Raw genomic sequence first — 57,289 nt, 5'->3', positions numbered from 1 at the left:
CAAGGGCACCTGCTGCGCGAAGGCAGGCAGCACCATAGGCCAGGCGACCAGCGCCAACAGCATCGCGCGACGATTTGGCGAACGCATCATCCCTGTCCTGCAATTCCCGGATTGTCCTCGACGCCCCTCAGCGCGACGCCGGAGCTTTTGTTCTCGGGCATCCGTCCGGAGCGCAGATATTTTGCGACCACGTCCCAGACAGGCGCGCCCTGCTGGGCGTTGACGGACGCCCAGCCCGCGACCTTGTAGCGTCGGTGCGCCTCGACCGGCATGCCGCTGTCGAGCGTCAGCGCCGAGATGCGGCTGCCGATCGCGGCTGTCGGCGTGCAGGTGTAATTGAGCCCGCCGGCGCGCACCATATCACCGCCCTGCTGGTGGTAGGGATCGGGGTTGAAGAGGTTGTCGCAGATGTCCTCCAAGACGTCCTTGATCTGGCCGCCCGTCATCTCCTGCACATAGGTCTCGGGATAGGAGATTGCGGTCTCCGCCAGCACATCCTCGAGCGTGAGCGGCTGGCCGGCGAGCGCGGTGACCCCCCAGCGAAAGCCCGGAGACAGCGCGATCTCGGTATCGAGCTCGTGGCGCAGTGCCGCGCAGATGAGCTCATCCACGGGGCCGGAAAAGTTGCCGCGGCGATAGAGCAGGCGGTCGGGCGTTGCGAGCTTCTCCGACCAGTCGGTGACGTGCGGCGCGCGCACCTTGCCGATCAGCTCGGCCATCGCCGGATCCGGCTTCAACAGCTCGGAATAGACCGGCAGCAGATGGTATCTGATGTCGCTGACCTTGCCCTTGGCGAGCTGGAGATCGAGCACGGCGAGAAATTTTCCGTTCGAGCCGGCATTGCTGACGAGCGTCGTGCCATTCGCATTCTTCACCGCCACCGGTTGCGGGACGGCGTCATGGGTGTGGCCGCCGAGAATGACGTCGATGCCGGTGACGCGGCTCGCAAGCTTCAGATCGACGTCCATGCCGTTGTGCGAAAGCAGAATCACGGCATCGACCTTGTCATTGCCGCGCAAGCCGTCGACCAGTTTTTGCAGCTCCTCCTCGCGGATGCCAAAGGTCCAATCCGGCGTGAAGCGCTTCGGATGCGCGATCGGCACGTAGGGGAAAGCCTGGCCGATGATCGCGGCGCGATAGCCGCCGAACTCCTTGATGGTCGAGGGCTTGAACACGCGCCCCGTCGCCTTGTCGAATGCGCGTGCGTCGTTGAACGCGGCTTCCTCAGTCAGGAAGACGTTCTGCGCCAGAAACTCGCCCTTGAAGCGCTCGAGATTGTCGCGCAGCGCCTGCTCGCCATAGGTGAACTCCCAATGGCCCGTCATCGCCTCGATGCCGAGCAGATTCGCCACCTCGACCATGTCGCGGCCCTGCATGGTGTTGGCAAGGCCGGTGCCCTGCCAGAGGTCGCCGCCGTCGAGCAGCAGCGAATGCTGCTCGCCGACGTCGTTGCGTAAGCGGTCGATCAGCGTCTTCAGATGCGCAAAGCCGCCGAGCCTGCCGAAGCGGGCCGCGGACTTCTCGAACTCGAAGCAGGTGAAGGCATAGGCGTCCGCGCTGTCGGACCGGATGCCGAAACGCTCGAGGAAGGCGCGGCCGACCAGATGAGGCGGCCGTCCCGCCATCTCGCCGATGCCGATATTGACGCTGGGCTCGCGGAAATAGACCGGGTTGAGCTGCGCATGGGTATCGGTGAGGTGCAGGACGCGCGCATTGCCGAAGCGTTCGAGGTCGTAGATGCTGGTGGTCTCCGCGCCGCGCGCAAGCCGCGGCAGCCCGGCCGTGACGGCGGCAGCGCCTGCGGCTCTCAGGAAATCGCGGCGGCGGATGGTCATCCCAAATACTCCGCCCCTTAAAGAAGAAGATCGTCCAACAGTTCCACGAGAGCCAGTCTAGCGGATTTCCATCGCCTTCCAGGCTTCTTTTTCCGACGTCGCCTGGAAGATCGAGGCCTTCGCCAGCGCTTCGGCCTCCTTGGCGGCGGCAACCGCACGGTCGAAATCGCCGCCATCGCCGGCCTTCTTCGCGGCGGCCAGAGCCGCAATGGTCGGCGTCCACTGGTTGCGCAAGCCGGCCGCTTCCTTGCTGGCGGCTTCCGCCGCAGCATAGGCCGCCTTGTAGTCGGCCTCGCTCGCCGCGCGCGCTGGCGCTGCGGCAGCCATCAGCAGCAACACGAGTGCGACTGATCGCATTCCGATCATCGACGGGGTCATGGCCGCGCTCCCGGGCCGGAGATCGGCAGGCCATTGGCGACGTAGGACAGGAAATATTCGACGTCGCGGTATTCGTCCGACTGCGGTTCCAGTGGAACCGCGCGGGTCTGGCTGTTGCAGGTGACGAAGCGGCGGCTGGTCGTGCCCATGCCGCTCCATTCCGAGCGGTAGATCGGCATCGCGTTCAAAATGCCAAGCGCCGGCGCCAGCACTTCCGCGCGGATGCGCTCGCCCGGGCTCTGCACATGGCAGCTCGCGCAGGAGAAGTTCATCTGCCCACGCCGCGTGTAGAAATAGCGCTTGCCGTTCTCAAAGGCCTCGAACGCGCGCGGATCGTCGGGAATCTTGATGTCCATCAGTTTGCCGCGCGAGGTGAAGGCCATGTAGGCGGTCAGCGAGGCCATCTCGTCCTTGACGTAGGAGTAGGGCGCCTCGCCATTGGCCTCGCGGCAGCGGTTGAGCGCGAGCTCGAGCGTGACGACCTTGCCTTCCTTCTGGTCGAAGTAAGGATAGTTCTGGCGGATGCCGATGCCGCCGTTCGGGAAGCAGTCGGCGTAGGTCTTGCCGTTCTTGAACGGGGTCGAAAACATCTCCTTGCCGGCATCGAGCGCGAACTCGTAAGGCGGGAATTCCTCCTTCTCCTGCCACTGCCGCTTCATGTCCTCGTTCATGGAATAAGGACCGTTGACGAAATCCTCGTGCTTCACGTTCGGAAATTTCTGGAAGAAGAAGTTCTGGAACGCCTTGGCATCGGTGGCCGGATCGATTTTGTCAGCGGCGATCACGCGCTGTGCGGTGAAGCCGAGCGCTGTGAGCGCGACGATCGCGGAGCCGAGCCAGATTGCGGAACGCGTCTTCATCACGAGATCTTCGCGGTGGTCGTATCCGACGCACCCTTGTTGTCGACCCAGCTGATCTTGAGGTCGTCGCCCTTCTTAGCCCCCTTGAAGCTGAACTTGACGTAGGGATCCTTGGAGACCGCAGGCCCCCAATCGGCGACGAACACGTCCTTGCCGTCGTGCGCGAATTTCAGTTCCTGGATGAAGTGCGCCGGGATCAGCTCGCCCTTCGAATCCTTGACGAAGCCGGAATCCATGGGGTGCTGGATCAGCGCCTGCACCTCGGTGATGTCGCCGTTGGCGGTGGCGCGTACGCGAATGGTGGATGCCATCGAACTTGTCTCCTAGCCGCCGCAGCCGCCGACGGTGACCTTGACCTCTTTGGTCGCGCTGAAGAGCTTGCCGTCGGCCTCGACGATCGCGACCACGTTGGTGGTCTTTGCCATCTTCAAACGGTTGGCGACGCTCGGGACCGTGCCGTCCGGAATCTTGTAGCTTGCGGCCAGCGCGTTCGGGTTCTCCGCGACGAGGAACGAGATCGAGGTCACCTTGTCGAGCGTCGTCGTCACCGAGATCGGCACCACGCCGCCGTTCTCGGCGATCTCGGGCGCATCCAGCTTGATCTTGTCGGACGGCTCGGCGGTCCTGCCGTAGAGCGCCTTGATCGCGTCGGCCTCGCTCTTCTGCTTGAATGCTTCTTCCGGATATTTGTCGTTGGCCGCGGCGCGCGCCGGCGAGCTCGCGAACGGCAGATTGCCCAGATTGCCGAGGCCGATCAGCGCAACGGAGGCCGCGCCCTGCAGGATCAGGCGCCGCGTCGCGAGAAGGCCGGTCGTTGCACTCATCTCAGTCTCCTGGTCGATCGCCTCAGCGATCCCTTGGGTATCGGCGCCGCTACAGAGTCTGGAGGAAATCAACGATCGCGTTGATCTCCTGTTCGGTCAAAATCCGGTTCCGTCCGAACGGCGGCATCATGGTCTGCGGATTGCGCTTGGCCTCGTCGAACAGGATCGCGAAGAGCTCGTTGCGATCGGGGTATTTTGTCTTGATGTCCTTCAGCTCGGGCCCGATCGTGCCGGGCAGGTCGCCGCCCCTGATCACGTGGCAGGTCAGGCAATTGCCCTTGCCGCGGTCGAAGGCGAGCTTTTGTCCCTCGCTGGCGGCGGATTGGGCGCGCGCGGGCCCTGCGACGACCGCGGCGAGGGCGGCCAGAATGAAGACCAGAGCGGGCTTCCGGGGAAAGGCGGTCAAGGCGTCGGTCCGAGGCGTTAGGTCGATGATCTCGTGTCGAAATATAGTGCTCAAAGCACAAAGGACCTCGCCTGACAATCGCGACTATGCAGGCCGCAAATTGGAGTTAATATCTTTCGCGTTGCAACCGAAGAGACTATCTGTTCGGCAGTTTCGGCTCTGACAGGCCAATGTTTTTGGGGCGTTTCGGCGTCCGGTGGCATTTTTATTTCGTTATCGTTTTTCCGGGGAGCCTCAATTGGCTGAATATGTCGTCGAATTTGGCAAGGACGGCGGACGGGTCGAGCCCGATGGACGGCTCGATGCGCCGGCGTTCCATCGCAATCACGAGCCGATCTGGGCAGCGCTGGAAAAGCATCTTGCTGGCCGCCGCGGCGATGTGGTCGAGGTCGGCAGTGGAACCGGCCAGCACGTGGTCCACTTCGCTCGCCATGCGCCCGATCTCGTCTGGTGGCCGAGCGACCTCAATCAGCGGCATCTGAAAAGCATCGAGGCCTGGCGCGTCCATTCCGGCCTGCCAAACATCCGTCCGCCGCTGCGGGTCGATCTGTCCGATCCGGACTGGTGCCCGGAGATGAAGAGCGGCGAGGGGCCCAAAGAAGGTCCGAAGGATCTCGCGGCGGTGTTCTGCGCCAACGTCATCCACATCGCACCGTGGAACGTCGCCGAGGGGCTGTTTGCCGGCGCCGGCCGCTATCTGCAGCCCGGCGGAACGCTGTTCCTCTACGGTCCCTTCAAGCGCGGCGGCAAGCACACCGCGCTCAGCAACGCGGTGTTCGACACCTCCTTGCGTGAAGGCAACGCGGAATGGGGCGTGCGCGACGTCGGCGACGTCGAGAAGCTCGCGCAGCACGCCGGCCTCCGCCTCGTCGATCTCATCGACATGCCCGCCAACAATCTCACCCTGGTGTTCGCGAAAGCCTGAGGCGCTGTCGACTAAGGTCTGGGCCACACGCCGCGAAGGAGATGTGCCCCCTCCCCCGCTTGCGGGGGAGGGTTGGGGAGAGGGTGCTTCCACAATCGAGAACCCCCAAGAGGAGAGAGCCCTCACCCGGCGTCGTAGCCGATGCAGCGCATCGGCGTCTCCTAAGAACGGCCGCCCAAGGCGGCCTATGCCGACCTCTCCCGCAAGCGGGAGAGGTGAAGAGAGCCCTTGGCTCGCGCTGATGTAATCAATCGGCCGTTCTGGTTAAGCCGCAACAGCGTCACGCCTCGCCGTCGCGCCAGCCGATCCTGCTCTTCAGGAATTCAAAGCCGAGCACCTGGAAGCCGGCGCGCTCCTTGTTGTCCTTGCCGTAGCCATGGCCGCCTGCGGCCGGCTCGTAGAACCAGGCCTCATATCCCATCGCCTGGAGCTTTGCCGCCATCTTGCGCGCGTGTCCGGGATGAACACGATCGTCCCGCCGCGTCGTGGCGATCAGAATCGGCGGATAGGGCTGGCCGGGCTTTGCGGCATGATAGGCCGAATAGGTCTTCAGCCAGTCCCAATCCTCGGGTTTATCAGGGTCGCCATATTCCGCGATCCAGCTCGCGCCCGCGAGCAGCTTTGTGTAGCGGCGCATGTCGATCAGCGGGATCGTGCAGAACAGCGCGCCGAAACGCTCAGGGTACCGTGTCAGCATGTTGGTGATGAGGATGCCGCCGTTCGAGCCGCCCTGCGCCGCGATGCGCTTGGCTTGCGTCACGCCACGCCGCACGAGATCGGCTGCGACCGCCGCGAAATCATCATGCGACAGCCGCTTGCCCGCCAGCCGTCCGGCATCGTGCCAGCGCGTGCCGAACTCGCCGCCGCCGCGCAAATTCGCCTGCACCGTGGTGCCGCCGCGCTCCAGCCACAGCCTGCCGAGCGCCGGATTGTAGTACGGCTTCACCGAGTGAGCGAAGCCGCCATAGGCGCTCATATAGACCGGCGCCGCGCCGGTCTCACCAGCGGGGCCGGTCTGCACATAGGGGATGCGCTCGCCGTCGATGGAGATGGCCTCGTGCTGCGTGACCACGAGACCGTCGGCAGTGAAGGTCTTCGGCGCCTGCTTGAGCACGGTCGGGCTGGCAACGCCGCGCTCGAGCAGCAGCAGCGACGGCGGCGTCAGCGGATCCTGGACGTTGGCGAGCAGGTCGCCATTGCTTCCGAACTCATGGTGGTCGAGGCGCCAGACGTCGACGACGCCGATCTCGGGAAGCCCGCGCAGCGTCTCGCGACTCCAGCCGCCGGGCGAGGGCGTGCAGATCTCATGGACCGGCCGCAACTCGTCGAGGATCGGAAGCACCAGCTTGCCGGCAGTCCAGAACAGTCCTTGCAACGCACGCCGCGGGCCGGGCACGAACAGGACGGTGAAATCGCGGTTGCCGGCGAGAAAGGCCGAGAGCGAGATGCCGAGCACGCTGTCCGCCGCGTACTCTCGCCCTGCAACGATCCATGGCCGCCGCAGCTTCATGGCGAACCAGTCGCCGTGCGCCTGCATCCACACACCGGTCGGCAGGTCGAGTTTTGTGAGCGCGCCGCCCGTGTCGCGGAGCCAGATCGCGAGATTGAAGAAGTCGACCTGATCGACGATCCAGGCGCGCGGCGCCGGTCCGGTGTCGTCGACGCCGCAATAGACCCGCATGCGGTCGGCGGTGGTCTCGAAGATCACCTGCGCCTGCTCGACCTGTTGGCCGCGCTGCCACAGGCGGATCGTTCTGGCATAGCCCGACGTCGTCGCCATGTCCGCGCCATAGGCGCTGGAGAGCAGCAGCGTATCGGCATCGAGCCAGTCGACGCTGCCCTTTGCTTCCGGCAGCACAAAACCATCGTCGACAAAGCTCCTCGTCGCGATGTCGAACTCGCGCATGGTGACGGCGTCGCTGCCGCCGCGCGACAGGTTCAGGATGACCCGCTGATGTCCTGGGCTCGACGTGATCCAGTTCAGAAGCCAGTCCTCGCCCTCGCTGGCGGCGAGCTGGTCGATGTCGAGCAAGGTCTCCCAGGCCGGCGAGGGTTTGCGAAATTCCGCGAGCGTGGTGCGCCGCCACAGGCCGCGCGGATTGGTTGCATCCTTCCAGAGATTGTAGAGATGGTCGCCGCGCCGGCCGACATAGGGAATATTGTCCGGCCGGTCGTAGATGCCAGCCAGAAGATCGCTGTCGCGCTTGAACGCCGGGCCGCCGAATGTCTCCAGCGTCAGGCGATTCTGCCGCTCGACGAAATCGAGCGCCCGATCGCCTTCGATGTCTTCCAGCCAGAGATAGGGATCGTCGTCAGGCGCGGACGGCGTGGGCCTGTCGTCAACGGGCATGATCCGAACTCCGAAAGCGAACTTGCAAAGGCGAATTTGCAAAGGCTGACTTGATCGAGCGCAAGGCTTTGATAGCGCGGCCTGCTAGGTGCTGTCCAATTGCACCCCCGGCATGGCCCGCGCCCGTTTGCGCCGGTTGTTCGTCCTGCCGCGCCCCTTCATAGTGCCGGGAATCAACAAGCGCCGCCGGGTGGGAATGCCGATGTCAGACGTGACTTTAGCCGACGAGATTGCCAATGACCGCGTACGCGCCAATGTGGTGCGCCTTGCGGCGGCGCAGGCGCTGACCGGCGCCAATTCGGCCGTGATCTTCGCTACCGGCTCGATCGTCGGCGCGACGCTGGCGCCTGACATGTCGCTGGCGACCGTGCCGCTGTCGATGTATGTCCTCGGCCTTGCCGCAGGCACGCTGCCGACCGGCGCGATCTCGCGGCGCTTCGGCCGCCGCATGGCCTTCATCATCGGTACGGCTTGCGGCACGCTCACCGGCCTCGTCGGCTCGTTCGCGATCCTCAATGGTTCGTTCGCGCTGTTTTGCGTCGCGACGTTTCTCGGTGGCCTCTACGGCTCGGTCGCGCAATCCTACCGCTTCGCCGCCGCCGACGGCGCCAGCGCGGCGTACCGGCCCAAGGCGGTGTCATGGGTGATGGCGGGCGGCGTGTTCGCCGGCGTGCTCGGTCCGCAGCTCGTGCAGTGGACCATGGACGTCTGGCCGCCCTATCTGTTCGCCTTCAGCTTCGTGGTGCAGGCGGCGGTGGCGCTGATCGCGATGGGCATCGTTGCCGGCGTCGACATGCCGAAGCCGGCGGCGGCCGATCTGCATGGTGGGCGGCCGCTGCTGCGCATCGTGCGGCAGCCGCGCTTCATCGCGGCGGCGCTGTGCGGCGTCATCGCCTATCCCATGATGAATCTGGTGATGACCTCGGCGCCGCTCGCCATGAAGCTCTGCGGCCTCAGCGTCAGTGATTCCAATTTCGGCATTCAATGGCACATCGTCGCCATGTACGGCCCGAGCTTCTTCACGGGCGCCCTGATCGCGCGCTTCGGCGCGCCGAAAATCGTCGCCGCCGGTCTCTTGCTGGAGGCGGGCGCCGCGGCGATCGGCCTCTCCGGCATCACCGCGATGCATTTCTGGGCCACACTGATTGTGCTCGGCGTGGGCTGGAATTTCGCCTTCATCGGCGCTTCCGCGCTGGTGCTGGAAACGCATCGCCCGAACGAGCGCAACAAGGTGCAGGCGTTCAACGATTTCCTGGTGTTCGGCATGATGGCGATCGGCTCGTTCTCATCGGGCCAGTTGCTCGCGAATTACGGCTGGTCGGCGGTGAACATGGTGGTGTTCCCGCCGGTGCTGCTCGGCCTCGCCGTGCTGTCGTTCGCGTCCTGGGCGCGCCGCCGCAAGGCGCGGCTGGAAGCTGCCATGGGCGAGTTTCCGGATGCGATTTGAGGTGGCTGCTGTTGAGTTCTTCCCGCAGCCTCAGAATCGTAGCGTGGGCAAAGGCGCAAAGCGCCGTGCCCGCCACTTGGCTCTCCGCTGCGTAACAAGAATTGGTGGGCACGCTTCGCTTTGCCCACCCTACGAAGTCACACCTCGCGCTGCTTCAGTAAATCCTCCAGATCCAGCCGACGCGTGAACATCGCGAGCTTGCCATCCGGGGTAAGCGGCCATTGCTCCTTCGGCCGGTCCCAATAGAGCTCGACGCCATTCTCGTCGGGATCGCGCAAATACAGCGCCTGGGACACGCCGTGGTCGCTCGCACCATCCAGCGTAATGCCGGCCGAGAGCACGCGATGCAGCGCATCGGCCAGCGCCGGCCGCGTCGGATAGAGGATCGCGGTGTGATAGAGTCCAGTCGTGCCAGGCGGCGGCGGCGAGCCGCCCTTGCTCTCCCAGGTGTTGAGGCCAATGTGGTGGTGATAGCCTCCGGCCGAGATGAAGGCCGCGCCGGAGCCCATGCGCTGCATCAGCTCAAAGCCGAGCACGCCGCAATAAAAGCCGAGCGCGCGGTCGAGATCGGCGACCTTCAGGTGAACATGGCCGATCCGGGTCCCGGGATTGACTGCTGGATTTTGCGACATGCTGCTGCTCCGTTTCTCCGCTCCACATAGGGGTTGCTGCGAGACAGTGGAACTGGCCTATCCAGAAACCCAGCGTTTCCGGATTGGCAATTAGCTCAGCTCGGACACCTCGCCCTCAGGCAGCTCGAACTCGAAACTGTTCAGCGTCATCGACACCAGCGTGTAGTAGCCGCACAGGCCGATCACCTCGACGAGCCCGCGCTCGCCAAGCAGCGCGACCGCCTCGTCATAGAGGCCCTTCGCCAGCCCATGAGCCTCGTGCAGCGACTTCGCGACGTCGTAGATCATCTTGCCCTTCGGATCGTCGAACTCCGGCGTGCGGCGGTCGCGGATCGCGTCGATAATCTCTATCTTCATCCCGCCCTGAAGCGCCAGGCGCTTGTGCGCATACCATTCGTAATGCGCGGTCCAGTGCCGCGCCGTCACGAGAATCGCAATCTCCGAGAGCTTTGCGGGAAAGACGGTGTTGAAGCGCATGACCTCGCCGAGCCGCGTCGCGTGGCGCGCCATCTCGGGGCTGTTGAGCCAGGCCATCATCGGCGCCGGCGGCTTGCCGCGTTTTCCGGCAATCGACTCGTCATAGGTCTGCCGCTGGTCGTCGCTCATTTCGCCAGGCGAAAGTAGTTTTAGGCGCATCGTCGTTTTTCCTGTCTTTTCAAGCTTCGCCGTGACGGCGAGTATAGCCCGATGACGAATAAGGTGAGTAGCCGTCGCACGCGGAATAGGTTGAATTCCGCGGTGCGATGGCCCAGAGTCATCAGCAACAAGCTGACCTTGATGGACGGAAACGACCCATGACTGACTCTAAAGCGCCGGATGCTGAATCAATCGAGCTCGAAACATTCCGCAACGAGACCCGCGCCTGGCTGGAAGCCAACTGCCCGCCGGAGATACGCAAGCCCGCAACGTCGGATGCCGACGTGTTCTGGGGCGGGCGCAACGCGAAGTTCTCGTCCGAGCCGCAGCGCGTCTGGTTCGAGCGCATGCGCGACAAGGGCTGGACCGTGCCGGACTGGCCGAAGGAATATGGCGGCGGGGGCTTAAGCGCTGCCGAGCACAAGGTGCTGCGAAGCGAGATGGCAAAGATCGGCGCGCGGCCGCCGCTGTCGAGCTTCGGCATCTGGATGCTCGGCCCGGCGCTGCTGAAATACGGCACCGAGGCGCAGAAGAAGGAGCATCTGCCGAAGATCGCGGCGGGCCTGATCCGCTGGTGCCAGGGTTACTCCGAGCCCAATGCCGGCTCCGATCTCGCTTCGCTGCAGACCCGCGCGGAGAGCGACGGCGACGATTTCGTCATCACCGGCCAGAAGATCTGGACGTCCTATGCGAACTACGCCGACTGGATCTTTTGCCTGGTGCGTACCGATCCAGCGGCGAAGAAGCATGACGGCATCAGCTTCATCCTGTTCGACATGACCTCGAAGGGCGTCTCGACCAAGCCGATTCTCTTGATCTCCGGCTATTCGCCGTTCTGCGAGACCTTCTTCGACAATGTCCGCGTGCCGAAATCGCACGTCGTCGGCAGCGTCAACCGCGGCTGGGACGTCGCAAAATATCTGCTCCAGCACGAGCGTGCGATGATCTCGGGCATGGGCGAGCGCGGCGTCGGCCGTCCGCTTGGCCAGATCGCAGCCGATTCCGTCGGCTCCGATGCGCTGGGGCGGCTCGGCGATGCGATGCTGCGCGGCCAGATCGCGAGCTTCGATGTCGATGAAGCGGCGCTTGCAGCCTGCGCGGAGCGTGCGGTCGACCTCGCCAAGGCCGGGCAGGCGCATCCGGCGTTCTCCTCCGCGATGAAATATTACGGTACCGAGCTCAACAAGCGCCGCTACGAGATCCTGATGTCGGCCGGGGGCGTCGACGCGCTGGAATGGGAGAGCGAGCGTTCAAAGCAGGGCGCCCGTCCGCGGGCCTGGCTGCGCACCAAGGCCAATTCGATCGAGGGCGGTACGTCCGAGGTGATGCTCGGCATCGTCGCAAAACGCATCCTCGATCTGCCGGGGGCTTAAGAGAAGTCCTCGTCCTGAGGAGCGGCCGCAAGGCCGCGTCTCGAAGGACGGCCTCATGGTTCGAGACGGCGCTGACGCGCCTCCTCACCATGACGATCAACACCGAATCCAGTCGAACAGCACTTTGTTGGAGCCCACCATGGCCCTCGTCCTCACCGAAGAACAATCGATGCTCCGCGACTCCGCGCGCGGGCTGATCAGCGACAAGGCGCCGGTGTCGCATTTGCGGCACTTGCGCGATAGCAAGGATCCGACCGGCTTCTCCAAGGAGCTCTGGCACTCCTTCGCCGAGATGGGCTTTTCCGGCCTCCTCGTGCCGGAAGAGTTCGGCGGCAGCGGGCTCGGCTGCGTCGAAGCCGGGATCGTCATGGAGGAGATTGGTCGCACGCTGATGCCGTCGCCGTTCCTCGCCACCAGCGTGGTCGCCGCGTCCGCGCTCACGCGGGGCGGCAATCCCGTACAGAAATCGGACTATTTGCCGAAGATTTCGAACGGCTCGCTGCTCGCCAGCCTCGCGATCGACGAGGGCGCCAAGCACCGGCCGCTCCAGACCAATCTGCAAGCCGTCCGCGCCGGCAACGGTTTCAAGCTCTCCGGCGCCAAGGCGCTGGTCGTCGACGGCCATGTCGCCGACCTCCTGATCGTCGCGGCGCGCACGGCGGGGTCCGCCGGCGAGCGCGAGGGGGTGACGCTGTTCCTGGTCAACCCTGCGGCGAAGGGTGTCGCCGTCGAGCGCACCATCATGGTCGACGCGCATAATGCGGCGCGCATCGAGTTCAACAATGTCGAGGTCAATGCCGACAGCGTGCTCGGCGAGGTCGATCAGGGCGCCGGCCTGCTCGACGGCGTGCTCGATATCGGCCGCGGCGCGGTCGCCTCGGAAATGGTGGGCCTGAGCGAAGAGGTGTTCGGCCGCACCGTCGAGTATCTGAAGCAGCGCAAGCAGTTCGGCAAGCTGATCGGCGAATTCCAGGCGCTGCAGCACCGCGCAGCCGAGCTCTATGTCGACATCGAGGTCACCCGCGCCGCCGTCATGAAGGCGATGCAGGCGCTCGATGCCGACGTCGCCAAGGCGGCCTCAGCCGTCGCGGTCGCCAAGGCGCGCGCCGGCACCACCGCGACGCGCGCGGTGCAGGAAGGCGTGCAGATGCATGGCGGCATGGGCATGACCGACCAGTTCGACATCGGCTTCTTCATGAAGCGCGCCCGGGTCTGCGAGGAATTGTTCGGCGACGCGAACTACCATGCCGAGCAGCTGGCACGGGCACGAGGGTATTGAGCTCTATCCCCTCATGGTGAGGAGGCGCGAAGCGCCGTCTCGAACCATGAGAGCCCGGCTCTCGCGTCTCGGCCTTCATCCTTCGAGACGCGCGTTCCGCGCTCCTCAGGATGAGGGGAGAGAGCGGCACTTGCGTTGAACGAAGGTAGGCGTCATCGCCCGGCTTGACCGGGCGATCCAGTACGCCGCGGCTTCTCCGCATACGTCTGACGCCTCTGGAATACTGGATCGCCCGCCCCAGTGCGCAATTGCGCACTGGGCGGGCGATGACACTTGTGCTTGTGGTGGGTGCGCGCCTCAAGCTCGTCATTGCGAGGAGCGAAGCGACGAAGCAATCCAGCCTGTCACCGTGGAAAGACTCTGGATTGCTTCGCGGAGCCTGTCATCGGGCCGCGCTTCGCGCGGACCCGGTGGCTCGCAATGACGGCACAGAGACCTCTCACCGCATCGGCGGCGCGTACTGCACACCGCCCGCGTTCCAGAGCTGGTTCATGCCGCGCGGGATCTTCAGCTTGGATTTCTCGCCGATATTGCGCTCGTACATCTCGCCGTAATTGCCGACGTGGCGGATGATGCGCACGGCCCAGTCCTTGGTCAGGCCGAGCTGCTCGCCGTAATTGCCTTCGGTGCCGACCAGGCGCATCACCTCGGGCTTCTTCGACTTCAGCGCTTCGTCGATGTTCTCCGAGGTGACCCCTAATTCCTCGGCGTTGATCATGGCGTAGAGCGTCCACTTCACGATCATCATCCAGTCGTCGTCGCGCTGGCGCACGACGGGTGCGAGCGGCTCCTTGGAGATCATGTCCGGCAGGATCAGGTGATCGCCGGGCTTGGACAGGTTGAGCCGCAGCGCGTAGAGCTGAGAGACGTCGGCGGTCAGCGTGTCGCACTTGCCGCTGTCGTAGGCCTTGACCACGTCCTCGAGCTTGTCGAACTTCACCTCTTCATATTTCATGTTGTTGGCGCGGAAGTAGTCGGCGAGGTTGAGCAGCGTCGTGGTACCCGACTGCACGCAGACCTTGCTGCCGTCGAGATCCAGCGCAGTCTCCTTGTTGCGCGAGCGCGGCAGCATGAATCCTTCGCCGTCGTAATAGGCGACCGCCGGGAAATAGAGGTCGTAGTCGAGCTCACGCGCCATGCTCCAGGTCGAGTTGCGCGAGAGGATGTCGACTTTTCGGCTCTGCAACTCCTTGAAGCGCTCGCTGGCGTCGAGCGGAATGAACTTGGCCTTGCTCGGATCGTTGAAGATGGCGGCCGCAACCGCGCGACAGAAATCGACGTCGAAACCGGTCCAGTTGCCCTTGTCGTCGGGAATCGAGAAGCCCGGCAGACCCTTGTTGACGCCACAGAAGACCTCGCCGCGCCGGACCGTGCGCTTCAACGTGCGGGTGTCGTACATCTCGTAGACAACGGCCAAAGCACCGACCAGGACGGCGACCGCGAGCCCGATCAGCAGGCCGCCTCGAAAACTGCGCATGATTTGTCTCTCTCGAAAAATCGGGAAAAGGAGTTTGGACGAAGGGGGACAGCATGATCCGGAAGAGTGCGAAGCGGTTTTCCAAAAAGATCATGCTCAACGATAACCCCTAGAGTTCGGGCTTCTGCCGGATCACCACCTTGGTCCCGACCGGGACGCGATCGTAGAGATCGGCGACGTCATTGTTGACGAGACGGAAGCAGCCCGACGACACCTTGGTGCCGATCGTATCAGGACGGTTGGTGCCATGGATGCGGTAGACGGTGGTGCCGAGATACATGGCTCGGGCCCCCAACGGATTGCCGGGGCCGCCGGCCATGAAGCGCGGCAGATAGGGCTGGCGCTGGATCATCTCGGGAGGCGGCGTCCAGTCCGGCCACTCCTTCTTGTTGGTGATGTTCACCAGCCCCTGCCACTGGAAGCCATCGCGGCCGACGCCGATGCCGTAGCGGATCGCGCGCCCGCCGGGCTGCACCAGATAGAGGTGACGCTCCGAGGTCGAGATGATGATGGTGCCCGGCGCTTCGGTCGTGCGGTAATACACGACCTGCTTCTGCCATTCCGGGTCGAGCTCGTAGCTGTCGTCCGCGATCAGGCCCGGCTCATCGCCGCGGTCGGGCTGCTGGGCGGAGGCGTAGGAGGTGGAGAGGATCAGGCCGAGCGTGGCGATGAACATCCCGGTCAGACGACGAAAATCCTTCATTTCAAGCTCTCCCCGCTGCCACAGCGTAAATCAATCGGACGCATCAAAACTCAGGGGCAGCTTCATGGCAAGTTAATGGCGCGCCCGACTGGTATGTCATTAGGATGCTTTGGTTTTTTGACATGTATCAATGCCACAAACCAAGGGGCATGGCGCGAAAAGCCGTGCTTGCCACATCCCCGTGGGGCGAGGCCTGCTAGATCCGGTTGTTCTCAGGCCCGATCCCGAGCCGCCGGACGATCTCAGTGCCCACGGCGCGCGCCTCTTGCCGCGAGCCGATGCGGGGGCTGCGAAATCTTTGTCCGGACCGCAATCTGATCACGACGATGCAGTGCTCGTCCTCGGATCGGCCGCGGCGCTCGACCGTGATCGCCTCGACGTCGCGGCCTTCGATATGGTCTGCGCGCAGGCTGCCATCGCCCGACAAGCGTTCAACGCGAATATCGCTTTGCCGGATGATCCAGAAGGCGCCGGTCACGAGATTGGCATATCTGTGAACGGCGAATGCGGCGATCGCGCCGATCGGCAGGAGCATGATGTCGATCAGGCCGGGCGGCAGGCCACGCCAGAGCTTGTAGGCGTAGGGAACGGCGGACAGTCCGACGACAATCAGTGCGACGATCCTGATATCCCTGCTGGAGAACGGCTCGACAGGCTCGCCGAGATGCATCTCGGGATTGGCGGCATCGAGCGGATTGACCGGCGCCTCGACATTGGGAACGCCGAATTGTTCGGCGATCCGGGCGACGGTGTCACGGACATGCGTGACGTCGGAGAGGGGCGGGGACGTCAGGCGCTCCCCCGACTTAAGCGTGAAGGCCAGATGGAAGCGCGTCGTGGAAGCCTTCCGTCCCTGGACCTGTCCCTGCACCTGCAGTTGCGAGATTTCATCTTTCGTGACGATCCTGGTGCGGAGCCGTCCGAACGGACGCTGCTGACCGATCAGGATTTCATTCGGCGTGATGATCCACACCACTGCCGGTGCAAGCATGACGCCGCCGATGAACGCCGCTCCGAGGAGCAGCGCAACCACGGAGATGATCAGTTCCAGGATATCGTGCGCGAACAGCCCTGGCGTGAAGCAAAGCGAAACGATTGCCGCAAAGCCGGCCACGACCAGCCGCTGCGCAATTGAGGAGCCTTCACGAAGGCGGATGTCGTCGCTGGTGGTCGCGTCGTCCATTTCGGGCGGTCGATTCCGTCAACGCGAAACTCCACGGACGCATCCGTGGAGTCAAGCAACAACGGCGGCATCCGAAACCAGACTAGTGATGCCCGCGCAGGCTCAGCTATTGGCATTGAGCAGGCGCGCGACCGTGCGGTCGATTGCGTCATAACTGCCTTCGCCTTCGTGCTGGAAGACGATCTTGCCGGACTGGTCGATGACGTATTGCGCCGGCCAATACTGGTTGCGGTAGGCATTCCAGGTCCGGGAATCGTTGTCCTGCGCCACCGGATAGGTGATGCCATGGCGCTTCAGGGCGGCCTGCACGTTTGAGGCCGAGCGCTCGAACGGGAATTCCGGCGTGTGCACGCCGACCACGACCAGGCCCTTGTCCCTGTATTTGGCGTAAAGCTCGGTGACATGCGGCAGCGTGTTGACGCAGTTGACGCAGCCATAGGTCCAGAAATCCACCAGCACGACCTTGCCGCGGAGATCGGCGAGGCTCAGCGGCTTCGAGTTGAACCAGTTGCTGATGCCGGTGAAGTCCGGTGCGGTGTTCTGGCTGGCGGCTGCGACCTTGATCTGCGCCGCGGGCGCGGCCTCGTCGCAGATGCCGGGAATGACGGCGCCGGTCACAGCGAAGCCGATCAATGCGGCGGAGACGGCGAGCAGTTTGAGAGTCATGAAAACGTCCTCCGGTGAAGATGAGGGATGGTCACAGGCCGATCTGGCCGGTGGGATAGAATCCGGTGAGCCACGCCACGATCAGCGTGTCGTATTGGAAGTAGGCGGCGAGCGCGAAGGCGATCACGACGACGCCAAATGCCTGCTGCAGGCGCGGCGAGATGCGCGCGACGCTGGCTACGCGCGTGGTGACGGCCTGTCCGCCATAGGCAATCGCGAGCATCGGCAGCGCTACGCCGACCGCGTAGGCGATCAGAAGCGTGCCGGCCCAGGCCAGGTTCTTCGAGGTCGCAACCAGCGTGAGGATCGAGCCGAGCACGGGACCCGCGCAAGGGGTCCAGACCAGGCCGAGCGTGGTGCCGAGCAGCAGCCCGCCAAGCGCGCCTTCGCGCTGCGCGTTCTGCGAGGCGCCCAAATCAAGCCAGCCATTCAGCCGGATCGACAGCCACTCGAACGGTGCCGGCCACAGCATCAACAGGCCGAAGCCGAGCAGGAGAACGGCGGCCGTCGAACGCAGTACGTTCGGGTCGAAATCGAACAAGCGCGTGATCGCGCCGAGCAGCAATGCGGTCGCGGAAAACGAAATGACGAAACCCAGTGCAATCATTGCGGGCCGCAAGTATCCGGCGCGGCCGATGGATGCGCCGAGCAGGATCGGCAGCACCGGCAGCGTGCAGGGCGCGGCGATGGTGAGGACGCCGGCAAGGACAGCAAAGATCAGGTCGAGCATCAGGGCACTCGTGGATGGGTCACGAGGCTATTCGGGATGAAGCCGCACGTCGTTACAGAGCGTCACGCGTTCGTGACGGGCCGCTGTGGCCGTCTGCTACGCTGCGTTCCGGGGAGGGCTGGGGAGAGGGATAGCCCCAGGCGGGGTCGGAGCTCGTGGCATCCCTCCCCCGCAAGGGGGGAGGGAATGAGAGACTTGGTGCCCGCCTCACTCAAGCGCGTCGCACCAGTGTCTCGTGATCACCCCCAAATAGAAAACGACCCGGAGGCGGGCACACCGTCCGGGTCGCTAGTGGTTCTTGGGAGGTTTAAGCAAAACCGTATGGGAGGTTTATAGGCAGGAAGTTTTTCCGCCTGATGTTGTGGTTCGTTTCAATTGTTTCGTCGGCGGTAACGCTTGCGTGTCCCGGGATGGGGCCGTGGAGGGTTCTATCCCTTTGAAATCACAAATCTTTAAGCGGCGAAGCGGTCGACGCCGGCAACCTTAAGCAAATCGGCGAGCTGCTTGCGGGCGTAGAACATCCGGGTCTTCACCGTGCTCTGGGGGATGCCGATGATCTGGCCGACCTCCTCCACCGATTTCTCGTGGTAGTAGACGAGGTTGATGATCTCACGGTGCGCCGGCGACAGCTTTGCCACGCAGGCGCGCAGGATCGCGCTGGTGTCGTTGCGGTCGAGTGCGGTTTCCGGGGTGTCGTGCTCGTCCGGGATCTGGCGCACGTCCTCCTGGTCGATGTCCTCGAAGCGGCGTTGGCGCATCGCGGTCAGCGCCTTGAAGCGGGCGATCGAGAGCAGCCAGGTCGAGACCTGCGAGCGGCCCTGGAATTGGCTGGCGGTCCGCCAGACGTCCAGGAAGACCTGGCTCACGAGGTCTTCGGCGGTGGTGGCGTCGCGCACGATGCGCAGGATGAAGCGGTACACCCGCACATTGTGACGGCAGTAAAGAATATGCATGGCCGTCCGATTGCCGTCCGCAATGCTCTCCAGAAGCATTTCGTCCGATGTCGCCTGAGCGGCAATGATGCCCTGGCTGGCCTGGGCGTTGATGGCGACGACGTTCTGCATGACTAGCTCCCCGTAGCGCCGCAACCGAGCGGCGTTTCCTTAGGTGAAAGTGTTAAAGAGCCAGCGTTTCGGGACGTCTGCGCGACAAGCGGAAAATGGTTTCGTGCGCCGCCAAATTGTTTCGTCGCGAGGCCTGCGATGAAATATTCGGAGCAAAAAAGCCAATTATTTCAATATACGGGATTTGCGAGACTGCGGACTATGCGGAGGGCGGGAACGAATCTTCGGCTTCCGCGTTCGTGCGCGGCCGAAAATCTCGATGTCGTCCTGGCGAAAGCCAGGACGACGCCATGATGCGATGCGCGCGCTACGCCTTCTCGCCGGCCGGCGAGAACAGATAGCCGCCGCCTCTGATGGTGCGGATCACGGCGGGCTTGGTCGGGTCGGGCTCGATCTTGCGGCGGATGCGCATGATGCGCAGATCGACGGCGCGGTCGAAGGCCTCGGCGTCGCGCGCATTGGCCAATTCCAGGAGACGCTCGCGCGACAGCACGCGCTTCGGATTGGCCGCGAACACTTTGAGCAGCCCGAATTCCGATGCGGTCAGCGGATGCTCGTTGCCTTCGTCGTCGCGCAGCGCCTGTGCTTCGAGGTCGAGCCATTTGGTCCCGAAGCGCACCAGCTGATCCTTGTCGGATTTCGCTGCCGCCGTTTCCGCCGCCACCGCCTTCGCCGGTGTGCTCCGACGCAGCACCGATCGGATGCGTGCCATCAATTCCCTGAGCTCGCAGGGTTTGGCGACATAATCGTCGGCGCCGAGTTCGAGCCCCACGACGCGGTCGATCGGGCTCGCGGTCGCCGTGAGCATGATCACCGGAACGTTGATGCGGCTCTTGAGGTCACGGATGATCGACAGGCCGTCTTCCTCGGGCATGTTGAGATCGAGCACGACGAGATCGGGCATGCTGCCCTGGATCGCGGTGCGCAGGGATTTGCCGCCGTCGCACAGCGTCACGGTGAAGCCGTGCATCTTGAGGTAATCGCCGACCATTTCCCGGGCCGGGGCCTCGTCGTCGACGATCATGATGTGCTGGCTCTGGGTCATGTCATTCAGATCCTGGCACTCAAACTATGGCATTTCGGTCGCGGGTAAAGTGATGGTGAAGGTCGAGCCCTTGCCGGGGCCGCCGCTGGCGGCGGTCACCTCGCCGCCATGCATGTCGATAATACGCTTGACGATCGAAAGCCCAAGGCCTGTCGAGCTCTCGCCCGCGGTCGGTTTTGCGGAAAGTCGCTGGAATCGGCCGAAAAGACGGCCCAAATCCTCCGGCGAGAGGCCCGCGCCCTCGTCGTTGACGCGAATGACGGTGTCGTTGCCCTCATGCGTGACGGTCACGTTGATCTTGCCGCCGATCGGACTGTATTTGATCGCATTGCTGATCAAATTGTCGATCGCCTCGCGGATCCGGTCGGTGTCGCACATGGTGACGATGTTGGCGGGGGCGGTGACGCTGATGGTCTGCTGCTTGTTGACGGCGAGCGGCTGGTTGGCCTCGGCGACCTCCTGCACCAGGGATGCGACGTCAACCGGCTCGCGGCGGATCGTGATGTCGAAAGCGTCTGCCATTGCGTCCGAGATCAGGTGATCGACCATCGTGGTCAGGCGTTTGGTCGCATCACGGATGTGATCGACCTGGGCGATGACGCCGCCGCTCGAGGCGCCCGTGGTGATTAGCTCCTTCAGCATCTCGGTGCGGCCCAGAATGACACCGAGCGGATTCTTCAAGTCATGAGCGACGGTGCCGAGAATCTCGTTCTTGAAGCCGTTGGCGCGCTGGAGCCGCAGCCACTGCGCGGAGAGGCGCCGGTTGGCCTGCATCAAGGCCCGGGTGCGCTGGGCCACACGGTCCTCGAGCTGGGTATTGGCGTCCTGCAGCTGCTGATAAAGGATTACGTTGTCGAAGGCGATCGAGAGCCGGCTGGAGAAGATCTCGACCAGCGAGCGGTCGGTTTCCGAGAGCTCGCGCTCGGCCTGCAAGAGCACCACGACCTCGCGGCCGCTGCCGGTGCGCAGATAGATCACGCTGCGATGGTCGGCGAACTCGTTCTTGCGGCGCTGGAAGGCGGCTTCCACGAGCGCGCGCAGATCGGGGTCGAGCGCTTTCGACGTGGTGGTGCCGATGAAGCGGCTGTAGCAGCCGGAGCCGGCCAGCACCGACAGCTCGGCGCCGGCCGTACCGCCGTTGTCGCGCAGCACCAAAATACCGGCGCAGTCGACGTTGAGCAGCGAGGCGAGCTGCGTCAGCACGCCCTCGGCGAGCCGCTGCATCGACTTGAAGTCGTAGAGGGTGGAGGCGGCGTCGATGATGATCTCGAGCCCGCGCCTCGTCTGCACCATGCGCTCGAGCTGTTGATAGGAGCGCAGCGCCGCAGTCAGCGAGGTGAACAGCTTGTCGGCGGTGAGCTCGGTCTTCGCCTTGTAGTCGTTGATGTCGTACTGGACGATGACGCGTCGCTCCGGCGCCTGACCCGGCTGTCCCGTGCGCAGGATGATGCGGACGGTCTCGTTGCGAACCTCGTTGCGGATGAATTCGACGAGCTCGAGCCCCGCGACATCGGTCTCCATGATGACGTCGAGCAGCACGGCGGCGATGTCGTTGTGCTCACGCATCAGCTTGCGGCCCTCCGTCGCCGAATAGGCGGAGAGGATTTCGAGACCCTGGCCGTTCAGGCTGTAGTCGGAGAGCGCAAAGCGCGTGCCGTCGTGCACGGCCGGATCGTCGTCAATGACGGCGATCTTCCACTTCCGCGCAGTCGTATCCTCCGCCGCGGTGGCGGTGTCGTCGATCAGGTGGAGGACATCGTCCTGTTCGGCCATTGAGAAGTCCCGTCAGTCTCTGTGCTTTGCGCGCCGCCCTTGGCGACCCGGGGCATGATAATGCGAAAAGTGGTGCCTTGTCCCAGCTTGGATTCCAGCATCATCCGGCCGCCGAGCTGCTGGGTAACCAGGTTATAGACGATATGGAGGCCGAGACCCGTGCCGCCTTCATTGCGCCGGGTGGTAAAGAAAGGGTCAAAGGCCTGCCGCTGCACGTCCGGCGTCATGCCGGCGCCGTCGTCGGCAAAGCTGATCTCGATGTCGTCAGACCCGCGAGGCCGTGCCGAGATCGAGATGGTGCCGGCGCGGCCGTCGGCGAAGGCGTGGTTGGCGGCGTTGAGGAACAGGTTGGTCAGGATCTGGCCATAGGAGCCGGGATAGCCGTCGAGCAGCAGCCCCTCGGGCACGTCGACGTTGAGCGTGATCGGCGAGCGCTTCAGCACCGGGCGCAAGCTGGCGATGATCTGGTCGGTGGCCTCGCTCAAGCTGAACTGTCGCCGCTCGGCATGGGAGCGGTCGACCGCGACCTGCTTGAACGACTGGATCAGCTCGCCGGCGCGCGTGAGGTTGGCGACGAGTTGCTGCGAGGCGTCGCGCGAGGACTGCACGAATTCCTCCAGCTGCGAGCGGCGCAGGCCGCCATCGCCTTTGAGCTGCGCCTCGAAGATCTCGCTGCGCCGGGCAAAACTGGAAGCAACCGTGAGGCTGATGCCGATGGGGTTGTTGACCTCGTGGGCGACGCCCGCAACCAGGCCGCCGAGCGCGGCAAGCCGCTCGGCGTCGATCAGGTTCTGCTGCGCGGTGTTGAGCTCGAGGAGCGCGCTCTCGGCCTTCTCCTTCGATGCGCGCAACTCGTCCTCGGTCTTGCGCTTGGCGATCGCGTTCTCGCGGAATACCTCCACCGCGCGCGCCATGGCGCCGACCTCGTCGCGTGCCTTGATGCCCTGCACCTCGCGGTCGAGATCGCCGATCGTGATCGCCCGCATCGCGGTCATGATCTGTTGCAGGGGTAGCCGGATCGACAGCGCGATGAGCACGCCGACGGTGAGGATGATGCCGAGGAAGATCACGGCGATCGACAGCACCCGCCGCGAAATCTCCGACAGCGTGCGGTCGAAGGTCTCCTGCGCCCGCTGCTCGCGCTGGCGCATCTTGGTCGAGAGGTCGTCGATGGCGCCGATCGCCTCCGCCTGGCTCGCGTCGATGGTGTTGCGCAAGAGCTCGGTGCGACTCGTGAGCTGCTCGGAGAGGTTTGCAAATCCCTCGCGCAGCGCCGAGGTGCGGGTGGCGAGGCGCTCCAGCGCCATCCGCTGGAGATCGTTGTCGGCGAGATCCCTCATCACAGGGATGGTCTTCTCGATCGTCTCGGTGTTGCGGCGGGCGTCCTCGGCGGAGGCCGACGCCAGCGAGAGATAGTAGGAATTGGCCGCGACCAGCATGGCGGTGAAGGCCTCGCGGGACTTGCCGAGCGAGGGCCAGATCAGCGCGTCGCGATGGCCGGTGGCGCCTTCGATGATGGAATAGAGCCCGGCCATGTCCTTGGCGGGTCCCAGCACCTGGTCCTCATAGGTCTTGGCGATGGTCGCCTGCACGCTGCGCAATTCGCCAAAACCGTTGAGGAAGCGCTCGGTGGTGCGCTCGAGCTCCTCGACCGAGCCCGACAGCATCGGGTCCTTGGCGGCGCGGTTGGTCAGCGTGCCCAGCACGGCCTCGCGCAGCAGCAGGATCTCGGCGAACAGGTCCGGGCTCGGCTGGTTGATGTAGCGGTGGATGAGGTTTTGCAGGCGCCCGGTCTCGCTTTCGAGCAGCGCCAGGATCTTGTCGGACTCGCGCACCTGGCGCAGATCGTCCCAGGCCGAGGCCAGCACCTGCGCCCCGTTCCAGATCATCGCCACCAGCACCACGACCACGGCGGAGTTCAGCGCAGCGATCGACAGGATGCGCCAGCGGATCGGGACGGCGCGCAGCACGCCGACGATACGGGCGCGCAAGCGTCCGACCGGGCCGGGCGGCCTTTCCTTCTGCTCGCTGTATCCAAGCGCTGCCAAGAGGCCTCACTCCACCTTGCGAATACGTTCGATCAGCTCGGCTGCGGCAGGGTCCTGCGCGGCCTTGGCGTAGATCCCCGCCATCGCGTCCTCGAACGGCTTGCGGTCGATATCCTTGACCACGGTGACGCCGGCGGCCTGTGCCTTGCGCTGTGACTGCTCCTCCAGGTCACGCCACTTCTCGCGCATGAAGTGGCTGGAGCGCAGCGCGGCCTCGCGGAAGACCCGCTGGTCCTCCGCCGACAGGCTTCGCCACGCTTTTAGCGAGATCACCAGCACCTCCGGGCTCATCGTGTGTTCGGTCAGCGTGTAATAGCCGGCATATTTGTAATGGTCCGTGGTGACGAAGGACGGCCAGTTGTTTTCAGCGCCGTCAATCAGATGAGTCGCGAGCCCTGTGAGCACCTGCCCATAGGGCAATTCGATCGGCTCGGCGCCGAGCGAGCGGATCATCGCCGACATCAACTCCGACTGCTGCACGCGGATCCGCAAGCCCCTGAGGTCGGCCAAGCTCTTCACCGGCCGGACGCCGTTGTAGATCGACCGCGCGCCGGAATCGTAGAACGCAAGGCCCACGAAGCCGAAAGGCTCGAAGCTGCCGAGGATCTCGCGGCCGATCGGCCCGTCCAGCACTTTCTGCATGTGCTCGATGGAGCGGAACAGGAATGGCATGGCGAGCACATTCATCGACGGGACGAAGTTGCCGATCAGCGCCACGTTGGTCCGGTTGAGGTCGATCGCGCCGACCCTTGTCTGCTCGATCGTCTCCTTCTCCTCGCCGAGTTGGCGGGAGTGAAACACCTTGACCTCATGCCGGCCGCCAGTGCGTTCCGCGATCAGGGCGCCCATGTAACGCAGCGCCTGGACGGTCGGGTAATCCTCGGCCTGGGTGTCGGCGGCGCGAAACTCGCGCGCAAACGCCCCCGTCGCGCACATCGCGAACAAGAGCACGACGAAAATCACCCCGGTCCGCGAGAGTTCGGCACGGCTCAACACTGGCACACTCAACCCCTCAGTGATGGAGTCTAAGGCGGGAAGAAAAGGTTCAATGCAATCTAGCAGAAGGTCAGGGGAAGGCTATCCTGCTGCGATCGGCAAACGGGCCGATTGTGCAGCGCGGCCGGTTCTTCTTCCCGATTGAAACCTGCCATGCCTCGCCTTAAGCAGGTGCAGGGGCAGAAGTCGTCGCCTTTTGTTCGCGCAAGACGGGATGAACGATGGTGGTTAGAGCCTTGCGTCTTTTGCAGACCGTCGCAGTCACAGCGGCCTTCGCCTTGGTGCAGATTGTCCTGGCCTCGCCGGCCCGCGCCGCGACCGACATCCAGCTCTGGCACGCGATGTCCGGCGAGCTCGGCCGGCAACTGGACAAGCTCGTCTCCGACTTCAACGCCTCGCAATCCGACTACCGGATCGTGCCGAGCTACAAGGGCAACTACACCGAGACGGTGACGGCGGCGATCTTCGCCTTCCGCTCGCGCGGCCAGCCGGCGATCGTCCAGGTCAACGAGGTGGCGACCGCCACCATGACCGCGGCCAAGGGCGCGATCTACCCGGTGTTCAGCCTGATGCAGGATCAGAACGAACCGTTCTCGCCCGACGCCTATCTTCCGGCCGTCTCGGGCTATTACACGGACGCAGCCGGCAATCTGCTGTCATTCCCGTTCAACGCCTCGACGCCGATCCTTTACTACAACAAAACCATGTTCCGTGACGCCGGCCTCGATCCGGAGACGCCGCCAAAGACCTGGCCAGAGCTCGCGGCTGCCGCAAAGCGCCTGCGGGAGCGCGGGGCCGCCTGCGGCTTCACCACGTCGTGGCCGTCCTGGATTCATGTCGAGAATTTCTCGGCGTTTCACGATCTGCCGCTGGCGACCAGGGCGAACGGCTTTGCCGGGTTGGATGCAGAATTGAGGATCAACAACCCGGTCGTCGTGCACCATGTCGCTGAGCTTGCCGAGTGGCAGAAGGACAGGGTGTTCGACTATAGCGGCCGCGGCCAATCGGCCGAGCCGCGTTTCCAGAACGGCGAATGCGGCATCTTCATCGGCTCCTCCGGCACGCGCGCCGACATCAAGGCCAATTCGAAGTTCGATGTCGGCTACGGCATGATGCCGTATTGGCCCGACGTGAAGGGCGCGCCGCAGAACTCGATCATCGGCGGCGCCACGCTATGGGTGCTGCGCGACCGCCCGCGCAACGAGTACAAGGGCGTGGCGCGGTTCTTCGCCTATCTGTCGCAGCCGGGCGTGCAGGCGGCCTGGCACCAGAACACGGGCTACCTGCCGATTACCCGCGCCGCCTTCGAGCTGACCCGCGCGCAGGGCTTCTACGAGCGCAACCCGGGCAGCGCGATCTCCTTCGAGGAGATCACGCTGCATCCGCCGACGGAAAACTCGAAGGGCATCCGCCTCGGCTCCTTCGTGCTGATCCGCGGCGTCATCGAGGATGAGCTGGAGCAGGCCTTTGCCGGCAAGAAGGGCGCCCAGGCCGCGCTGGATTCGGCCGTCGAGCGCGGCAACAAGCTGCTCCGACAGTTCGAGCGCGCCAGCCCGGAGCGGTAACGAGGGATCTGGCCAATTCTGCTTGCGAGCCATAAGGACGGTGCGCTCCCTCCCCCGCTTGCGGGGGAGGGCTGGGGGTGAGGGTTTCTCCGCAATCGAGACTCTCAATGTGGAGAGAGCCCCGACCCGGCGCTTCGCGCCGACCTCCCCGCTAGCGGCAGAGATGAAGCGAGCCCGCGACCAGGCAATCAAACCCATCCTCTACTTAGTCTGCTTAATCCGGAGGCGTTGGTAGAATCGGCCTATTTAATGGGCTGATCAGGTTCTTTGTATGCAATCGAATTGGCGATAGACCAGCCCACGGAATGCGAAATTTTACGAATTTCTATGTTATATCAGTTGGTTATCCATATCTTAGCGTCTCGTTAAGCTTTGGCACGAACCTTGCGACTGCTGTTCCAACCAGAAACCTTTTCGCGTTGGAGCATTGCCATGAAGCGTCGCGATTTCCTGAAATCCGTCTCTGGATTGGCTGCCGGCACGGTGCTCCCGGCTGCGCCTCATGTGATCTCCCAGGCCAAGGCCGATGCGCGCTCCGAGACGTTGCTGATCGTCTCCGAAGGCGGGCCCAACAATCTCGACATCCACGGCGTCGGCACCAACGTGCCCGGCTATGAAGTGTCCTGGAATTGCTACGACCGCCTGATCAGCCACGAGATGAAGAGCGGTCCGGGCGGGGTGCCCTATTACGATCGCGACAAGTTCAAGGGCGAGCTCGCCGACGACATGAAGATCGACGACATGTCGGTCACCTTCAAGCTCAAGAAGAACGCCAAATTCCACGACGGCACACCGGTCACCGCCAAGGACGTGAAGTGGTCGCTCGACCGCGCCGTCAGCGTTGGCGGCTTTCCGACCTTCCAGATGAGCGCGGGCTCGCTGACCAAGCCCGAGCAGTTCGTCGTGGTCGACGATACCACCGTGCGCGTGGATTTCGCGAAGAAAGACCGTCTGACGATTCCCGATCTCGCCGTCATCGTGCCCTGCATCGTCAATTCGGAGCTCGTGAAGAAGAACGCGAGCGAGAAGGACCCCTGGGGCCTTGAATACACCAAGCAGCAGACCGCCGGCTCCGGCGCCTACAAGGTGACGAAGTGGACGGCCGGCACCGAAGTCATCATGGAGCGCAACGAGGAGTGGGTCGGCGGCCCCTTGCCGAAGATCAAGCGCGTGATCTGGCGCATGGTGCCGCAGGCCGGCAATCGCCGGGCGCTGCTCGAGCGCGGCGACGCCGACATCTCCTACGAGCTGCCGTTCAAGGACTTCCAGGAGATGAAGGCGAACGGCAAGCTCAACGTGGTGTCGCTGCCATTCTCCAACGGCATCCAGTACATCGGCATGAACGTGACCAAGCCGCCCTTCGACAATGTGAAGGTTCGGCAGGCGATGGCCTATGCGATGCCGTACCAGAAGATCATGGACGCCGTGCTGTTCGGGCTCGGCAATCCCATGTTCGGTGCGGGCGCCGACAAGGCGACGGAGGTCGCCTGGCCGCAGCCGCACAAATACGCGACCGACATGGAGAAGGCGAAGGCGCTGCTCGCAGAAGCCGGCTACGCCAACGGCTTCGAGACGACGATCTCGTTCGATCTCAACTTCGCAGGGGTCAACGAGCCGCTCTGCGTCCTGGTGCAGGAGAGCCTCGCGCAACTCGGCATCAAGACCACCATCAACAAGGTGCCCGGCGCCAACTGGCGCACCGAGCTGAACAAGAAGGAGATGCCGCTCTTCACCAACGTGTTCTCGGGCTGGCTCGATTACCCCGAGTACTTCTTCTACTGGTGCTATCACGGCAACAATTCCGTCTTCAACACCATGAGCTACAAGTCGGCCGAGATGGACAAGCTCATCGATGGCGCGCGCACTGCCGCCGCCAGCGGCGACAAGGCGGCTTACGATGTCGACGTGAAGGGTTTCGTCGATCTTGCCTACGCCGAGGTGCCGCGCATTCCGCTGTACCAGCCCTTCGTCAACGTCGCGATGCAGAAGAACATCTCCGGCTATCAATACTGGTTCCACCGCAGGCTCGATTATCGCGCGATGGCGAAGGGGTGAGGCGTCATGCTGAGCATGATCGGCAAGCGACTGATGTTCGCGATTCCCTCGCTGATCGGCGTCGTCATCGTCACCTTCCTGCTGACGCGCGCGCTCCCGGGTGATCCCGCCGCCTATTTCGCAGGACCCGCCGCGACGAAAGAGGCCGTCGAGCAGATCCGCAAGAAGCTCGGCTTCGACAAGCCGCTGATCGAGCAGTTCTTCCACTACGCCAATGATCTCGCGCATGGTGATTTCGGCAATTCGCTGACGACCGGCCAGCCGGTTGCGACCGAGATCCGCAATCGCCTGCCGGCCTCCGCCGAACTGACACTGCTCGGCCTCATCGTCTCGATCGCCATCGCCATTCCGCTCGGCGTGCTCGCCGCGACCCGGCCGGGATCATGGATTGACCATCTCTGTCGGGTGACGACGACGGCCGGCGTGTCGCTGCCGGTGTTCTTCACCGGCCTCGTGCTGGTCTATGTCTTCTATTTCCAGCTCGGCTGGTCGCCGGCGCCGCTCGGTCGCCTGGATGTGTTCTATAGCGCGCCGCCTACGATCACCGGCTTCTATCTGATCGACACGCTGATCGCGCGCGATTTCGAGGCTTTTCGTTCTTCCCTCAGTCAACTCATCCTGCCCGCGACCACGCTTGCGATCTTCTCGCTGGCGCCGATCGCGCGAATGACGCGCGCCTCGATGCTCGCGGTGCTCGCTAGCGAATTCGTCCGCACCGCGCGCGCCAGCGGCCTGGCCCCTGGCACCGTGATCGTCACCTACGCATTCCGCAACGCGATGCTGCCCGTCATCACCACGCTGAGCATGGTGTTCTCCTTCCTGCTGGGCGCCAACGTGCTGGTGGAGAAGGTCTTCGCGTGGCCCGGCATCGGCTCCTATGCGGTGGAAGCGCTGATCTCGTCGGACTTCGCGCCGGTGCAGGGATTCGTGCTGACCATGGCGGTCATGTACGTGCTTTTGAATCTCGTGATCGACATTCTCTACGGGGTAATCGATCCACGCGTGCGGCTGGAAGGGTAGCGCATCATGAGATTACGTCCGGTGCGTCGCGAGGACGGTGCGCTCCCTCCCCCGCTTGCGGGGGAGGGTTGGGGAGAGGGTGTCTCCGCAATCGAGAACCCCCAAGAGGAGAGAGCCCTCACCCGCGCCGGGGCCTGTCATCGGGCGCGCCTTCGGCGCGACCCGTTGAGCGCGACCTCTCCCGCAAGCGGGAGAGGCGAAGCGAGGTGGCGGGTCGTCGGTTCAGCTCAAAGTCATAAAGCTCCAGGGGTGAGGTTATGAGTTCCGTTGCGCCTGCTGTTGAGCCCGTGGGGCCCGCCCGGACCTCGGGACTATCAGCGATCCTCGAGCAGACCCGCTACGTCCTTGGCGAGAACAAGGTCACGGGCTTTGCCTTCGCGCTCCTGATCCTGATCCTCGTTGCCGCGATCTTCGGTCCCTATGTGGTGCCCTACGATCCGCTCGCGTCCGATACTGCTGCCGCGCTAAAGCCACCGTCGATGGCGCACTGGTTCGGCACCGATCAGCTCGGCCGCGACATCTTCAGCCGCGTCATCGTGGCGACCCGGCTCGATACGTTCATCGCGATCGCCTCCGTCGCGCTGGTGTTTCTGATGGGAGGCCTCGCCGGCATTGCGGCCGGTTATTTCGGCGGCTGGACCGATCGCATCGTCGGCCGCATCGCCGACACCATCATGGCCTTCCCGTTGTTCGTGCTCGCCATGGGTATCGTCGCTGCGCTGGGCAACACCGTGCAGAACATCATCCTCGCCACAGCCATCGTCAACTTTCCGCTCTATGCGCGCGTCGCGCGCGCCGAAGCGAACGTCCGCCGCAATGCCGGCTTCGTGCAGGCGGCGCGTCTCTCCGGCAACGGCGAATTCCGCATCCTCCTGGTGCACATCCTGCCCAACATCATGCCGATCATGACCGTGCAGATGTCGCTGACCATGGGCTACGCGATCCTCAATGCCGCCGGCCTGTCCTTCATCGGCCTCGGCGTGCGTCCGCCGACGGCGGAGTGGGGCATCATGGTCGCCGAGGGCGCGGGCTTCATGGTGTCAGGTGAGTGGTGGATCGCGCTGTTCCCGGGCCTTGCGCTGATGCTCGCCGTGTTCTGCTTCAACCTGCTCGGCGACGGCCTGCGCGACATCGTCGACCCGCAGCGGAGGACGTGAACGATGACTGTTTCCAAGTACACCGCTGTGCTCCCTCCCCCGTTGCGGGGGAGGGTTGGGGAGGGGGGCAGCCCCGGGCGAGATCAGAATTCGTGGCGACGCCCCTCCCTGCCCTCGAGAGCGAGCTTCGCTCGCCTCGGACCCCACAAGGGGGGAGCGAATGAGACAGCTTTGCCCGCCTCACACGCGGATTCCCGACCAAAATTCTCCAATGAATCCAATGTCATTCTACTGTGCATGGGGTTGTTTTCGAGGTTTTTGGTCAGCGCCCCCGCGCGGAGGCATTCATGACCGCCCAGCCGCTGCTCGACGTCCGGGACCTCACGGTCGAATTCACCACCCGCCGCGGCATCGTGAAGGCGGTGCAGCACGTCAACATCTCCGTCGCCAAGGGCGAGACGCTGGCGATCGTCGGCGAGTCCGGCTCGGGCAAGTCGGTGACGTCATATGCCGTGATGCGCATCCTCGACCGCGCCGGCAAGATCGCCGAGGGCTCGGTGATGTTCTCCGGCATTGACGTGAAGGCCGCATCCGAAGACCAGATGCGCGACCTGCGCGGCCGCGAAGTCTCGATGATTTTTCAGAACCCGCGCGCGGCACTGAATCCGATCCGCAAGGTCGGTGATCAGATCGAGGACGTGCTGCGCACCCATGTGCAGCAAGCGCAGGTCACAGGTCACGGCGAAAAGGCGATCGCGGCACTGGAGCAGGTCAAGATCGCCCGTCCGCGTGAGCGCTACCACGCTTATCCGTTCGAGCTCTCGGGCGGCATGTGCCAGCGCGTCGTCATCGCGCTCGCGCTCGCCTGCAATCCGCAGCTCCTGATCGCCGACGAGCCGACCACCGGTCTCGACGTCACCACCCAGAAGGCGGTGATGGATCTGATCGTCGAGCTGACCAAGCGGCGTGCGATGTCGACGATCCTGATCACGCACGATCTGGGATTGGCAGCCGCCTATTGCGACCGCGTCGTGGTGATGGAGAAGGGCAGGGTGGTCGAAACCGCCAAGGCCGCCGACATCTTCGCGAGCCCGCAGCACCCCTACACGCGCAAGCTGATGCGTGCGACGCCGCGGGTCGGCGTGTCGCTCAGGGATCTGCTGCCTGACGACGAGACGGCGATTGCGCCGGCCGTCACAAGCGCCGTGGCTGTTGAGGCAGCTCCGGCTCCGGCGAGTGTCGACGCAACCAAGCCCCTCCTCCTCGTCGACAAGCTCGTCAAGGAATACCCGCGCCAGGGCGCGACCGCCCTGCTCGGAAAACTGTTCGGCCGCAAGCCACCGGTGGAACCCGAGATGTTCCGTGCGGTCGACGGCATCAGCTTCTCGATTCGCCATGGCGAGAGCGTTGGCCTGGTCGGCGAGTCCGGCTGCGGCAAATCGACGACGTCGATGATGGTGATGCGGCTCCTGGACCAAACCTCCGGTCGTATCCAGTTCGACGGCGAGGAGATCGGCAGCGTCATGCCGAGCGCCTTTGCGCGCCTGCCGTTGCGCAGCCGCATCCAGATGGTGTTCCAGGACCCGACCGACAGCCTCAATCCGCGCTTCACCGCGGCCCGCGCCATCGCGGACCCGCTAATGCAACTTGGCGACATCAGGGGACGCGATGGCTTACGGGCGCGCTGCGAGGAGCTCGCGACCATGGTCGGCCTGCCGCACGATCTGCTCGATCGCTTCCCGCATCAATTGTCGGGGGGACAGAAGGCCCGCGTCGGCATCGCCCGCGCGATTGCGCTGCATCCAAGGCTCGTCATCCTGGACGAACCCACAGCGGCGCTCGACGTCTCGGTCCAGGCGGTGGTGCTGAACCTGCTCCAGGATCTCAAGGCGCGGCTAGGGATGAGCTACCTGTTCGTCTCGCATGATTTGAATGTAGTGCGCCTGTTGTGCGATCGTGTCATTGTAATGCGGACGGGTCGAATCGTCGAAGAGGGGACTTCCGAAAAAGTCCTCGGCGATCCGCAGGACGACTACACCAAGGAGCTGTTGACGGCGATCCCGCATCCGCCGTTGCCGGTGCACTGAGAGCCTTTTTGGGAGCGTGATGGCCGAGCCGCTGGACGACTATATCGACGCCGTCGCGCAAGCACTGGCGTTGCCGATCGAGGAGGCCTGGAGGCCGGCCATTCGCGCCAACTTGGACGTGTCGCTGCGGCTCGCCCGCCTCGTCGACGAATTCGCGCTGCCGGACGAGACCGAGCCGGCGCCCGTGTTCACCGCCTGATGCTGCCATGACGACAGCTCCTGAAGTGACGGCTGCGGACATCGCCAGGGCGGTGACAGGCGGCAAACTGTCCGCGCTCGCCGCGACTGAAGCAGCGCTCGCCCGCATCAAGCAGCATGACACGATCCTCAATTCCTTCACCGACGTCACTGCCGATCGCGCCCGCGCCAAAGCGCGCGCGATCGATGCCGACATCGCGGCCGGCAGAAAGGTCGGCCCGCTCGCAGGTGTCCCGTTCGCGGTGAAGAACCTGTTCGACGTCGCGGGCCTGCCGACGCGCGCCGGCTCGAAGATCAACCGCGACCGCGCACCCGCCGCGCGCGATGCCACGCTGATCGAGCGGATGGAAGCGGCCGGCGCCGTGCTGGTCGGCGCGCTCAACATGGGCGAGTACGCCTACGACTTCACCGGCGAGAACGTTCATGACGGCCCCTCGCGCAATCCGCACGACACGACGCGGATGAGCGGCGGTTCCTCCGGTGGCTCCGGCAGCGCCGTCGGCGGCGCGCTGGTGCCGATCGCGCTGGGCTCGGACACCAACGGCTCGATCCGCGTGCCGTCGTCCTTCTGCGGCATCTTTGGCCTGAAGCCGACCTATGGCCGGCTATCGCGGGCGCGCTCCTTCCCGTTCGTTGCGAGCCTCGATCATCTCGGCCCGTTCGCGCGCTCGGTCACCGATCTTGCGCTCGCCTATGACGCGATGCAGGGGCCGGATGCCGACGATGCCGCTTGCACCATGCGGCCGGTCCAGCCGGTGATGCCGCTGTTGTCCGAACCGACCTCCGGCCTGCGCATCGCGATCGCCGGCGGCTATTTCCAGAAGAACGTATTTCCTGAAGCTGTCGAGGCGGTCAGCCGCGTGGCCAAGGCGCTCGGCGCGACGCAAGTGATCGACATTCCCGAGGCCGCGCGGGCCCGCGCGGCCGCCTATGTCATCACCACGACCGAGGGGGCATCGCTGCATCTCGATCGCTTGCGCAGGCGTCCGAACGATTTCGATCCCGCGGTCCGCGACCGGCTGATCGCGGGCGCCATGGTGCCTGCGACGCTGGTCGACCGCGCGCAAAAATTCCGCCGCTGGTATCGCGCGCAACTCGCCGAGATCTTCAAATCGGTCGACGTGCTGCTCGCGCCGGCGACACCCTGCACGGCGCCAAAGCTCGGGCAGGTGACGTTCAAGCTCGATGGCGTCGAGTTGCCCGTGCGCGCCAATATCGGGGTCCACACCCAGCCGATCTCCTTCATCGGCCTGCCCGTGGTTGCCGTGCCGGTGCCGCTCGAGCCGTTGCCGATCGGCGTGCAGATCATCGCCGCGCCCTGGCGCGAGGACATTGCGCTGCGCGTCGCGCACGCGTTGGAACGGATGGGCGTTGTATCTGCGCCGTCGCCGAGAGGGATTTGAGATGGAGATCGATCTCCCCGACGTGATCGTGGAAGTCACAGCGGCGTTCGAACGCTACGAGAAAGCGCTGGTCACCAACGACGTCGCCGTGCTCGGCGAGCTGTTCCGCGATGACCCGCGCACGCTGCGCTATGGCATCGGCGAGAACCTTTACGGCTATGAGGCAATCTCCGGCTTTCGCGCCGCGCGCTCGCCGGTCGGGTTGAACCGCCGTACCGCGAAAACCGTGATCACCAGCTACGGCCGCGATACGGCGGTCGCCTCAACGCTGTTCTATCGCGACACCATGCCGGGCCGGGTCGGCCGGCAGATGCAGACCTGGGTCCGCTTCCCCGAGGGCTGGCGCGTCGTCGCCGCCCATGTCAGCATCATCGACGAGCCGAAAGAGACCTGATCGCATGACGCTTGACGACCTTCCGCCCGGAGCCCCGCCGCCTGAGACGATGGTGCCGCGCGTTGACCGGCCGCTGCCTTCGGTGGAGAAGGTCACGCGCGCCGAGGAGCTGCGGCTTCAGCTCGCGGACGAGATCGTGCGCGGCACGTTGCCGCCAGGTGCGCCGCTGGATGAGACCGATATCGCGCGACGCTTCAACGTCTCGCGCACGCCGGTGCGCGAAGCGCTGCGTCAGCTCGTGGCAAGTGGCCTCGTCGAGGCGCGCGCCCATCGCGGCGCGGTGGTGGCGCAGCCCTCGATCGAGCGGCTGACGAGCATGTTCGAGGCGATGGCGGAGCTGGAAGCCTTGTGCGCCGGACTTGCGGCCGAGCGGATGTCGGCGGGCGAGCGCCATGGTCTGGAAGCCATTCACGAGGAGCTGCGGGTGCTGAGCTATACCGGCAATCCGGAACGATTCCACGAGGTCAACGAGCGCTTCCACAATGCGATCTATGCCGGCTCGCAGAACGGCTACATCGCCGAAATCACGCTCGCCACTCGCGTGCGCGTGCAGCCGTTCCGCCGCGCCCAGTTCCGCAATCTCGGCCGTCTCGCAAAGTCGCAGGCCGAGCACGATCGCGTCGTCGTCGCCATCATGCGCGGCGACAAGCAAGGCGCCGCCGCCGCCATGCGCGCGCATATCGAGCTGGTGCGCGGGGAGTATGAGATCTACGCGGTGTCGGTGTGATGTCGTAGGGTGGGCAAAGGCGCGCAGCGCCGTGCCCACCACTTTTCTCGCGGTACCAATGGTGGGCACGCTTCGCTTTGCCCACCCTACGAGAGATAGCTACACTGTCGCCACTTCCGCCATATACGCGCGCCAGCCGCCGTAGTTCGTGATGTCGCGCGCTGCGCCCAGCGCCTCCGGCTCCACGATGAAGCCTTTCACGCTGCGGCCGTCGGCGAGCCTGATGCTGCCGACCGACAGCGGCGGCGGGATCGCGTTGACGAACTTGCCGAAGGCCGGCGCCGACAAGGACCAGATCTCCAGCTCGATCGCGGCCCCCTTGCCGGCTTCGACGCGCAGCATTCCGGGCTTTGGTGGCGTCGTGTCGAGTGCGTAGAGTTTGTAGTCCGGCGCCGTCTTCGTTACTTCGATCAGTCGAGCATTCAGCGCCCTCAACTCGCCGTTCAGCGTCATGCCGGACAGATGCGCGCCGACCACGGCAATCGGAATCTCGTCGGCGCTGTTGGCCGGCAGCGGAGCGAGCGGTGCTTGCGCAATGCCCTTCGCGCCGATGCTGAGCTTTGTGTCGGCGTGGAACACGCGGCCAATGCTCGCAAGGAATCCATCGCGACCAGCAGGTGCGAGCAGCGTGATGCCGAACGGCGCGCCATCGGGTCGCATCGATGCCGGTAGCGCCAGGCCGCAGAGATCGAGCAGGTTGACGAAATTGGTGTAGGTGCCGAGCCGGCTATTGAGCTCGATCGGATTGGCGAGCACCTGCGCGGTCGAATAAACGGTCGGCGCCGTCGGCAGCACGAGCGCGTCCAGATGCGCGAAGGCGCGCTCAGCGATCTTGCGCAGCCCTTGCAGGCGGTAGAGCGCGGAGAAGGTCTCGGCCGCGGTGAGCCGCGCACCGGCGGCGGTGATCTCGCGCGTCACCGGATGGATCGCATCTGGCGCGGAGGCGAGGAGATTGCGGATCACGAGATAACGCTCGGCGACCCAAGGTCCCTCATAGAGCAGCCGCGCGGTCTCGTAGAACGGCTCGAGGTCGAACTCGACGAGAACGGCGCCGAGCGCCGTCCAGCGCTTCAAGGCCTCGCCATAGGCAGCCTCCGATTTCTTGTCGCCGAAGAAGATCAGTTGCCCGTTGCGCGGTATGCCCAGACGAACGTTGGCCGGGAACGGCGTGATGGCGCCGAGCGGCCGGTCGCGCGAGAACGGATCGGCCTGGTCCGGCCCCGCCATCACGGAGAGCGCGAGCGCGGCATCGTCCACCGTCAAGGCGAAGACCGAAATGCAGTCGAGCGTGCGGCATGCGGGCACGAGGCCTGCGGTCGAGATCATGCCGAGGCTCGGCTTCAGCCCGACGATATTGTTGAGCATCGCCGGCACGCGGCCACTTCCTGCGGTGTCGGTGCCGAGCGAGAGCGGCACGAGGCCGGCGCCGACGGCCGTTGCCGACCCCGAGCTCGACCCGCCGGGAATGAGATCCTCGCGGATCGGATTTTTAGGAATGCCGTAAGGCGAGCGCACGCCGACGAGGCCGGTTGCGAACTGATCGAGATTGGTCTTGCCGATGATGATGGCGCCGGCAGCGCGCAGGCGCTCGACGGCGGTGGAGTCATGTGTCGGCGTGTAGGAGAAAGCCGGGCAGGCGGCGGTGGTCGGAAAGCCCAGCGCGTCGATATTGTCCTTCACCGCGACCGGCACGCCGTAGAGCGGCAGGCCTGCCGCATCCTTTCGCGCTGCGAGCTTCTCGGCTTCCGCAATCGCGTCCTTCTCGTCGCGCAGGCTGATGAAGACGGCATCATCGCCACAGTTGCGGATGCGCTGATAGCTGCGTGCGATCGTCTGCGCCGGCGTCATCGCGCCCGCGCGATGCGCGGCTAGAATCGCGGCGACCGTCTCTGGCTGGTCAGCCCCCATGGCAATAAAAAACTCCGGCAACGAATCCTCATCAGGCGTGAAGCAAACGATGTGCCATTGTGTACACAATCCGGGCAGGTCGCCTGATCCGGATATTACCGAAAGATCATGCAGTTACGAGAATAAGCGCCCGCCGGCAGTGGTGCGTGGGTAACGCCCGGGTGCGTGCATCTGCTCAAGTTTTGAGCAGATCGCTGGTCTCCCCGTTTGCCTTGCCGATCCTCTCCTCGACATGGCACTGGTGCTGCCCAACATTATCGCCAAAGCGGCCCGCACGAGGCCGCTGGCCAGGAGGACGACCCATGACCATGGCCGCCGCACGCGATGAGGCTTCCAGCCTGTTCGCAACGCCCAAGACGGTCGCCGAGCATCGCGCCGACGGCAGCATCGTGCTGCGCTCGCCCGAGCCCTTGCGTGAGGCCGCGCGCTGCATCGGGGACTGGCTGGAGCAATGGGCGCGGCAAACGCCGGACAAAGTCTTTCTCGCGGAGCGGGGCAAGCCCGATGCGCCCTGGACCACCGTCACCTACGCGCAGGCGCTGCGGCAGGTGCGCTCGCTGGCATCCTGGATCCTCGCGGAAGGCCTGAGCACCGAGCGTCCGCTCGTCATCCTCTCCGACAACAGCGTCGATCATGCGCTGCTTGCGCTGGCTGCCCAGCATGTCGGCGTGCCCTCGGCCGCGATATCGCCGGCCTATTCGCTGATGTCCAAAGACTTCGACAAGCTCAAGAGCATGATCGGCCTGCTTCAGCCCGGCGCGGTCTATGTCAGCGACACAAAGCCGTTTGCTGCGGCGCTCGCGGCGATCAGGCCGTTGCATCAGGCGGAGATCGTCAGCGGCAATCCCGACGACACTGAGGCGTTGTCCTTCCGCGCCCTCGCCGCGACGCCGGAAACTGCCGACGTCGCCAAAGCTTTCGCCGCACTGACGCCGGACACGATCGCAAAATTCCTGTTCACCTCGGGCTCGACGGGCACGCCCAAGGCGGTGATCAACACCCAGCGCATGCTGACCTCGAGCCAGCAGGCCAAGGCGCAGACCTGGACCTTTCTCGCGCAAGGCGGCGACCTCGTGATCCTGGACTGGTTGCCCTGGAGCCATACGTTCGGCGCCAACCACAATTTCAATCTCGTGCTGCGCAATGGCGGCTCGCTCTATATCGACGGCGGCAAGCCGGCGCCTGGCTTGTTCGCGACGTCGCTTGCCAATCTGAAAAGCGTGATGCCGACGGTCTATTTCAACGTGCCGCGCGGTTTCGACATGCTGATCTCGGCGCTGCGCAGCGACGAGGAATTGCGGCGGCGTTTCTTCGGCGAGGTCAAATTCGCCTTCTACGCCGGCGCGGCGCTGCCACAGAATCTCTGGGATGCACTCGAGGAGCTCTCGATCGCGACCGTCGGTCGCGCGCTGGCCATGGTGTCGGCCTGGGGCTCGACTGAAACCTCGCCGCTCGCGACCGATTGCCACTTCCTCGCCGAACGCTCCGGCAATATCGGCGTCCCGATCCCGGGCACCGAGCTCAAACTCGTCACCTCCGGTGACAAGCTGGAGGTGCGCGTGCGCGGGCCGAATGTCACGCCAGGGTATTGGAAAGCCCCGGACCTGACAAAGCAGGCCTTCGACGAGGAGGGGTTTTACCTCATCGGCGATGCCGTGAAATTCGCCGATAGCGCCCGCCCCGAGCGCGGCCTGTTCTTCGATGGCCGTGTCGCCGAGGACTTCAAGCTCAACTCCGGTACCTGGGTCAGCGTCGGCACCTTGCGCGTCGCGGGCATTACCGCGCTCGCGCCCCTGGCGCAAGACATCGTCGTCACCGGCCACGGCGGCGATGAGGTGCGCTTCCTGGTATTTCCCAACATTCCGGTCTGCCGTGCGCATGCGGGGCTTTCGGATACAGCCGCCGTGAGCGAGGTGCTCGGCCACGACAAGGTGAGGAGCGCGATCGCGCAGGGGCTCGCGAAGTTGAAGGCGCAAGGCGCAAATTCCTCCGGCCACGCCACGCGTGCGCTGCTGCTGGCCGAGCCGCCGTCGGTCGACGGCGGCGAGATCACCGACAAGGGCTATATCAACCAGCGCGCCGTGCTGATGCGCCGCGCCGAGGCCATGGCGCGGCTGGACGACGATGCGTCGGCCGAATGGATCGGCTGCGCCAGGTAAACTGAACATCTCGGCACAATCCCGTGCCCCGGACGCGGCGCAGCACCAAACGCGCGTCCACGCGCGTCTTCGACCCGCTATGGTGATGCGCTACAGAGCCGGTGCCCTGTCTTTGAAGACCGCACCTTGGGTCTCTGCTCTGCGTCGCATCGCCAAGGGCGCTGCGCCGCGTCCGCGACTTGTCAAAATATAGATCGTGTGTAATAGTTATCAAATATAATCAAATAGGGAGGCCGCCGTGAGGTCTGGCTTGATTTCGGCAGCCGCGCTGGCTGCCCTTCTTGGATCCACCGCGCTCGCTCGCGCCGAGGGCGAGGGTTGCTCGCCGGTCACCACGGCGTCGCTGTCCGTCGCCGGCGTCGAGATCGTCAGCTCCAAGCTTCAGGAGGCCGGCAACGGCCTGCCCAAGCATTGCATCGTGACCGGCCTTGCCAACCAACGCACCGGCGCGGACGGAAAGTCCTATGCCATCCAGTTCGAGCTGCGGTTGCCGGCCGAGTGGAACGGCCGCTTCCTGCACCAGGTCAATGGTGGCAACGACGGTGTCGTCGTTCCCGCACTCGGCGACAAGCCGGATGGCTGGGCCTCCGGCGGCACGGTGCCGCTCGCGCGCGGTTTTGCGGTGCTGTCGTCGGACAGCGGACATTCCGGCTCCGATCCCGCCAATAAATCGCTCGGGCTCGCCGCAGGTGCGGCCTTCGGGCTCGATCCGCAGGCGCGGCGCGACTACGGCTATGCCGCCGACATCACGCTCTCGCCGGTTGCGAAGAAGATGATCGCGCTGCATTACGGCCGCCAGCCGGATCGTTCCTACATGGCGGGCTGCTCGAACGGCGGACGTCATGCGATGGTGGCAGCCTCGCGCATGCCGGAAAATTATGACGGCTTCCTCGTCGGTAATCCCGGCTTCGATCTGCCGCGCGCTGCGGTCCAGCACGCCTGGGACGTGCAGGCTTTCCTGAAGGCCGATCCGGATCTGCGCAAGTCGATCACCAAGGAGGATGCGCAAGCAATCGCCTCGCGCATCACCGAGGCCTGCGACGCGCTCGATGGCGCCAAGGATGGCCTCACGGCCAATCTCGCCGCGTGCCAGAAGGCGTTGGATCTCAAGACTCTCGTTTGCGCACCGGGCCAGACCAATGCCTGCCTGTCGGAAGCCAAGGTCGACGCGCTGAAGACCAGCCTCGCCGGGCCGAAGAATTCGAAGGGCGAAGCGCTCTATTCGGACTGGCCGCTCGACGGTGGCATCGGCACCGGCAATTGGCGCGCCTGGAAGATCGAGAGCCCCGTCGCGCCCTGGAACAATTTTCCGATTATCGCGACCATGGGCGCCGCGTCGCTGAACTACATCTTCTCGACGCCGCCCGTTGCTGTGGAAGGAAGTAGCGACAAGCTCATCGACGCGCTGAAGGCCTATGACTTCGACAAGGACGCACCAAAGATTTTTGCCAAGGAGGGCACCTTCACGGAATCGGCGATGGACTTCATGACGCCGCCCGACGTCGACGATCCCAAGCTCGCTGGCCTGCAAAAGGCAGGGCGCAAGATGCTGATCTATCACGGCCAGGCCGATCCGGTGTTCTCGGTCAACGACACCATCCGCTGGTACGATCGGCTGAGCAGGAACGCGCAGGGCAACGCGAATAATTTTGCGCGCCTCTTCACCATGCCCGGTGGTACGCATTGTGGCGGCGGCGTCACGCTCGACAAGTTCGATGCGTTGACCGCACTGACCGACTGGGTCGAGCAGGGCAAGGCGCCGGAGTGGATCGTCGCCTCGATCAACCCCGCGAACAAGGAAGTTCCGGCGACGTGGAGCGCGAACCGCACCCGGCCGCTCTGTCCATATCCGTCCTATGCGGCCTACTCCGGCACGGGCAACATCGAGGATGCCGCGAACTTTGTCTGCAAGGCGCCGTAACTGAGAGACGAAGTGCGATCTCGTGCCCCGGACGCGGCGCAACACCAAAAGCGCGTTCACGCGCGTCTTCGACGCGCTATGGTGGTGCACCGTTGAGCCGGGGCCCATGCTGCCTGGTCCCGGCTCTGCGTCGTACGGGACGATGCTTTGCATCGCCCGGAATGCCGTGCCGCGTCCGGGACACGGAACATCGGACATCTTCACTAGGCCAACGCTCCTGTCTCAAAATGCACTTTGAAATTTTTGTTGCTTAAGCAACTAATTTATGCGAGTCCTTCGCAAGCAGGATGATGGCGGAGAAACCGCTGCGCTCAAATGGGAGGATTCATGTTCGGCAGGAATGCTGCCGCCGGCAATCGCCGGCGCATGCCAGGTGAACGCGACACGCCGCGCGCGCGGGGCGCGCCCTCACGTGTCGCCGGTGACCGCGCCGAGATTCTCGTGCAGCCGGCGCAGCAGATCGATCAGCACCTCCTGCTCGTTCTTGGACAGGCACGAGAGCAGCCGCCGCTCGCGCGCGAAGGCGGCGACGATCACCTTGTCATGGGTGGCGCGGCCTTTTGCGGTGAGCGAGATCGAGTGCGTCCTCCCGTCATTGGGATCGCTGCGGATCGCCACCAGCCCGCGCTTGTCCAGGCTGGCCAATGTCCGGCTCACCGGCCCCTTGTCGAAGCCGATGACGTGGCAGATGCGCGAGGCCGGAATGCCCGGCTCGATCGCCAGCAGCGACATGATCCGCCATTCCGTGACGTTGACGCCGAACTCGCGCTGATAGAATGCGGTGGCGCTGTTCGAGAGCTTGTTGGCGATGAAGGTGATGAAGGCCGGAACGTAACGCTCGAGGTCGAGCGTCGGCCCCGCTTCAGCGGGCGTCTTATGGCTTCGGGTCGAGGGCGCGGTCATCTCGGGGCTCGGTTCATGCGCGACAGAAATAAGGACATGCGCGTGCGCTCCACAAGCGCAAAATTGGGAGGATGTAAATGAGTGCAGCCAGCTCCGCTTCGACCGGCGGCCCGCCCGCCATCCCGCATCTCGTTGTCGATCCCTTCGCGATCGGGTTCTTCGCCGATCCCTTCCCCACCCATGACGTGCTGCGCGACGCCGGTCCCGTGGTCTATCTCGACAAATGGAACGTCTACGGCGTCGCGCGCTATGCCGAGGTCCATGCGGTGTTGAACGATCCCACGACCTTCTGCTCCAGCCGCGGCGTGGGCCTCAGCGACTTCAAGAAGGAGAAGCCGTGGCGGCCGCCGAGCCTGATCCTGGAAGCCGATCCGCCCGCGCATACGCGCACCCGCACCGTGCTCTCGCGCGTGCTGTCGCCGACGGTGATGAAGCAGGTGCGCGACCGTTTTGCTGCGGCGGCCGAGGAGCGGGTCGATGTGCTGCTGGAGAAGCGCAGTTTCGATGCCATCGCCGAGCTCGCCGAAGCCTATCCGCTCTCGATCTTCCCCGATGCGCTGGGCTTGAGGCCGGAGGGCCGTGAGCATCTCATCCCCTATGCGAGCCTGGTGTTCAACGCCTTCGGTCCACCGAACCAGCTGCGCCAAGAGGCAATCGAGCGGTCGGCGCCACATCAGGCCTATATCGCCGAGCAATGCCAGCGTGAGAACCTCGCGCCAGGCGGGTTTGGCGCCTGCATCCACGCCCGCGTCGACGAGGGCGAGATCACCGCGACCGAGGCGCCGCTCCTGGTGCGCTCGCTGCTGTCGGCGGGGCTCGATACCACCGTCAACGGCATCGGCGCCGCGGTCTATTGCCTCGCACGCTTTCCCGATCAATGGCAGCGCCTGCGCGATGATCCGACGCTGGCGCGCAATGCCTTCGAGGAGGCCGTGCGCTTCGAAAGCCCGGTCCAGACCTTCTTCCGAACGACCACGCGCGAGGTCGAACTCGGCGGCACCAGGATCGGCGAGGGCGAGAAGGTTTTGATGTTCCTTGGTGCTGCCAATCGCGATCCGCGGCGCTGGGATAAGCCCGATACCTACGACATCACCCGCCGCACCTCCGGCCATGTCGGTTTCGGCTCCGGCATTCACATGTGCGTTGGCCAGCTCGTCGCACGCCTCGAGGGCGAGGTGATGTTGTCGGCGCTGGCGCGACGAATCGCGAAGATAGAGATCACGGGCGAGCCGAAGCGCCGGTTCAACAACACGCTGCGCGGGCTCGACAGCCTCCCAGTCACCGTCACTCCGGCCTGAGGATCCTTGATGCCTGCGATCACCTTCATTCACTCCGGCGGCAAGAGCGAACGTATTGACGTCAGCGATGACGAGAGCGCCATGCAGGCCGCGACCCGCCACGGCCTCGACGGCATTCTGGCCGAGTGCGGCGGCAACGCAATGTGTGCGACCTGCCATGTCTATGTCGACGATGGCTGGCTCGCGCGCTTGCCGGCGATGGCTGATGACGAGGACGCTCTGCTCGACGGCGCCGCCGCCGAGCGTACGGCCAACAGCAGATTGTCCTGTCAGATCAAGATCACGCCCGAGCTCGACGGGCTCGTGCTGCGCCTGCCGGAGCGGCAGATCTGAAGCGGCAAGTCTGAAGCGGCAGATCTCAAGCGGCAGATCTCAAGCGGCAGGTCTCAAGCGGCAGGTCTGAAGCGAGTCTGAAGCGGTAGGTCTGGCGTTCGGATCGCCGCCGGCAACGACCGGTGCCGCGAAGCGAAAAGCCAACAGGAGAGGGAACGATGAAGAACTTGAAGTGGACGCGTGCACTTACGCTTGCACTTGCGGCAAGCCTGATGGCCGGAACAGCCAGCGCCGAAATATCCGACAACGTCGTGCGCATCGGCGTGCTCAACGACATCTCCGGCATTTTCCAGGACACCAACGGCATGGGCTCCGTCGAGGCTGCGCGCATGGCGGCCGAAGATTTCAACGGTGGAGGCAAGAACATCAAGGTCGAGATCGTCTATGCCGACCACCAGAACAAGGCCGACGTCGGCGCGGCCATCGCGCGCAAATGGCTCGACGTCGAGGGTGTCGATGCGATCGTCGACGTGCCGAATTCGGCGGTCGGTCTCTCCATCAACACGCTGCTGCGCGACAGCCGCATGACGTTTCTCGCATCGTCCACCGCAAGCGCCGACCTCACCGGCAAGGCCTGCTCGCCCAATACCATCCAATGGGTCAACGACACCTGGGCGACCGGCAACACCACCGCGGCGGCAATGATCTCGCACGGCGGCAAGGAGTGGTACTTCCTCACGGTGGACTACGCGCTCGGCAAGGGTATCGAGGCGGAGGCGCAGAAATATATCGAGGCGCATGGCGGCAAGGTAATCGGTTCCTCGAAACATCCGCTCGGCACGGCCGATTTCGCCTCCTTCCTGTTGCAGGCACAGAGCTCGAAGGCGCAGGTGATCGGGCTCGCCAATGCCGGCGGAGACACCATCAACGCGGTGAAGCAGGCCGCCGAGTTTGGCATCCAGCAGAACGGGCAGAAGCTCGTCGCCTTCCTGCTCTTCATCAACGATGTCCACGGCATGGGCCTGAAGGTCGCACAAGGCCTCCAGCTCATGGAAGCCTTTTACTGGGACATGAACGACGATACCCGCGCCTTCGCAAAACGCTTCGCGGCGCGGCCCGGCATGAACGGCAAGATGCCGAGCGGCAACCAGGCCGGCGTCTATGCGTCAACGCTCGCTTATCTCAATGCGGTCGCCGCCACCGGCAGCGACAACGCAAAGGACGTCGTGCCGGAGATGAAGAAACTCAGCGGCAGGGACAAGCTGTTCGGCGACACCGCGATCCGTCAGGATGGCCGCGTCGTGCACCCGATGTATCTGTTCGAGGTGAAGAAGCCGGAGGAGTCGAAATACCCGTACGATTATTACAAGCTGGTCTCGACGATTCCCGCAGACCAGGCGTTTCGGCCATTGGCGGAGGGTGGGTGCGCGCTGGTGAAGTAAGTGTGGCCGCAAGCGCTGCTGCACCCGCTTTGCGAAGCAAAGCCGGGTGAGCTATCCGCGCACGCAACTCGTGCAGTTGAGTGTGCGGAAACAACCCCTCATCCGGCGCTTCGCGCCACCTTCTCCAAGGGGAGAAGGGAAGAGCCGTCTACCCCACCACCTTGCTGCTGCCCTGCGTGATCAGGCGCGCGGCGCGCTGGTCGCGGACGTAGATCCAGAGCCAGGTGAGCGCGACCGCAAGGCGATGGCGCAGGCCGATCAGGAAGTAGATGTGGGCGATACCCCAGATCCACCACGCGATCGCGCCGCGCAGCTTCACCCGACCGAAATCGATCACCGCGAGGCGCTTGCCGATCTGCGCGAGGCTGCCGGCATGCTTGTAGCGGAACGGGCCGAGCTTCTCGCCGCGCAGCCGTGCCTTGATGAGATCAGCAACGTAGCGTCCCTGCTGCTTGGCCGCCGGCGCGATACCGGGCACCGGCTTGCCGTCCCACGCGGGAATGGTGACGGTGTCGCCGATGGCAAAGACATCTGGATGGCCGGGCACGGTCAGATCTTCCGCAACCTCGACGCGGCCGGCGCGGTCGGCCGGCGCATTCAGCCATTCGGCGGCGGGAGAGGCGCGCACGCCGGCCGCCCAGATCCGGGTCTTCGCATTGAGCCGCTGCCCGCCATAGACCACGCCATCGCGGTCAACCTCGGTGACGGGCTGGCCAAGGACGACCTCGACGCCGATCTTCTCCAGCGAGGCCTGCGCATAGGCCGAGAGATCGTCGGCAAAGCCGGCGAGCACGCGCGGTCCAGCCTCGATCAGCACGACGCGCGCCTTGCGCGTGTCGATGTTGCGAAAATCGCCCGGCAGCGTGTGGTGCGCCATCTCGGCGATGGTGCCGGCGAGCTCGACGCCGGTCGGACCAGCGCCGATGATGACGAAGGTGAGGCGCGCGGCGCGGCGCTCCGGATCGGTCTCGCGTTCGGCGCGCTCGAATGCGAGCAGGATGTGACGACGCAGCGTGGTCGCATCCTCCAGCGTCTTCAGGCCGGGCGCCCACTGCTCCCATTCGTCGTGGCCGAAATAGGCGTGGCGGACGCCGGTCGCGAGCACCAGCGTGTCATAGGGAACTTCGCTGCCGTCATCGAGCAGCACGGCGCGCCGCTCGGCATCAACGCCGCTCACGGTCGCAAACAGCGTCGTCACTTCGCGCCGCGCCCGCATGAGGTGGCGGACCGGCCAGGCGATATCGCTGGTCGCAAGCGAAGCGGTCGCGACCTGGTAGAGCAGCGGCTGAAACAGATGATGGTTGCGGCGGTCGATCAGCGTGATCTCGACGCCCGCGCCACTGAGCCGGTGGGTCGTCTCCAGCCCGCCGAAGCCGGCTCCGACGATGACGACGCGGTGGGGTTTCGCAGTCATGAAAGCTGCCCTCGATTCGTTGGGTGTGCGTCACTCATTAAAGAGCGAAGATCGGGTCGCGGTCCAATAGCCGTCATCAATTGAGGAATAGCGACAGCGTATCGACGGGACCGCGAAAAAGCGCCGCAGCCCTCGCCAAAGTGAGTAGAACTATAGTTCTTGCCATCGGGGATGGGGGCGAATTATGGTGCAGGCGGGCGCTGAGCCATTGACGGCTTTCACGATTTTGCGTCCTAACAGAACGATCCGGAAGCGGGCCATCCGTCAGTCCGGGGCAATGAGAACGAGGAGGGGACTGGGTATGAGGACGGCATTCTGGCTGGCGGGTGCGGCTGCGCTCGCGCTGGCAAGCCCGGCATCGGCCGGCGACACCATCAAGATCGGCTTCGTCTCCACCTTCAGCGGCCCGACCGCGGTGATCGGCAACGACATGCGCAACTCCTTCGAGCTCGCGCTCGACCATCTCGGCCGCAAGATGGACGGCAAGCCGGTCGAGGTGATCTACGAGGACGACCAGCAGAAGCCCGACGTCGGCAAGCAGAAGACCGAAAAGCTCGTGCAGTCCGACAAGGTCGATTTCATCGTCGGCTACATCTGGTCCAACGTGCTGCTCGCCTCGCTCAAGACGGCGGTGGATTCGAAGACCTTCCTGATCTCGGCCAATGCCGGCCCGTCGCAGCTCGCCGGCGAATTGTGCTCGCCTTACGTCTTCTCGACCTCCTGGCAGAACGACCAGACCCCGCAGGCGATGGGCCAGTACATGAACCAGAAGGGCGTCAAGAGCGTCTTCCTGATCGGGCCGAACTACGCCGCGGGCAAGGACATGCTCGCGGGCGTCAAGAGCACCTTCAAGGGCGAGATCAAGGGCGAGGAATATACGGTGTGGCCGAGCCAGCTCGATTTCTCCGCCGAGCTCTCCAAGGCGCGCGCCTCGGGCGCCGAGTCGATCTTCGTGTTCTATCCAGGTGCCGCCGGCGTGCAGTTCCTCAATCAATATGTGCAGGCGGGCCTGAAGACCCAGATCCCGCTCTATACGGCGTTTACCGTCGACGAGCTTTCGCTGCCGCTCCAGAAGGACAATGCGCTGGGCGTCCCCGGTGCGCAGGAATGGGTCAACGACCTCCCGAACGACGAGAACAAACGCTTCGTCGCCGACTACCGCAAGAAGTACGCCAGCCTGCGCCCGACCTACTACGGCGCGCAGGCCTATGACGCGGCCCAGCTCATCAACAGCGCGGTCGTGGCGGTGAAGGGCGACACCAGCAAGAAGGACGCGATGAAGGCCGAAATGGAAAAGGCCAACTTCAAGTCGCTGCGCGGCCCCTACAAGTACGGCAACAACCACATCCCGATCCAGAACTTCTATCTCCAGGATGTCGTGAAGGACGCCGACGGCCAGCTCGCGCTGAAGACGGTCGCCACCATCGTCAAGGACGACCAGGACCGCTTCCACGACAAGTGCCCGATGAAGTGAGCTCGCGCCTTTCCCTCTCTCCGTTCTTACGGGGGCGCGACGAGCTTCGCCCGCGCCCCCTCGCCGGCAATTCCCACGGTGTGTGAATTGCGACTTCTCGCCGCAAGCTGTGAGGAGTTACATCTAACGGCATGCTCGCAGAGACTCAGTGCTCCCGCGACGGCTGTCCGCTCCCAAATGGGTGTAGCCGATCTGACGTCCTCATTCGAATCGCTGCACTCGAATTGACGACTCGGCTTTTGACCTCCCCAGGCTGACACTCCTTGACGTGGGAGAGGTCCGTCCGGTTGCGACGAGGGAGGCGACATGAATTTCCGGTACCCGTCGGACGCGATCGTACCGCTTCATCGCGACCACCATCCCGTTGACGATGATGGCTATGACAGGTTCGCTTCCACATCGAGGGACTCTGCGCCTTCCTCCATGCCGATGTCCGGAGACGACGGAGCCGGCGCCCATAGCCGGCTGTGGGTCGCTGGCCAGGAGGCGCATTCTCCCACCGGGATCATGAGCCGGCACGATGCTGTGTCTTTCGAGCCCGATAGTGGCCACCACGCCACTCCATCCGCTGGACTCGGATCTGGATCGGGCAACCCATCGCTCGGCTGGGGCTCAATCCAAAGCGGAGGCAGCACAGCCGGTAATGGCGGAGATGGCTATTCTTATGGAGGCATCGTTCATGCCTCGATTCTGATCTATGAGCCGATCAACATTTCGGTGTCCGTCGGATACGGCTCCGTTGCCCTGGCCGAGCAAACCAACGACGTGAATGTCGATCAATCCGCCTTTCAGATGGCGGGTGTCGGGGGAGATGGCGGTAACGGCAATTTCGCGTCGGGAGGCAGCGGCAGTGGTGTCGGCAACGGCGGCGCCGGCTATTTCTCCGGCGCTTTGGTCGACGCTCCCATCGTGATCTACCATCCGGTCAATGTTGCGGTGGCTGGCCCAGGCGGCACAGCGTACGCAAGCCAGTCAAATGCGGTGGACATCAATCAGTCGGCCGTTCAGATCGCAGGTGTTGGCGGGAGCGGCGGAAACGGCAACGTCGCCGGCAGCGTCATCACGCTCGATCCTGCCTGGGGATCGAGCAACCAGGCCGGCAATGGCGGAGACGGTTCTTTTCATGGAGAGCTCGTTCATACGTCCTTCGTGCTGTATGACCCGATCAACATTGCGGTCGCGGGTTACAACTCCAGCGCTTACGCGATCCAGACCAATAGCGTGTATGTGGACCAGTCCGCCCTTCAGATAGCCGGCATCGGCGGGTATGGGGGCAACGGAAACGTTGCGATGGGTGGCGGCTTTCTCTCTCAGAGCCTGTGGGGCGGCTCCGATGCGATTGCGACCGGGGCCAACGGCGCCGGCAATGGCGGGAGCGGGCATTCCTCGGGGAACCTGATCGATGTCAGCGTCGCGATCTATGCTCCCATCAATATCGCGATCGCCGGCCCGCATTCGACGGCAGTGGCGGATCAGACCAACGATGTGCACATCGACCAGAGCGCGGTCCAGATCGCCGGAGTGGGCGGCGATGGAGGCCATGGCAATCTCGCACTGGGTGGCGATCTCTCCACGCATCTTCTGTCAGATCTGCACTTGATGGCGTAGCGAAACTTGCGTCGCTCGTCCGATTGCAACGCGGCTGGCCGTCGACCCGCCGCGTATGCAAGCACTCGGGCACACCCTGATGCCTGCGACGTCAAGATGTCATCACGGGGGTCATACTTTCGTGCGTAGGCCCATCAAACCGGATGGTGTCCGATTTGACATCTATCGTCGCCGAGCATGCGAGGATCAGAGTTGCGGAGCGTGTCCATCTGATCGGGATGGATGATGCGTGTAAATCAACAAACGCAGGGAGGCTCAAATGATGCCCAAAGCGGTCCACATTTCGGATTCAATCGGATTCAAATCGATCGACACCGGCGGTCAAAGCGTCGGAAACGGCGGTGATGGCACCTTCAAGGGAGCCATCATCAACAAGCCGACGCTCACCTTCGACCCGACCAACAAGGCGGAAGGTGCCGACGTCCACGTCAACACCGGCGATCACGTCAAGCAAACGGCAGACTGGGACGCCGGCGGCGCGAACGGGACCGCCTCATGGTTTGCAAAGGCCCATGGCGGAACCGCCACGTCGAACGGAAGCCAGAGCTCGGAAAGTGGCTACGATACCTCCAAGGTCTACGCGAATACGGATGCCACCCAGATCAACAAGCTCTGGGTAGACCAGCACCAGGACGTGGCGGCCGGTATCGGCGGTGACGGTGGAAGCCTCAATTCCGCACAAGGTGGAGACGTGCACTTCCACTTCGACGTGCTTTGACCAGCAGCTCGTCGCGTGACGGGGACCGGCGGCGCGTGCCGCCGGCCCCCGATTTGCAGCCAATGCTTCGTCGTCATGCCCGAGCGGAAGGCAGGCGTGAGGCCAAACCAAATCTCCGGCGGTTACGAAAAATGCTGATGCCGCCCCTCCGAAAACCGCTTCTGCCACCGGCCCGGACTTCGCTGGAAGCGGCACTTCGGGCCTGCATGGCCCCGCTTGGCCTCGTGTTCGCTTATAGCTGCAGCTACAATCTGCTGCTATTTGCGCCCTCAATCTACCTGCTTCAGATCTACGATCGGGTGTTGTCGAGCCGGAGCGGCGACACGCTTCTGATGCTCACCCTCATCGTTGCGCTCACAGTCGTAGTCGGTGGAGTGCTCGACGCATTGCGCCGCGTTCTATTGGGCCGCCTTGGCGCGTGGGTTGAAGACAGGCTTCGTCCTTCGGTGCTTTCGGCGTGCCTCGAAACCGCCTTTCGAGGCGATTGGGCCCAGTCGCCGGACACATATCGGGATCTCACGGTTCTTCGCCAGTTCGTCGAATCCAGCGCATGCCCGCTGCTGTTCGATGCGCTTTGGACACCCCTCTTTCTCTGTGTCCTTTTTCTCGTTCATCCGTTGCTTGGGGTGGTCGGGGCCTGCAGCGTGGTTCTGCTGTTCGGCCTCACGCTTGCAGGCGATCTCCTCATGGACGATGCTACGGTCAAGTCCGGCGCCGCATTGTCTAGGAGCTACGGCCGGCTCGCAGCTGCAATCGGCAATATTCACTTGATCCGTGCAATGGGAATGGCGGATGGCACAGCGCGCCTGATATACAACGACGCACAAGAAGCGCGCAGGGAGCACGATGTTGCGCTCTCGCGGCACGCGCTCATCATGTTTGCGACAAAGCCGTTACGTGCGCTGTCGCAGGTCGTGATCATGGGAGCGGCAGCGTGGCTCGTGCTCGACTACGGCAAGAGCCCGGCGATCATTTTCGTGGCGACACTGATGTCTGGCCGTGCCATCGCGCCGGTCGAAGGTGCGATTGCAAGCTGGAAATCATTCGCGGCGGCGATGAAAGCCTATCGGCGACTCGATGCCGTGCTCGCCGCAACCCCGGCGGCGAGGGCGAACACAGAATTCCCGTCCCGGCAGCCGCTGACCGGTCTCGTCGTCGACAACGTCAGCCTGAGGTTGTCCGGGTCCAACCACTTCCCGTTGAAAGGCATCTCGTTCAGTCTCGCGCCCGGCGAATGCCTTGGCATCATCGGTCCGTCCGGCTCGGGCAAGTCGCTGCTTGGCCAAGTCATCGCCGGTCTCACGATTCCAACGCACGGCCGCGTTCTGCTCGACAATGCCGACGTATCGCTGCTCCGCGAGGGGCGAGGCGGTCGCCACCTCGGATACCTCCCTCAAGACATCAATCTCCTTGGCGAAACGATAAACGAGATCATCGCGCGTCTTGACGATGCCGATCCACGCGAGATCGTCGAGACCGCCAAGCTCGTCGGCATCCATGACGCGATCATGCGACTGCCGCAAGCTTACCAGACCGTGGTTCCCAGCGGGAGCGTGGCCTTCTCTCGCGGATATCGCCAGCGTCTCGGTCTTGCTCGGGCCTTTTTCCGCAACCCGCGCCTCGTCGTTCTCGACGAGCCGAACGCCAGCCTCGACTACGCCGGGGAGCGGATGCTGCTGGACGCCATCGAGCAACTGAAGATCGCCAATGTCATGGTGGTCGTTGTGACTCACCGAATGGGTATTCTCGGAGCCACGGACAAGATCGCCATCATGGAAGGCGGCGCGGTCGTCGCGTTCGGCGAAAGCGAGGACATCTTCGAACGGCATCTGAGCAGGCCCCAGGTGATATCGCAAGTCGCGCCAACCGAGAGCGCGCCCGCAACCGCCAAGGTGCCGGGACAACCGGTTCGCCCATGATCTGGAAACCAAAAACGCGCGTTCCGCCGAGCACCCCACCCGCCGGGCGGCGGGTTGGAATCGGCATCACCGCAATCGACGATTACGAGCCCCTTGAGTTTCCGTGGTGCACGGCTCCGACACCGATCTCGCCACGCTCGCGGCTCCGCGGCGTCACGCTCGCAGGCAATCTGCTCGTGCTCTGCTTCATGCTGGGGCTGGGTACGTGGTCGAGCCTGGCACCGCTGGAAAGCGCGGCGATCGCTTCCGGCGTCGTGGAATCGGAATCGAGCCGCAAGACGATCCAGCATCTGGAAGGCGGCATCATCGGGAAGATCCTGGTTTCAGATGGTGACGTCGTGCGCAGCGGTCAGGTACTGATCGCGCTGGACGACACCAGGGCTCGTGCCGAAGTACAAAGCCTTCAGGGCCAACTGTGGGATGCAATGGCACGCGAAGCCCGGCTTGAAACCGAGCAGCGGGGATATGAGAAGCTCTCGTTTTCGGAGACGCTGGAGCAGGCCGCCAACGCGAATCTGGCCGCTGCCACCATTCTGTCGACGCAGCAGACCGTCTTTTTGTCGCGGCGGAAGGTGTTTCAATCGCAGGTGACGGTCCTTCGAGAGAGGCGAGGGCAGGTCGAGAAGGAAATCGAGGGCCTCAAGGCCCAGGAGGCTGCCGTCGCGCAGCGAATCGACATTGCCCGGGAAGAACTCGACATGGTCGCCACCCTCGTCAGCAAGGGCCTCGAGCGGCGACCGCGCCTTTTGAACCTTCAACGGGAAGTGGCTGACATTGAGGGGCGTCGGGGCGAGATCGCGGCACAGATCTCACGTGCCGGGCAAGTGATCGGTGAATCGCAGGCAAACCTCATCAAGCTCGAGAGCGACAGGCAAAACGAGATCGCACAAGCGTTGCGTGAAGCACAGAACCAGATTTTCCAGTTGCGCGAGCGGCTGCCGGCGGCCCAGGATCAGTTGTCGCGAACAGAGATCAAGGCGCCCGAGGACGGCGTAGTAACCGACCTCCGGGTTCATACGCCGGGAGGCGTGATCGGAGCGGGTGCTCCACTGTTGGATCTGGTGCCCCGGCAGGATCGTCTGATTGTCACCGCGCGCCTGAGGCCCGAGGACATCGATGTGGTTCATCCGGGCCTGAATGCGGAAGTGCATCTCCTGCCGTACAATCAGCGTCGTGTGCCGCGGCTGAAGGGGACAGTGACGCATGTGTCGGCCGACCGGCTCCTCGACAAGCGCACCGACCAGCCATACTACGCGACGAGGATTCGCGTCGACGACGCACAGATCGCCGCAAACGATATCCAGATCACCCCGGGAATGCCGGTTCAGGTTTTCATCACGACAGGGCGCAGCACCGTTGCGCTTTACACCCTAAGGCCCCTGCTTGACAGTTTCCATGGTGCGTTCCGCGAGGATTGAGTGCCGCGGGGTGGCACCTAGGCTTCGGGAATCGAAGACGCGTTCGCCTCGGTGTCGCGGCCATGAGCCGACAATCGACCGCTCCAGCGGAGAACCGCTTCGGTGCGGTTGCGGGCGGCGCATTTTCGCATGATGTGCTGAATATGCATTTTGACGGTGTTTTCGGAAAGGTTCAGCTTGGCGGCAATCAGCTTGTTGGGCAGACCAAGCTCAAGCTCCGTCAGCACCTGCTGCTCGCGAGGTGTGAAATCGGTCGTATTCCTGTCGGTCGTGCTCCTGTCGCCATTCGAGTACGTTGATGCAAGCGCGCGCGGATATGGCTGGTCGAGGCCGGGTGCCTTGCTCAACTCGATGACCGGCAGAGGCCTGTAAACCCCGCCGGCCAGAACAAGGCGCAGACCGGCAACGGCGACTTCGATGGGAAGGGAGGTGGGGAAGAAGCCTCGCACACCCCGCTGCAGCGCGGCGAGTGCGGTGGCCTCGTCATCGCGATTGGAGATGAGGGCGATGGAGGCGTTCAGGCAGCACTCCGCGATCACGGCAAGATCGTCCTCGACGGTGCGATCGTCCGGTGGCTTGTCCCCAATGCTCAGCACGACCAGACGAACGTCCTGTGTGGGCACACAATCCAGTCCGTGGGTGGTCGCCATGTCGACAATCTCTAGCGACGCCAGTTCGCGCCTGAGAATGCTCAGGATGCTGGTGCGCGTGAGCGTAAGCGGCTCGATGAGCGCCAGGACAGGCAATTGCAGGGATTCTTTGAGCCGTTCAGCAGAATGAACCTGATCGTGCATAATGTCCTCGAATGTAAAGTACTCTGTAAGCTCACCTCACCAATTCCGCGACCGCAACGCATTGCGCATCGGTAAGCCGATGCTTCAATCCCATCTTGCGGCCCGGCCTACGCATTCTTGAGCCGGGGCAACTGTCAGTTCAGTTGCCAGGAAACTCTTTCCACGCAATTCATCGCACGGCCGCGCCTGATGTCGCGATCGCGCTCCGGTCTTCGGTCGCGCGCAAACCATCGCGACCTTTTCGATTTCACCTCACGCTTGAGTCACAGATGTTGCGATAAGCGATCGCCGCCGCCGAGCTTGCCGGTCCGTCGACGACGTAAGCATCGTTCTCCTTCACGAGATAGAGAAAGGGTCTCTCTCCAGTCTCCTCGCCTGACGCATTCGTCCCTTTGACGCGCCCGCAAATGGTGTCCACGGAACGCCCCAACGTATTCTTCCTGATGGCCCGCTTCATATCGCTGAATTCGGCAGAGTTCGGATTCTCCATCTTTGCTGCGATCGAAACTTTTGCCTTGTTCAGTACGGACTCAGACGCTTCCGCGGTCGAATTGGATGGCGAGACGTGGATCCGTGTCGTCGGAGGCGCTGCCCTGGCCACATTGATGTTGCCGCGCTTCTTCTCGGATGGTTTCTCCAGCGCTCTCTTGTCCGATCTTGCCGCGGTCGCAGGACTTGCTTTTGCAATCAAGGGATCCGGCCCGAGGGCAGCAGGCCTCGCCGCCGCCGGCTGAGCCATTGCGACTCGGTCAAAACAGGGTTGCGCGCCGCAGCCCAGGAAGTAACCCTGGGAGGGGGCAAAGAAGCCAAAGCCGATCAAAATTCCGGCCAGCACGCCAATGAAAAGCAGTCCCATCCGATTCGCCTCCTCGGGGGCGGGGCTCGGTTCGCATTTTATGACTAAGACGTACTTTCGCGCTGGTGACCCATTAGTTGCGCAAAAGCATTAAGCCCCCATTAAGCGTTTCTCTGATCAGAGGTTGTGAACCACCTAAGGTACTACGCAAAGATTGAGCCAATCGGCGGCCCGCGAGACCTTGCGCTGGTCCGATTTCAGACTCAAATCCGCCGGCGAATCAGTGAATTCCTTCGAACACGGCTTGGGGGTGTGTTCCGGGGATTTACCATGAGTAACGAATATTTGCCGCCCAGCGAGAAACAGGAAGTCATTTCAACTGCGGACAATACCGCGTCCAGTGATGCGTTCGGACTCTTGTCGCCACAGCTTCTGGAAGAGTTCGACGACGATGAATCGCCGTCAGATGAAGTTCTGCGGCTCCTCGAGGAGAATGCACGGCTTCGTGCGCTCGCGGTTGAACTCTCGAACTTGCTCGGAAACTTGCCCAATCGAGATTGGGATGCCGCGCTCATGCCTGCTGGAGATCGTCGAAAGCCCGGTGCGTAGTCGGAGCTTGGTTGCTTTCGCCATCAGATGCAGCACCAAACGTGCTGCATCCACTCAGATCCGCGGCATGCTCGCGGGGCGCACCTCGCGCGCCTGCGCTGCGAGGCGGATGGCGGCATTCGCTGCGCCGAAGCCCTGGTAGTTGCGCCGTTCGACGATCTCGAAGAAGAAACGCTCGTCGAAAATGTGGGTGTAGACCTGGAAGAACTCGCCGTCGCCCTCGCGGTCGTAGAGGATCTGGTTTTCGCGAAGCTGCGCCATCACCTCGGGCGCGAGATCGTATTTGGCTTCGATGTCGTCGTAGTAATTGTCGGGGATTTCCAGAAACTCCGCGCCACGCTTGCGCATGGCGGCAACCGTCGCAAAGATATTCTGGCAGGAGAAGGCGATGTGCTGCACGCCGGAGCCAAAGAACTCCGAGATGAAGCGCGCCGGTAGTGTGCGGTTGGCCGAGGAGCCGTTGAGCACGAAGCGCAGGCTCTGGTCGCCATTGATGATCGCCTGGCTCTGCACGAGGCCGCGGGGGTCCGCGATCTCCATCTGTGGCAGCCGGGTCAGATCGAGGATGCCGGTGTAGAACAAGAGCCAGGACAGCATCTCGTCATACGGCATCGACTGCGCGATGTGGTCGACGGCGAGAAGCTGATCGGCGCCGGCATTGCTCGCGACCGCCTCGAAATCGGTGTCCCAGTTCTTGCCGGCCTGGTCGAGAAAATATAGGAGGCTGCCGCCGACGCCGTGGATCGCCGGAATCTCCAGCTCGCCGGGACCAACCGGAGAATAAAAGGTGCGTGCCTTCAGGGCTTCCGCGCGCGCCATGGCGCGGCCGGAATCGTCGACGTCGAGCGCGATGGCGCAGACGCCGGGACCGTGCGTGACGTAGTGCGAATGCGCAAAGCCGTCGGTCTCGCAGTTGATCACGAGCTCGACCTTGCCTTGCGTCCAGCGCTCCACCGCCTTGCTGCGGTGCTTGCCGGTCTTGCGGAAGCCGAGCTGCGAGAACAGGCCGGCAAGCTCCGCCGCCTTGGTCTCGTTGACGGCGAACTCGACGAAGCCGGTGCCGCGGGTCTTCGCCTTCGGTGCGAGTTGCTTGTCGGCGAGCTTCGGCCATTTCGCCGCGAGCCGGTCCTGCAACAGGATCAGCGAGCGGAGGCCGTCGGTTGCCGTCTGCGCAGCGGAGCCGGCGCGGAACTGGTCGTTGAAGATCTCCAGCGACAGCGGGCCTGTGTAACCGGTCGCCGCGATCGCCTCCATGAATTCGCCGACCGGCAGGTCGCCCTGGCCGGGGAAGGAACGGAAGTGGCGGCTCCAGGAGAGGATGTCGAGCTCGAGCCTCGGCGCATCGGCAAGCTGCACCAGAAAGATCTTGTCGCCGGGGATCGAGGCCATCGCGCGTGTCGGGAAGCTCGGCGCCAGCGCGTGAAAGCTGTCGAGAATGACGCCGATCGCGGGATGGTCG

At 64.0% G+C, this 57,289-nt stretch carries 50 protein-coding genes (2 of these 50 running past the window's edge); 25 read left to right on the top strand and 25 right to left on the bottom strand.

Annotated features, from left to right (window positions below):
* The 7 genes in view from SO180_RS05505 to soxX are tightly spaced (at most 57 nt apart) and all read right to left on the bottom strand, a layout consistent with a single transcriptional unit that may run on beyond the window.
* Positions 1 to 90: the start of a DsrE family protein gene (locus SO180_RS05505; RefSeq protein WP_449377802.1), read on the bottom strand. It extends 369 nt beyond the left edge of the window; only the first 90 of its 459 coding nucleotides appear in the window; it begins with the start codon at positions 88 to 90; its stop codon lies beyond the left edge, outside the window.
* Positions 87 to 1,835: a thiosulfohydrolase SoxB gene (gene soxB / locus SO180_RS05500; RefSeq protein WP_449377801.1), complete on the bottom strand. Its 1,749-nt coding sequence runs from the start codon at positions 1,833 to 1,835 to the stop codon at positions 87 to 89. Before soxB ends, SO180_RS05505 begins: the two co-directional genes overlap by 4 nt.
* Before the next feature lie 57 nt (positions 1,836 to 1,892).
* Positions 1,893 to 2,213, bottom strand: coding sequence for a hypothetical protein (locus SO180_RS05495; RefSeq protein ID WP_449377800.1), 321 nt, complete (start codon positions 2,211 to 2,213; stop codon positions 1,893 to 1,895).
* Positions 2,210 to 3,073, bottom strand: a complete 864-nt coding sequence (gene soxA, locus SO180_RS05490) for a sulfur oxidation c-type cytochrome SoxA (RefSeq protein ID WP_449377799.1) — start codon at positions 3,071 to 3,073, stop codon at positions 2,210 to 2,212. Before soxA ends, SO180_RS05495 begins: the two co-directional genes overlap by 4 nt.
* Entirely contained in the window at positions 3,073 to 3,384 is a 312-nt protein-coding gene (gene soxZ, locus SO180_RS05485; RefSeq protein WP_449377798.1) for a thiosulfate oxidation carrier complex protein SoxZ, read from the bottom strand. The genes soxA and soxZ overlap by 1 nt, the downstream gene beginning before the upstream one ends.
* A gap of 12 nt (positions 3,385 to 3,396) precedes the next feature.
* Positions 3,397 to 3,897, bottom strand: coding sequence for a thiosulfate oxidation carrier protein SoxY (gene soxY, locus SO180_RS05480; protein ID WP_449377797.1), 501 nt, complete (start codon positions 3,895 to 3,897; stop codon positions 3,397 to 3,399).
* A 49-nt stretch (positions 3,898 to 3,946) separates the two neighbouring features.
* Positions 3,947 to 4,303 carry a sulfur oxidation c-type cytochrome SoxX gene (soxX, locus tag SO180_RS05475; RefSeq protein WP_449377796.1) on the bottom strand — a complete coding sequence of 119 codons (357 nt, stop codon included), beginning with the start codon at positions 4,301 to 4,303 and terminating at the stop codon, positions 3,947 to 3,949.
* A gap of 238 nt (positions 4,304 to 4,541) precedes the next feature.
* On the opposite strand from soxX, the gene SO180_RS05470 reads away from it, so the two are divergent.
* The gene (locus SO180_RS05470; protein ID WP_449377795.1) at positions 4,542 to 5,228 is read left to right on the top strand and encodes a DUF938 domain-containing protein; all 687 of its coding nucleotides are present in this window, start codon (positions 4,542 to 4,544) and stop codon (positions 5,226 to 5,228) included.
* Positions 5,229 to 5,508: 280 nt separating this feature from the next.
* Here SO180_RS05470 and SO180_RS05465 read toward each other — a convergent pair whose 3' ends face one another.
* The gene (locus tag SO180_RS05465) at positions 5,509 to 7,578 is read right to left on the bottom strand and encodes a prolyl oligopeptidase family serine peptidase (RefSeq protein ID WP_449377794.1); all 2,070 of its coding nucleotides are present in this window, start codon (positions 7,576 to 7,578) and stop codon (positions 5,509 to 5,511) included.
* 202 nt (positions 7,579 to 7,780) lie between these two features.
* Here SO180_RS05465 and SO180_RS05460 point away from each other — a divergent pair, with 202 nt between their 5' ends.
* Complete coding sequence (locus SO180_RS05460) at positions 7,781 to 9,025, top strand: MFS transporter (protein ID WP_449377793.1); 1,245 nt, start codon at positions 7,781 to 7,783, stop codon at positions 9,023 to 9,025.
* Between the two features lie 137 nt (positions 9,026 to 9,162).
* On the opposite strand, the gene SO180_RS05455 is transcribed toward SO180_RS05460, so the two are convergent.
* On the bottom strand, positions 9,163 to 9,657 hold the full coding sequence (locus SO180_RS05455; protein WP_449377792.1) for a VOC family protein: 495 nt from the start codon (positions 9,655 to 9,657) through the stop codon (positions 9,163 to 9,165).
* 90 nt (positions 9,658 to 9,747) lie between these two features.
* Entirely contained in the window at positions 9,748 to 10,293 is a 546-nt protein-coding gene (locus SO180_RS05450) for a carboxymuconolactone decarboxylase family protein (protein ID WP_449377791.1), read from the bottom strand.
* Positions 10,294 to 10,451: 158 nt separating this feature from the next.
* Between SO180_RS05450 and SO180_RS05445 the strand changes: the two genes are divergently transcribed.
* A complete protein-coding gene (locus SO180_RS05445; protein ID WP_449377790.1) occupies positions 10,452 to 11,666 on the top strand; it encodes an acyl-CoA dehydrogenase family protein in 1,215 nt (404 codons plus the stop codon).
* A 139-nt stretch (positions 11,667 to 11,805) separates the two neighbouring features.
* Positions 11,806 to 12,945: an acyl-CoA dehydrogenase family protein gene (locus SO180_RS05440; protein WP_449377789.1), complete on the top strand. Its 1,140-nt coding sequence runs from the start codon at positions 11,806 to 11,808 to the stop codon at positions 12,943 to 12,945.
* Between the two features lie 439 nt (positions 12,946 to 13,384).
* Here the strand turns inward: SO180_RS05440 and SO180_RS05435 are convergent, their stop codons facing one another.
* The 10 genes from SO180_RS05435 to SO180_RS05390 form a co-directional block, all read right to left on the bottom strand.
* A complete protein-coding gene (locus tag SO180_RS05435; protein ID WP_449377788.1) occupies positions 13,385 to 14,422 on the bottom strand; it encodes an amino acid ABC transporter substrate-binding protein in 1,038 nt (345 codons plus the stop codon).
* A 109-nt stretch (positions 14,423 to 14,531) separates the two neighbouring features.
* On the bottom strand, positions 14,532 to 15,125 hold the full coding sequence (locus tag SO180_RS05430; RefSeq protein WP_449377787.1) for a L,D-transpeptidase: 594 nt from the start codon (positions 15,123 to 15,125) through the stop codon (positions 14,532 to 14,534).
* A gap of 196 nt (positions 15,126 to 15,321) precedes the next feature.
* The gene (locus SO180_RS05425; protein WP_449377786.1) at positions 15,322 to 16,308 is read right to left on the bottom strand and encodes a hypothetical protein; all 987 of its coding nucleotides are present in this window, start codon (positions 16,306 to 16,308) and stop codon (positions 15,322 to 15,324) included.
* Positions 16,309 to 16,410: 102 nt separating this feature from the next.
* Positions 16,411 to 16,974, bottom strand: a complete 564-nt coding sequence (locus SO180_RS05420) for a thioredoxin family protein (protein WP_449377785.1) — start codon at positions 16,972 to 16,974, stop codon at positions 16,411 to 16,413.
* Between the two features lie 31 nt (positions 16,975 to 17,005).
* Positions 17,006 to 17,704: a cytochrome c biogenesis CcdA family protein gene (locus SO180_RS05415; protein WP_449377784.1), complete on the bottom strand. Its 699-nt coding sequence runs from the start codon at positions 17,702 to 17,704 to the stop codon at positions 17,006 to 17,008.
* A 452-nt stretch (positions 17,705 to 18,156) separates the two neighbouring features.
* Positions 18,157 to 18,768 (bottom strand): sigma-70 family RNA polymerase sigma factor, encoded by a 612-nt coding sequence (locus tag SO180_RS05410; RefSeq protein WP_449377783.1) that lies wholly within the window; start codon positions 18,766 to 18,768, stop codon positions 18,157 to 18,159.
* Between the two features lie 307 nt (positions 18,769 to 19,075).
* Complete coding sequence (locus tag SO180_RS05405) at positions 19,076 to 19,813, bottom strand: response regulator (protein ID WP_449377782.1); 738 nt, start codon at positions 19,811 to 19,813, stop codon at positions 19,076 to 19,078.
* A gap of 24 nt (positions 19,814 to 19,837) precedes the next feature.
* A complete protein-coding gene (locus tag SO180_RS05400; RefSeq protein ID WP_449377781.1) occupies positions 19,838 to 21,586 on the bottom strand; it encodes an ATP-binding response regulator in 1,749 nt (582 codons plus the stop codon).
* Positions 21,556 to 23,634, bottom strand: a complete 2,079-nt coding sequence (locus SO180_RS05395; protein ID WP_449377780.1) for a sensor histidine kinase — start codon at positions 23,632 to 23,634, stop codon at positions 21,556 to 21,558. The genes SO180_RS05400 and SO180_RS05395 overlap by 31 nt, the downstream gene beginning before the upstream one ends.
* 6 nt (positions 23,635 to 23,640) lie before the next feature.
* Complete coding sequence (locus SO180_RS05390; protein ID WP_449377779.1) at positions 23,641 to 24,636, bottom strand: TRAP transporter substrate-binding protein; 996 nt, start codon at positions 24,634 to 24,636, stop codon at positions 23,641 to 23,643.
* Between the two features lie 215 nt (positions 24,637 to 24,851).
* Here SO180_RS05390 and ugpB point away from each other — a divergent pair, with 215 nt between their 5' ends.
* The 9 genes from ugpB to SO180_RS05345 all read left to right on the top strand — a co-directional run bounded on the left by ugpB (position 24,852) and on the right by SO180_RS05345 (position 35,176).
* On the top strand, positions 24,852 to 26,195 hold the full coding sequence (ugpB, locus tag SO180_RS05385; RefSeq protein ID WP_449377778.1) for a sn-glycerol-3-phosphate ABC transporter substrate-binding protein UgpB: 1,344 nt from the start codon (positions 24,852 to 24,854) through the stop codon (positions 26,193 to 26,195).
* Positions 26,196 to 26,627: 432 nt separating this feature from the next.
* Complete coding sequence (locus tag SO180_RS05380) at positions 26,628 to 28,250, top strand: ABC transporter substrate-binding protein (RefSeq protein ID WP_449377777.1); 1,623 nt, start codon at positions 26,628 to 26,630, stop codon at positions 28,248 to 28,250.
* 6 nt (positions 28,251 to 28,256) lie between these two features.
* Positions 28,257 to 29,270 carry an ABC transporter permease gene (locus SO180_RS05375; protein ID WP_449377776.1) on the top strand — a complete coding sequence of 338 codons (1,014 nt, stop codon included), beginning with the start codon at positions 28,257 to 28,259 and terminating at the stop codon, positions 29,268 to 29,270.
* Between the two features lie 257 nt (positions 29,271 to 29,527).
* Positions 29,528 to 30,427, top strand: coding sequence for an ABC transporter permease (locus SO180_RS05370; protein WP_449377775.1), 900 nt, complete (start codon positions 29,528 to 29,530; stop codon positions 30,425 to 30,427).
* 287 nt (positions 30,428 to 30,714) lie between these two features.
* A complete protein-coding gene (locus SO180_RS05365) occupies positions 30,715 to 32,454 on the top strand; it encodes a dipeptide ABC transporter ATP-binding protein (RefSeq protein WP_449377774.1) in 1,740 nt (579 codons plus the stop codon).
* A gap of 19 nt (positions 32,455 to 32,473) precedes the next feature.
* A complete protein-coding gene (locus SO180_RS05360) occupies positions 32,474 to 32,653 on the top strand; it encodes a DUF4089 domain-containing protein (RefSeq protein WP_449377773.1) in 180 nt (59 codons plus the stop codon).
* A 7-nt stretch (positions 32,654 to 32,660) separates the two neighbouring features.
* Positions 32,661 to 34,055: an AtzE family amidohydrolase gene (locus SO180_RS05355; RefSeq protein WP_449377772.1), complete on the top strand. Its 1,395-nt coding sequence runs from the start codon at positions 32,661 to 32,663 to the stop codon at positions 34,053 to 34,055.
* Between the two features lies 1 nt (position 34,056).
* Positions 34,057 to 34,449, top strand: coding sequence for an oxalurate catabolism protein HpxZ (hpxZ, locus tag SO180_RS05350; protein ID WP_449377771.1), 393 nt, complete (start codon positions 34,057 to 34,059; stop codon positions 34,447 to 34,449).
* A 4-nt stretch (positions 34,450 to 34,453) separates the two neighbouring features.
* Positions 34,454 to 35,176 carry a GntR family transcriptional regulator gene (locus SO180_RS05345; protein ID WP_449377770.1) on the top strand — a complete coding sequence of 241 codons (723 nt, stop codon included), beginning with the start codon at positions 34,454 to 34,456 and terminating at the stop codon, positions 35,174 to 35,176.
* 99 nt (positions 35,177 to 35,275) lie between these two features.
* Here SO180_RS05345 and atzF read toward each other — a convergent pair whose 3' ends face one another.
* Positions 35,276 to 37,084, bottom strand: coding sequence for an allophanate hydrolase (gene atzF / locus SO180_RS05340; protein WP_449377840.1), 1,809 nt, complete (start codon positions 37,082 to 37,084; stop codon positions 35,276 to 35,278).
* A gap of 302 nt (positions 37,085 to 37,386) precedes the next feature.
* Between atzF and SO180_RS05335 the strand changes: the two genes are divergently transcribed.
* Together SO180_RS05335 and SO180_RS05330 are read left to right on the top strand one after the other, a co-directional pair.
* Positions 37,387 to 39,243, top strand: a complete 1,857-nt coding sequence (locus SO180_RS05335) for a feruloyl-CoA synthase (protein ID WP_449377769.1) — start codon at positions 37,387 to 37,389, stop codon at positions 39,241 to 39,243.
* Between the two features lie 238 nt (positions 39,244 to 39,481).
* Positions 39,482 to 41,164 carry a tannase/feruloyl esterase family alpha/beta hydrolase gene (locus SO180_RS05330; RefSeq protein WP_449377768.1) on the top strand — a complete coding sequence of 561 codons (1,683 nt, stop codon included), beginning with the start codon at positions 39,482 to 39,484 and terminating at the stop codon, positions 41,162 to 41,164.
* Positions 41,165 to 41,572: 408 nt separating this feature from the next.
* Here SO180_RS05330 and SO180_RS05325 read toward each other — a convergent pair whose 3' ends face one another.
* Positions 41,573 to 42,067, bottom strand: coding sequence for a MarR family winged helix-turn-helix transcriptional regulator (locus tag SO180_RS05325; RefSeq protein WP_449377767.1), 495 nt, complete (start codon positions 42,065 to 42,067; stop codon positions 41,573 to 41,575).
* A gap of 77 nt (positions 42,068 to 42,144) precedes the next feature.
* Here SO180_RS05325 and SO180_RS05320 point away from each other — a divergent pair, with 77 nt between their 5' ends.
* From SO180_RS05320 to SO180_RS05310, 3 genes are all read left to right on the top strand, one after another.
* The gene (locus SO180_RS05320; protein WP_449377766.1) at positions 42,145 to 43,365 is read left to right on the top strand and encodes a cytochrome P450; all 1,221 of its coding nucleotides are present in this window, start codon (positions 42,145 to 42,147) and stop codon (positions 43,363 to 43,365) included.
* Between the two features lie 9 nt (positions 43,366 to 43,374).
* Positions 43,375 to 43,698, top strand: coding sequence for a 2Fe-2S iron-sulfur cluster-binding protein (locus SO180_RS05315; protein ID WP_449377765.1), 324 nt, complete (start codon positions 43,375 to 43,377; stop codon positions 43,696 to 43,698).
* Positions 43,699 to 43,856: 158 nt separating this feature from the next.
* A complete protein-coding gene (locus SO180_RS05310; RefSeq protein WP_449377764.1) occupies positions 43,857 to 45,080 on the top strand; it encodes an ABC transporter substrate-binding protein in 1,224 nt (407 codons plus the stop codon).
* Between the two features lie 148 nt (positions 45,081 to 45,228).
* On the opposite strand, the gene SO180_RS05305 is transcribed toward SO180_RS05310, so the two are convergent.
* Positions 45,229 to 46,494, bottom strand: coding sequence for an NAD(P)/FAD-dependent oxidoreductase (locus tag SO180_RS05305; RefSeq protein WP_449377763.1), 1,266 nt, complete (start codon positions 46,492 to 46,494; stop codon positions 45,229 to 45,231).
* A 301-nt stretch (positions 46,495 to 46,795) separates the two neighbouring features.
* Between SO180_RS05305 and SO180_RS05300 the strand changes: the two genes are divergently transcribed.
* The 5 genes from SO180_RS05300 (at position 46,796) to SO180_RS05280 (ending at position 53,631) form a co-directional block, all read left to right on the top strand.
* Positions 46,796 to 47,968: an ABC transporter substrate-binding protein gene (locus SO180_RS05300; RefSeq protein WP_449377762.1), complete on the top strand. Its 1,173-nt coding sequence runs from the start codon at positions 46,796 to 46,798 to the stop codon at positions 47,966 to 47,968.
* Between the two features lie 507 nt (positions 47,969 to 48,475).
* Entirely contained in the window at positions 48,476 to 49,576 is a 1,101-nt protein-coding gene (locus SO180_RS05295) for a hypothetical protein (RefSeq protein WP_449377761.1), read from the top strand.
* 259 nt (positions 49,577 to 49,835) lie between these two features.
* A complete protein-coding gene (locus tag SO180_RS05290) occupies positions 49,836 to 50,294 on the top strand; it encodes a hypothetical protein (protein WP_449377760.1) in 459 nt (152 codons plus the stop codon).
* A gap of 131 nt (positions 50,295 to 50,425) precedes the next feature.
* Positions 50,426 to 52,213, top strand: coding sequence for a type I secretion system permease/ATPase (locus tag SO180_RS05285; protein WP_449377759.1), 1,788 nt, complete (start codon positions 50,426 to 50,428; stop codon positions 52,211 to 52,213).
* The gene (locus SO180_RS05280) at positions 52,210 to 53,631 is read left to right on the top strand and encodes an HlyD family type I secretion periplasmic adaptor subunit (RefSeq protein ID WP_449377758.1); all 1,422 of its coding nucleotides are present in this window, start codon (positions 52,210 to 52,212) and stop codon (positions 53,629 to 53,631) included. The genes SO180_RS05285 and SO180_RS05280 overlap by 4 nt, the downstream gene beginning before the upstream one ends.
* Positions 53,632 to 53,648: 17 nt before the next feature.
* Here SO180_RS05280 and SO180_RS05275 read toward each other — a convergent pair whose 3' ends face one another.
* Positions 53,649 to 54,425 (bottom strand): LuxR C-terminal-related transcriptional regulator, encoded by a 777-nt coding sequence (locus tag SO180_RS05275; protein ID WP_449377757.1) that lies wholly within the window; start codon positions 54,423 to 54,425, stop codon positions 53,649 to 53,651.
* A 392-nt stretch (positions 54,426 to 54,817) separates the two neighbouring features.
* Here SO180_RS05275 and SO180_RS05270 point away from each other — a divergent pair, with 392 nt between their 5' ends.
* Both SO180_RS05270 and SO180_RS05265 read left to right on the top strand, forming a co-directional pair.
* Positions 54,818 to 55,159 (top strand): hypothetical protein, encoded by a 342-nt coding sequence (locus SO180_RS05270; RefSeq protein WP_449377756.1) that lies wholly within the window; start codon positions 54,818 to 54,820, stop codon positions 55,157 to 55,159.
* Positions 55,160 to 55,551: 392 nt separating this feature from the next.
* Positions 55,552 to 55,830, top strand: a complete 279-nt coding sequence (locus tag SO180_RS05265) for a hypothetical protein (RefSeq protein ID WP_449377755.1) — start codon at positions 55,552 to 55,554, stop codon at positions 55,828 to 55,830.
* Positions 55,831 to 55,884: 54 nt separating this feature from the next.
* Here SO180_RS05265 and SO180_RS05260 read toward each other — a convergent pair whose 3' ends face one another.
* A protein-coding gene (locus SO180_RS05260) for a bifunctional sugar phosphate isomerase/epimerase/4-hydroxyphenylpyruvate dioxygenase family protein (RefSeq protein ID WP_449377754.1) crosses the window boundary here: on the bottom strand, positions 55,885 to 57,289 show its 3' portion. 467 nt of this gene lie beyond the right edge of the window; only the last 1,405 of its 1,872 coding nucleotides appear in the window; its start codon lies beyond the right edge, outside the window; its stop codon occupies positions 55,885 to 55,887.

Source organism: Bradyrhizobium sp. UFLA05-112 (genome assembly GCF_053572325.1).
Note: the sequence above shows the minus strand (reverse complement) of the source record. Positions and strands in the feature narration are given on the sequence as shown.

Excerpts from the sequence above, each read along its gene's own strand:
- soxB (WP_449377801.1), bottom strand. The coding sequence starts at position 1,835 with ATGACCATCCGCCGCCGCGATTTCCTGAGAGCCGCAGGCGCTGCCGCC.
- SO180_RS05495 (WP_449377800.1), bottom strand. The coding sequence starts at position 2,213 with ATGACCCCGTCGATGATCGGAATGCGATCAGTCGCACTCGTGTTGCTG.
- soxA (WP_449377799.1), bottom strand. The coding sequence starts at position 3,073 with ATGAAGACGCGTTCCGCAATCTGGCTCGGCTCCGCGATCGTCGCGCTC.
- soxZ (WP_449377798.1), bottom strand. The coding sequence starts at position 3,384 with ATGGCATCCACCATTCGCGTACGCGCCACCGCCAACGGCGACATCACC.
- soxY (WP_449377797.1), bottom strand. The coding sequence starts at position 3,897 with ATGAGTGCAACGACCGGCCTTCTCGCGACGCGGCGCCTGATCCTGCAG.
- SO180_RS05465 (WP_449377794.1), bottom strand. The coding sequence starts at position 7,578 with ATGCCCGTTGACGACAGGCCCACGCCGTCCGCGCCTGACGACGATCCC.
- SO180_RS05460 (WP_449377793.1), top strand. The coding sequence starts at position 7,781 with ATGTCAGACGTGACTTTAGCCGACGAGATTGCCAATGACCGCGTACGC.
- SO180_RS05455 (WP_449377792.1), bottom strand. The coding sequence starts at position 9,657 with ATGTCGCAAAATCCAGCAGTCAATCCCGGGACCCGGATCGGCCATGTT.
- SO180_RS05450 (WP_449377791.1), bottom strand. The coding sequence starts at position 10,293 with ATGCGCCTAAAACTACTTTCGCCTGGCGAAATGAGCGACGACCAGCGG.
- SO180_RS05445 (WP_449377790.1), top strand. The coding sequence starts at position 10,452 with ATGACTGACTCTAAAGCGCCGGATGCTGAATCAATCGAGCTCGAAACA.
- SO180_RS05440 (WP_449377789.1), top strand. The coding sequence starts at position 11,806 with ATGGCCCTCGTCCTCACCGAAGAACAATCGATGCTCCGCGACTCCGCG.
- SO180_RS05435 (WP_449377788.1), bottom strand. The coding sequence starts at position 14,422 with ATGCGCAGTTTTCGAGGCGGCCTGCTGATCGGGCTCGCGGTCGCCGTC.
- SO180_RS05430 (WP_449377787.1), bottom strand. The coding sequence starts at position 15,125 with ATGAAGGATTTTCGTCGTCTGACCGGGATGTTCATCGCCACGCTCGGC.
- SO180_RS05425 (WP_449377786.1), bottom strand. The coding sequence starts at position 16,308 with ATGGACGACGCGACCACCAGCGACGACATCCGCCTTCGTGAAGGCTCC.
- SO180_RS05420 (WP_449377785.1), bottom strand. The coding sequence starts at position 16,974 with ATGACTCTCAAACTGCTCGCCGTCTCCGCCGCATTGATCGGCTTCGCT.
- SO180_RS05415 (WP_449377784.1), bottom strand. The coding sequence starts at position 17,704 with ATGCTCGACCTGATCTTTGCTGTCCTTGCCGGCGTCCTCACCATCGCC.
- SO180_RS05410 (WP_449377783.1), bottom strand. The coding sequence starts at position 18,768 with ATGCAGAACGTCGTCGCCATCAACGCCCAGGCCAGCCAGGGCATCATT.
- SO180_RS05405 (WP_449377782.1), bottom strand. The coding sequence starts at position 19,813 with ATGACCCAGAGCCAGCACATCATGATCGTCGACGACGAGGCCCCGGCC.
- SO180_RS05400 (WP_449377781.1), bottom strand. The coding sequence starts at position 21,586 with ATGGCCGAACAGGACGATGTCCTCCACCTGATCGACGACACCGCCACC.
- ugpB (WP_449377778.1), top strand. The coding sequence starts at position 24,852 with ATGGTGGTTAGAGCCTTGCGTCTTTTGCAGACCGTCGCAGTCACAGCG.
- SO180_RS05380 (WP_449377777.1), top strand. The coding sequence starts at position 26,628 with ATGAAGCGTCGCGATTTCCTGAAATCCGTCTCTGGATTGGCTGCCGGC.
- SO180_RS05375 (WP_449377776.1), top strand. The coding sequence starts at position 28,257 with ATGCTGAGCATGATCGGCAAGCGACTGATGTTCGCGATTCCCTCGCTG.
- SO180_RS05370 (WP_449377775.1), top strand. The coding sequence starts at position 29,528 with ATGAGTTCCGTTGCGCCTGCTGTTGAGCCCGTGGGGCCCGCCCGGACC.
- SO180_RS05365 (WP_449377774.1), top strand. The coding sequence starts at position 30,715 with ATGACCGCCCAGCCGCTGCTCGACGTCCGGGACCTCACGGTCGAATTC.
- SO180_RS05360 (WP_449377773.1), top strand. The coding sequence starts at position 32,474 with ATGGCCGAGCCGCTGGACGACTATATCGACGCCGTCGCGCAAGCACTG.
- SO180_RS05355 (WP_449377772.1), top strand. The coding sequence starts at position 32,661 with ATGACGACAGCTCCTGAAGTGACGGCTGCGGACATCGCCAGGGCGGTG.
- hpxZ (WP_449377771.1), top strand. The coding sequence starts at position 34,057 with ATGGAGATCGATCTCCCCGACGTGATCGTGGAAGTCACAGCGGCGTTC.
- SO180_RS05345 (WP_449377770.1), top strand. The coding sequence starts at position 34,454 with ATGACGCTTGACGACCTTCCGCCCGGAGCCCCGCCGCCTGAGACGATG.
- atzF (WP_449377840.1), bottom strand. The coding sequence starts at position 37,084 with ATGGGGGCTGACCAGCCAGAGACGGTCGCCGCGATTCTAGCCGCGCAT.
- SO180_RS05335 (WP_449377769.1), top strand. The coding sequence starts at position 37,387 with ATGACCATGGCCGCCGCACGCGATGAGGCTTCCAGCCTGTTCGCAACG.
- SO180_RS05325 (WP_449377767.1), bottom strand. The coding sequence starts at position 42,067 with ATGACCGCGCCCTCGACCCGAAGCCATAAGACGCCCGCTGAAGCGGGG.
- SO180_RS05320 (WP_449377766.1), top strand. The coding sequence starts at position 42,145 with ATGAGTGCAGCCAGCTCCGCTTCGACCGGCGGCCCGCCCGCCATCCCG.
- SO180_RS05315 (WP_449377765.1), top strand. The coding sequence starts at position 43,375 with ATGCCTGCGATCACCTTCATTCACTCCGGCGGCAAGAGCGAACGTATT.
- SO180_RS05310 (WP_449377764.1), top strand. The coding sequence starts at position 43,857 with ATGAAGAACTTGAAGTGGACGCGTGCACTTACGCTTGCACTTGCGGCA.
- SO180_RS05305 (WP_449377763.1), bottom strand. The coding sequence starts at position 46,494 with ATGACTGCGAAACCCCACCGCGTCGTCATCGTCGGAGCCGGCTTCGGC.
- SO180_RS05300 (WP_449377762.1), top strand. The coding sequence starts at position 46,796 with ATGAGGACGGCATTCTGGCTGGCGGGTGCGGCTGCGCTCGCGCTGGCA.
- SO180_RS05295 (WP_449377761.1), top strand. The coding sequence starts at position 48,476 with ATGAGCCGGCACGATGCTGTGTCTTTCGAGCCCGATAGTGGCCACCAC.
- SO180_RS05290 (WP_449377760.1), top strand. The coding sequence starts at position 49,836 with ATGATGCCCAAAGCGGTCCACATTTCGGATTCAATCGGATTCAAATCG.
- SO180_RS05285 (WP_449377759.1), top strand. The coding sequence starts at position 50,426 with ATGCTGATGCCGCCCCTCCGAAAACCGCTTCTGCCACCGGCCCGGACT.
- SO180_RS05280 (WP_449377758.1), top strand. The coding sequence starts at position 52,210 with ATGATCTGGAAACCAAAAACGCGCGTTCCGCCGAGCACCCCACCCGCC.
- SO180_RS05275 (WP_449377757.1), bottom strand. The coding sequence starts at position 54,425 with ATGCACGATCAGGTTCATTCTGCTGAACGGCTCAAAGAATCCCTGCAA.
- SO180_RS05265 (WP_449377755.1), top strand. The coding sequence starts at position 55,552 with ATGAGTAACGAATATTTGCCGCCCAGCGAGAAACAGGAAGTCATTTCA.